Origin of the sequence: Chelativorans sp. YIM 93263 (assembly GCF_028767125.1) — a bacterium.
Taxonomy (GTDB): Bacteria; Pseudomonadota; Alphaproteobacteria; order Rhizobiales; family Rhizobiaceae; genus Chelativorans.
Genome location: NZ_JAKCWP010000002.1, coordinates 287871 through 345271, shown reverse-complemented (window position 1 = coordinate 345271; position 57401 = coordinate 287871). Strand labels below are relative to the sequence as shown.

Genomic DNA, 57401 nt, shown 5'->3' with positions numbered 1-57401 from the left:
CGATATACTGGGCCAGCGCGGGGGAGTAGCAGAAGGCAGTGATGTGGCCGATGCTCTCGCCCAACTCATTCAGGTCGCCTGACTCCACGATGTGGGCACCTCCGCCGAGCGGCCGGCCATCAAGCGAGATTACACCGACCAGGCGAAGCCGAGTTTTTTCGATGAGGCCAGGCCGGTCCATAAGCGCGGAACCGATGAAGGGTTTCTTCTTCGATAGCATCCAATCCAGGTAAAGGTCGCGGGCGGTGGTGCGTCCATCGATTTCGGCACCCGTCACGTGGCCCTTTTCGATACGCAACGCGCCGAGCGCCTCCATTCCGTACGGCGCAATGCCGTGTGGCTCGCCCGCCGTGATCAGCGCTTCCCACACGTGTTTGCCGTGGCCCGCACCGCAGTAAACCTCGTAAGCAAGCTCGCCGGAAAAGGAAAGGCGGCAGACCAGCACCGGGGCACGGTCTATCTCTCCATAAACGAGGCCCATGAAAGGCAAGGCTTCGTTGTCGACCGCGCTACCGGCAACGCACGTTTCCAACACCTTGCGCGCGTTCGGACCGGCGAGCGCTGCGCCGGCCCATTGATCGGTAACGGAGGTGAGATGCACCTTGAGATCCGGCCACACCACATCGAGAACATATTCCAGATGCTGCATCACCCGCCCGGCGTTCGCGGTTGTGGTGGTCATAAGGAAATCATGTTCGCCGAGGCGCCATGTCGTGCCGTCATCGAGGGCGATACCGTCCTTGCGCAGCATCAGCCCATAGCGCGCCTTGTTAATGGGCAATGTTGAGAACTGGTTGGTATAGACCCGGTCGAGAAATACCGCCGCATCCGGCCCCTTCACTGCGATCTTGCCGAGGGTGGAGACGTCCACGATTCCCACGGAACGGCGGACGGTTGCCGCTTCGCGCGTGTAGGCCTGCTCCACCGTTTCGCCCGGTTGGCCGTAGATCATCGGCCGATGCCAAAGACCGACATTCATCATCCGAGCGCCGTGCTCCACGTGCCAGTCGTGCATGGGTGTCAGGCGGTCCGGCTTGAAATGCCCGTACTTTTCCGCCGCTAGAGCGCCGATGGAAACAGGTGAGAAGGGTGGGCGAAAGCGCGTCGTGCCCACGTCCCGGATCGGCAGGCCGCGCGCATCCGCCATGATCGCAAGACCCGGCACGTTCGAGGTTTTACCCTGATCGGTCGCCATACCGAGGGTGGTGTAGCGCTTCAGATGCTCGACGGAGACGAATCCTTCGCGGTGGGCCAGGCGGACATCCTCCACCGTCACGTCGTGCTGAAAGTCGACAAAAGCTTTTCCATTGCCCTTAATTTCAAAGACGGAGGCCGGGTGGATGTCGAGGTTTGGCGCGGTTACCTCGGGAAGCTTTGCCCGAGAGAGCTTTTTTCCCGCCGCCTTCAGCCCGGCGTTGCGTCCGGTTGAGAGCGCTTCCGCCGTGGTCACTGCACCGGTGAAGGCGCCGGCGCCTGCCCAGGCTTGCGTTGGCTCGGGCGGCAGGAAGGCGCACAGTTCTTCATCCCATTTTGGATTGCGGCCTGCTTGGCTTGCCAGGTGAATAGCCGGCGACCAGCCGCCTGAGACGGCCAGGCAGTCGGCTTCGATCGGCCGCGCGTCGCCGGAAAGGCGTTCCGTTTCCGCGTCGAAACGCCGGACAAGCACTTTAGTGAGGCGCCTGCCAACGGTAGCCGTTACGGCAAAGCCGAGGAGCGGCTCCACGCCGGCTTCCTCTGCGAGGGCGCGGGCGGCGGGTGAGATTTTCGCACGAACGTCTATGATGGCCATAATGGTCGCGCCAAATTGCCGTAGGGCGGCGGCGGCGCGATAGGCGCTATCATTGTTCGTGAAGAGGGCAATCTTCTCACCCGGCAGAACACCGAATTCCCGCGCGTACCGCTCCGTTGCCCCTGCGAGCATGACGCCTGGCCGGTCGTTGCCGGGAAATACGATGGGGCGCTCGAATGCTCCTGTTGCAAGCACCACAGTGTCTGCGCGGATCGCCCAATTGCGGTGGCGTGGCGCGCCCTTGGGGGCGTCGGCCAGATGGTCTGTCACGCGCTCCAGTGCTGCGATGTTGTTTCCGTCATAATAGCCCCAAGCCGTAGTGCGCGTGAGAATGCGCACGTTCTCGCTCGCATCGATGCGCCGTGCCAGGTCTTGGCTCCAGTCGGCGGCCGCTTTGCCGCCGATCATCTCGCCCGACCATCTTGCGCTGCCGCCGAGATGCGGCTCCTGCTCCGCGAGGATGACACGCTTCCCGGAACTCATGGCAGCTTCTGCCGCCATTAATCCTGCGGGACCCGCACCGACGATCAGCACATCGCAGAACGCGTTCATGCGCTCATATCTTGCGGGATCGGGTTTGTATCCGGCGCGGCCGAGACCCGCGGCGCGGCGAATGAAATGCTCGCAAATCATCCAGAACCGCGTACCGCGCAGAGGGCCGATCACAGGGCCCATGAAAGTCTTATAGTAGAATCCCGCACTGAAGAGCCGGCCGGCAAGTTGATTCAGGGCTCCAAGATCGAATTCCAATGAGGGGAAGCGGTTCTGACTTTCAGCTTCAAGTCCCTCGAAAAGCTCGATCTGGGTAGCGGGAATGTTGGGTTCGCGAACGCCGTCCTTCAATATCGTGACCAGGGCGTTCGGCTCGTCCACGCTGGCCGTGAAGATTCCACGGGGCCGGTGATACTTGAAAGAGCGGCCGACAAGCGTGACCCCGTTGGCAACCAATGCCGAGGCGAGTGTGTCGCCGGAATGGCCGGTGTAACTCCTGCCGTCGAAGGTAAACCCGATCGTGCGGCTGCGCTCGATCAGCCCGCCAGAGGAGGTGCGCCGGGCGGTCACGCTTGTTCCCCTGCGCGGTTCAGCGCCGCACGTGCAAACGCCACATCATGGATTTCATGGGTGCGTGTGTCGCGCGTGACGATAAGATGCGCCCGGCATCCGCCCGAGTGTTGCCAGTATTCCCGATGCGGGCCGGCGGGATTCGGCCGATTGTAGACGTAGTCATACCAGGCCTTCACGTCGGTCGAGGTCAATTCGGGGCACGTACGTGTCGCGTCACCCTGATAGGAGAACTCTGAAACCTCCCGTGGACCGCAATGAGGGCAAGGGATCAGCATGGAGTGAACCTCAGTGCAGTTTCGGCGTGGGGCCTTGCCCCTTTTCGTCAATGACGTTTCCGCGTTCGAAGCGGGAGAGCGTGAAGGGTGCGTTTGTCTTGTGCGGTTCGCCCTTGGCAATTGTCCATGCAAAGGAAAAGCCGGAAGCGGGCGTGGCCTTGAACCCGCCATAGCACCAGCCGGAGTTGAGATACATGCCCGGAAGCGGCCCTTTTGTAATGATCGGCGATCCGTCCATGGACATGTCCATCACGCCGCCCCATGAGCGCAGGAGCCGCAGCCGGGCAACCGCGGGGAACATCGCCGTCATCTCGCTCATGACTTCCTCGACCAAAGGCAAGTTTCCGCGCTGGGCATAGGAGTTGTAGCCGTCGAGATCGCCGCCGAAGACGAGTCCGCCCTTGTCCGACTGCGACATGTAGAGATGCCCCCCGCCGAACGTGACGACGCAGTTCACCAACGGCTTGATCGACTCGGAGACGAAGGCCTGCAGCACGTGGCTTTCAATGGGGAAACGGTCTATGCCAGCCATCTGCAAGAGGCGACTGGTGTTGCCGGCAACGGCGAGCGCGATCTTCTTGGCGCGGATTTCGCCACGCGTGGTGGTCACGCCTGTGATGATATCGCCCTCGCGCAGAAAGCCCGTGACCTCGCAGTTTTCAACGATATCGACCCCGTGCCGGTCGGCAGCGCGGGCGTAGCCCCATGCCACGGCATCGTGGCGTGCTGTTCCAGCGCGGGGTTGCAGCAGGCCGCCGACAACGGGAAACCGTGCGTTTGGTGAGAGATCGACGCCCGGTACTTTGCGGGCTATCTCATCCCGTGAGAGCCAGACTCCATCGCCCCCTTCGTGGCGCATGGCATTACCGCGGCGGATGTATTCGTCCGCCTGGCCCGGCGAATGGGCGAGATTAAGAACCCCACGCTGGGAAAACATGACGTTATAGTTCAGTTCGTGGGAAAGGTTTTCCCAAAGTCGGACCGAGAAATCATAAAAGCGAATGGAGTCGGGCAGCAAGTAGTTCGATCGAACGATCGTGGTATTGCGCCCGATGTTGCCTGAGCCGAGCCAGCCCTTCTCGATCACCGCGACGTTCGTGATACCGTGTTCTTTGGCAAGATAGTAGGCCGTTGCCAGGCCATGGCCGCCGCCACCGATGACGACGACATCATAGGCCGGCTTAGGCTCTGGTTTGCGCCATGCTTGCTTCCAGTCCCGGTTCCCGGTAAACGCGTTCTTGAGAAGCGCGAGCGCCGAATATTCCACCATGCGATTGCCGATGCTCCTCCCCACGACCCGAACCTATAAGGCAGTCTGTGTGCCCGAGGCAAATAAGACGTCACGGGCTTTCGCTGGAGCGACGTCAGAGCATTACGACACTGTGCGTTAACCCTGTAGACGGAAAACCATCGCGTGCGCTTCCAATGTGTCCGAAATTTAGGGTTTAGAAGCGGTTCGAAACTACACCCCTCCTCTAAGGGAAACCTTGGGGATAAAGGTTTGGGGGCATGACATGGACGTGAGGTCCGAAGGTGTTGCCGTTCCGCTTGCGGTCGATCTCGACGGAACATTAATTGCTACCGATTTGCTGTGGGAAAGCCTGTTCCTGCTTATCCGCCGTAGTCCGCATTGTCTATTTCTCCTGCCGTTCTGGCTCTGGAAGGGCAGGGCGCGCTTGAAATGCGAGATTGCAGCGCGCGTCGACTTCGATCCCTCGGCCTTGCCGTATCGGGAGCGTCTCCTGGCGCGGTTGCGGGAGGAGCGTGCCGCCGGCCGCCGCATCATTCTGGCGACGGCGGCTCCACGCAAACTGGCCGAGCAGATCGCCGCCTACCTCGGTGTGTTCGATGGTGTGATTTGCACGGACCCACATCTCAACATGGCGTCCAACGCAAAGAAGCAGGCATTGACAGAGCAGTTCGGCGATGGCGGTTTCGATTATGCCGGCAACAGCCGTGCCGATGTGCCGGTGTTCGACGCGGCCCGGCGCGCGATCGTGGTTGCGCCGGACCGCAGTGCGGCGCGATGGCATGCCGCTCGCGGCGGCGAGTTGATTTCAGCGCCTGCGGTCACGCCGAAGACCGTGGGCAAAATGTTGCGCATGCACCAGTGGGTAAAGAATGCGCTGGTCTTCGTACCGGTGGTGCTGGCGCATGAGTATCTCAATCCAGCTATACTTTGGCCCGCGGCGCTCGCCTTTGTCGCATTCAGCGCGATGGCTTCGGCGATATACATCCTGAACGATTTCCTGGATTTGCCACTCGACCGGAAGCATCTCACAAAGCGTAATCGACCGTTCGCGAGCGGTGCGCTGTCTATCCCGTTCGGGTTTTCCGCCATGGCCGTGCTTATGGCGATTAGCTTTGGAATTATGCTGTTTCTACCCCCGGTTTTCGCCGGCGCGCTTGCACTTTATTTGGTTTCGACCACGGCATACTCAGTCGTCGTCAAGCGCATGCTCCTGCTCGACGTGCTGATGCTGGCCGGTCTTTATACGGTTCGCATTCTGGCGGGATGCGCAGCGACCGGCATCAGCGTTTCCTTCTGGCTGCTTGCATTCTCCATCTTCTTCTTTCTGTCGCTGGCTCTCGTGAAGCGCTACGTCGAGTTGCGCGGAACCGATCTGCCGGAGGGTGAACAAATTGCCGGTCGAGGCTACCGCGCGGAGGATCAGGACATCATTGCGCAGGCCGGGATGGCTGCCGCCTTTTCTTCCGCGCTGGTTTTGGCGCTCTACCTGCACAACGGAGACACCTACGAGTATTACGAGTACCCATGGCTCATCTGGCCGCTAAGTCCGATCGTACTTTATATCACGATGCGGATCTGGCTTCTGGCACGGCGGGACGAAGTCCATGACGATCCGATTGTTTTTATAATTCGCGATTGGCGCAGCCAGCTTGTCGGCGGCTTCGGCGCCGTGCTGCTTATCGTGGCGGGTTTGTAATGAGTAAGCCCTACCAGAGCTTCGGCCGCGCCACTCAGCCGACCATGCGCGGGCTGACCATTGGCGAGGCCAGAGACATGATATCCGCTTCGGATGTCATCGGCCCAGGGGCCTTTCTCGCTTATGGTAATGGCCGCTCATACGGCGATACCTGCCAGAATGCTGCCCAGGCGGTGGTCGACATGCGTAGCATGAACCGGATTCTGTCCTTCGATCCGGAGACGGGTATCATGAGGGCCGAGGCGGGCGTCATGCTTTCCGACATCATCGAACGGGCCGCGCCGCACGGTTGGTTTCCGGCCGTGGTCCCCGGCACGCGCTTCATCACGTTGGGTGGGGCCATCGCCAACGACGTACATGGCAAAAACCATCATCGCCGCGGCACATTCGGCGGCCATGTCGAATCTTTCACCTTGCTCCGATCGGATGGCTCGCAGCGTGAGTGCCGGCCAGCCGAAAACGACACGCTTTTCCGCTCGACCATAGGCGGCATGGGGCTGACCGGACTTATTCTCGAGGCAACCATTCAGCTGATGAAGGTCGATTCTGCCGACGTCGACGAATGCGTGAGCGCCTTTTCGTCATTGGACGAGTACTTCGATCTTGCCGAAGAGGCCGACGCGGAAAACGAATACGCGGTCGCCTGGATCGATCAACTCGCCAGCGGGAAGCATGCGGGCAGGGGGCTTTTGATGACCGCGAATCATTCCCGTACCGGCAGTTTTAAGCCAGCCGGCCAGGCACGCCTCAGCGTGCCGGCTCAGCCGCCTTTCAACGTTCTGAACGGAGCCTCCATTCGGCTTTTCAACCGGGTTTATCGCTGGTCGAAGGGGCGCAAGCTCGGCGTTCATCGCACGCATTATGCAAGCTACTTCTTCCCGCTCGACGGGGTGCGGCGCTGGAACCGCCTTTACGGGCCGGGGGGGCTATACCAGCATCAGAGTGTCGTACCGCTCGATGCCGCGCGTGAAGTCGTTCCCGCGCTCCTGGCAGCCGCGCGGGACGCAGGGCAAGCCTCGTTCCTGACCGTCCTCAAGCGTTTCGGCGATGTGCCTTCACCCGGCATCATGTCCTTTCCCCGACCGGGTTACACATTGACGCTGGACTTGCCGAACCGCCCTACCAAGACGCGGCAACTTCTTGATCGGCTTGATGAAATAACTATCGGCGCCGGAGGCGCCGTTAACCCCTACAAGGATGCGCGGATGGGTGCGGAGATTTTCGAGGCATCATTCCCGAACTGGTGGGATTTGGAGTGTCAACGCGACCCGGCCTTTATGTCGGATTTTTGGCGGCGAACGGCCATGGTGCTCCAGCCTTCCTGCAATAAAGCGCAGGCCGCGGAGTGAGGCGGTGGCGGGGCAAGGCGACAGCAAAGGGCTTCACGTCAGCGAGAGCTGGCGTTTACACGGAATTTTTCCCTCGCTGCCCTATGGCGCGGCGCGGACATATGGGGGCCGGATCACATGAAATACATTCCTTTCATCCTATTCACGGTGCTGACCAACGCAGCGGCTCAACTCATGCTGAAATATGGGATGATGAGCTTGGGGCCGGTCAGTTTTGCGGGCGTCAATCCGGTGCTCAAGATCATTCAGATCGTCTTCAGCCCGTGGGTGTTCGCGGGGCTGTGCGTGTTTGTCGTTTCGATGGCATCGCACCTTTACGTGCTTTCCAAGGTCGAGCTCTCGTTCGCTTACCCGTTTCTCAGCCTAGCCTACGTTGCCGTCGCGGTTTTGGCCTATCTGCTCTGGCGTGAAGATCTCAACGCTTATCGCATTGCGGGCATAGCGCTCATCTGCGTGGGTACGGTGCTGATTGCCCATAGCGGCCGTGGTGAACCGGATGAGCAGGTCGCAGCCAACAATGATCAACCTTCCGAAAGGTCAGTCGTCCAATGAAACATGTCATATTCGGTGGCGACGGCTTCGTTGGCCGTCATCTCGCACCCAGACTGCTCGCCGATGGCGAGGACGTGGTGGTTGCCGATATTGTCAAAAGCGACCTGTCGCATTACGGCCAAGCCCGGTTTGTCCATTGTGACGTGACCGATCCGGATTCGGTGGCGGCGGTGCCCATTTCGGCGGACGACGTGGTCTACAATTTGTCCGCCAAGATGCTTTCGCCCATTCAAGTGCGGGCCAAACGCCACGACTTCTTTTATCCCGTGAACTACCACGGCACCGTGAACATCATCGACGCGATGGATAAAGCCGGGGCGAGGGACCTCGTCCATTTCACCACGGACATGATCTACGGCCATACGGTGACTTACCCGATGACCGAGGATCATCCCGTCAATCCGTTGGGCGAATATGGCCAGTCGAAGGCCGATACGGAGAAAGTCGCTGCCGAATGGCGCGAGCGTGGCATGAATATTTCGCTTTTCCGCCCGCGTCTCATCATCGGGCCAGGACGGCTTGGCATCCTGGAGAAACTTTTCAAGCTGATCGACCTGAATTTACCGGTGCCAATGATCGGTTCTGGCAAGAACCCTTATCAGTTTATCTCCGTTTTTGATTGCGCGGAGGCTGCAAGGCTTGCTTGGAAGTCGGGCGTGCCGAACGAGGCCTACAATCTCGGCTCGCTCAATCCGCCGCCGGTGCGCGAGTTGCTTGGCAAGCTCGCCAAGCATGCCGGCTCCCGCTCGCTCTTGCTGCCGACGCCGGGCTGGGCGGTCAAACGCACGCTCGATCTGCTCGATCTCGTGAACATGCCGCTGATGGATCCAGAGCAATATCTGATTGCCGACGAAATGTGCGTGCTGGATGTCTCCAAAGGCGAGCGGGAACTTGGCTGGATCCCACAGTATCGCGACGAAGACATGCTGATTGCCGCTTATGACGAATATCGAGCCAAGAAGACTGGCCATGCGGCCAGTGGCCACGAAGTTCCGGCCGAATAGGGAGGGCCAGATGACCGCCATCACAAAGACCAATGCAGATGATAACACCGGGACAGCGATAGACACGCCAGCACCAGCGCCGGAGGGTTTGACTAAACCGGCCTTGATGAGCGTCGATGACGCGAAGGCGCTCAGCGTCGATCGTATGACCGAGCTCTTCAAGGCGCATCTCAACCCTGGCCAGTATCATTTCATGAAGCTGCTCGGCTTCCATAAAATCAAGATCGAGCGCGCCGAGGGGATGTACTACATCGACCAGAATGGCCGGAACATTCTCGACTTTTTCGGCGGTTTCGGGTCGCTGGCCTTCGGCCACAATCACCCGCGCATCCTGGAGGTGCGCGAAAAGTTCCAGCAGGAAAAGCGACAGGAAATCGCTATCGCCTTCATGTCGCAGTATGCGAGCACGCTGGCCTACAATCTCGCGGCCTGCTCGCCGGGCGAACTGGACATGGTCTTTCTCGGCTCCTCCGGCTCCGAAGCCATGGAGGCGGCGGTCAAGCTTGCGGAGCGCGCGGCGGGGCCGAAGCGGCCGAAGATCATCTATGCGGAGAACTCTTTTCACGGAAAGACCAAAGGCGTTCTGGCGATCACAGACGGCAAGCTCTATCGCGGCGAGTTCCGCTTGACCGAGAACACCGTGCGTGTGCCGTTCGGCGATATCGAAGCGGTGGAGAATGCCTTCAAGTCGGATCCCGAGATCGGGGCCATCGTGCTGGAGACGATCCAGGGCGGTGGTGGCATTGTCGAGGCGGAGCCTGATTTCTGGCCAAAGCTGCGCCAACTCTGCGACAAGTACGGTGTGCTCTGGGTGGCCGATGAAGTGCAGTGCGGGTATGGACGCACTGGTCGCTTCTATGCCTTCGAGCACTACGGAGTGGTGCCCGATATCACCGCACTCGCGAAATCGCTCGGCGCCGGAAAGGCCGCCGTCGGCGCGATGATCGCGAAGCGCGACGTCTACATGAAAGCCTATGGCACGCCGAAAACAGCGATGATCCACGCCATGGCCACCTTCGGCGGCATCGGCGAAGCCTGCGTCACGGCGATTGAGGGGCTGAATGTGCTCTATGACGAGGCGCTGATGCAGAACGCGGAGGCGACAGGGGATTACCTCATTCGGCGGCTGAATGAGCTGAAGGAAAAATATCCGCGCATCATCAAGGATGTGCGCGGGCGCGGCTGTATGGTGGGCCTGGAGTTCCAGGACTTTTCACACACCTTGCCCGCTATGCTGCGCCCGATGGTGGGTATGTTGGATGAGAAGCTGAAGGGATCGCTGTCGGGATTTCTGGGAGCTCTGCTCCTGCGCGACTACGATATCCTGGTTGCTTTCACCGAATACAACCGGAACGTCATCAGGCTGGAGCCGCCGCTGATCGTGACACGCGAGAACGTCGACACTCTCATCTCCGCGCTGGATTCACTGCTTGCCCGCGGCGTCGTTTCGATCGTGAAGGATTTTGTCAAGAGCCAGGTTGGCTGACCAGCGTTATGTCCTTCTGTTGGTCTGGGTTGCGCATCAGAAACTGCTGACAGAGGGCAGCCAGGTCGAAATCGCGGGCACGAAGGTCAGGATCAGGAGCACCGCCAGATGAGCGATGAGGAAGCAAGGCATCTCCCGAATGATTTCCGCTGGCCGGATTTTGACCACGGATGAAATCACGAAGAGCAGGGCCCCCACAGGCGGAGTCACGAGGCCCAGCGTCAGATTGAATATGACCACGATTGCGAAGTGAATCGGGTCGATGCCGAGGGCGCTGGCGATTGGGCTGAGGATCGGAACGAGGATGAGAACCCCGGGCAGAGGGTCCATGAACAGTCCGAACACGATCAACAGAAGGTTTACGGCAAGCAGGAAGATCACCGGGTGAAGGTGCATCACGCCGATGGCTTCCGCGAGTGTCTGCGGGATACCTTCGATGATGATCACCCAGGCGAAAGCCCGCGCCGCAGCGAGAATCAGAAGCACCGCGACACTGAAGATGGCCGCGCGCAGGATGATCGCCGGCAGGTCACGGAAGCGCAGCGAACGATAGACGAGCATGCCGCAGAGAAAGGCGTAGAAGACCGCGATCACCGACGCCTCCGTAGGCGTGAAGATGCCGCCGCGGATGCCGCCGACGATGATCACGATCAACATCAGCGCCGGAATCGCCTGCAGTGTTGTGCGAACCATTTCGCTTGCGGGCGGACGCGCAGCGCCGCCCTTGTAGCCACGCTTTCGGCTCACATACCAATTTGCCGCGGCCATCGCGGCGGCGACCAGCAGGCCGGGAATGATTCCCGCCATGAAAAGAGCGCCGACCGAGACGCGTTTATCCTGCATGGCATACAGGATCATGATGATGGATGGCGGAATGATTGGCCCTACGACAGCGGTAGAGGCCGTTAGCGCGCTGGCGTAAGATTTGTCGTAGCCGCCTTTTTCCATCATCCGGATCATCATGGCGCCGGGCCCTGCCGCATCAGCCAGGGCAGAGCCGGATATGCCGGCGAACATGCTGGAGGAAAGGACATTCGCGTAACCCAGCCCTCCGCGCAGATGTCCGACGAACTGAGAGGCAAAACGGAGCAGAACGTGGGTCATCGCTCCGCCGGTCATCAGTTCTGCGGCGAGGATGAAAAACGGCACGGCCATGAGCGGGAAGCTGTCCAGGCCTGAAAACATTTCCTTGACGACGACGATTTGCGGATAGCTGCTACCGAGACTCACCGCCGACCAGGCCGCGATCGCAAGCGCGAAAGCGACCGGGACACCAATAATAAGCAGAGCGAAGAAACTGGCGAACAGGATGATAGCCATCAGGTTATCCTGCCGGCAGCGTCCGTTACAGACGATTCGCCAAGTTTGTCACGAGTGCTGTCATCTTCTGCCTCGAGTGACTCGAAACGGCTGTGGAGCACATAGCTCTTCAGGATCAGCAAAAGATGGATGATCAGCAGAATGAAGCCGATTGGCATCGCCGCGTATACATAGCTGAAGGAGATGCGAGTGGCCGGGGTAAGCTGGGCCTGGGTGCGGCCCATATAATCGTGTCCCATCCACAGCATAACGGCGAAAAAAGCGAAGAGCAGGATGGCGATCGCAGCGCGAAGAATGCGCTGCACCGATGTTGGCATCACATCCTGTCCGTTCGTGATCGCCACATGTCCGCCAAAACGAAGGACCAGTCCCGCGCCGACGAATGTCATCCAGATCATCAGATAGCGCGCAACTTCTTCCGACCATGTAATGGAGAAGTTCGTGAGGTAACGCAGGGAGACATTGGCGAAAACAAGAATAGACATGGCGCTCAATATCAGGATGAGCGCCCATTTGTTCGCTTCGACGAACAAGTGCTCGAAAGTCTTCACCTTTCAACCCCCAAGCAGCGGACCGGCTCACTGGATGGTGAGCCGGCCTGTCTGCGAGCGCTTGCGCGCCGATTAGTCTGCGGCAATGATCCCGTCGATCAGATCCTGGCCATAGGTGTCGTAGTACTGCTCATAGGCAGCAGCCAGGGATTCTTGGAAGACCGCTTTCTGCTCCGGCGACAATTCACCGATTTCCATGCCTTCCTCGGTCAGTTGCTCGATGCCCGAGACTTCGACATCGTCGACGAAAGCTCGCATCGCGGTCACGGCTTCCGCGGCGCCCTTGCTGAAGGCTTCCTGGTCCTCCGGCGTCATTCCGTCCCAGAGTTGCTTGGAAACCAGCAGCATGGCCGGTGAATAGACATGTCCGGAAAGCGTCAGGTGCTCCTGAACTTCCGAGAGATTGGCCGAGGTGATCACCGAAAGCGGATTTTCCTGCCCGTCGATGGTGCCCTGTTCGAGCGCGCTGATCACTTCAGGCCAGGCCATCGGGGTCGGTGCCGCGCCCAAGGCTTCAAAGGCCGTGATGTGCGTGGGGTTTTCCATTGTGCGCAGTTTCAGCCCGGCAACGTCTTCTGGTGTTTCGATGGCGTTGCGATTGTTCGTGATGTGGCGGAAACCCTGCTCGCCCCATGCCAGGGCCACCAGCCCCGCATCGTCAAACTTATCCAGAATTTCCTGTCCGATCGGCCCGTCAAGCACGGTGCGGGCGTGGTCAAGGTCGCGAAACAGGAACGGGATGTCGAAGACACCGGCTTCAGGAACGAAATTGCTCAGTGTGCCGGAGGAAACGATCGTGGCTTCGATAGTGCCGAGTTGGACACCCTCGATCACTTCTCGCTCGCCGCCGAGACCGGAGGAGGGGAAATGGCGAAACTCGTAACGTCCGTCCGTTTCGGCTTCGACCACCTCTTCCCATTTCTCTGCGGCAACGCCGTAGTGGGAATCCGGCGCGGCGGCCAGCGCGTAGCCGATCTTGACTTCTTGCTGGGCAATGGCCGCCCCGGACCCTACCAGCGCCCCGGTCAGAGCGAATATTGCAGTCGCGGCAGTGCGTTTTTGCAAAAACATCTTGTTTGTCTCTCTCCCTGTAATTTTGTTTGCGGAACCTGTGCCGCCGCGACCGGCGGATGTCAAGACAGGTCTAATCGCGCGGAACGGCGGTGTCAGACGGTCCCCTCACGCTCAAGCGCTTCGGCAAGAGCAGTGCTGTGGAGTATCGCCAAGCCCGAAGATATACCGCAACGCGGCTTCAAGTTCTCCGGCGGAATTCAGCTCTCGCGCTATGAACTCGGAATATTGCGCTGGGAAAATTGCGGCGCAAGTCGCTAGGTCAGCTCCCGGATATCCTCTGGCATCGCCCGAAATCCCGTGCGATGCTCAGGAGATATGCGGAGGAGTTTGTTAATGCCTGCTTCTGTCAAGAACGCCTTCAGAAAGCCCGAACCGTGGAGTGCTCTTGCGCCAATGCTCGTCGACGTGGCGATGGGACGGAAGGCAGCCGATCTCGTGGTCCGCAACGGGCGATGGGTGAATGTGCATTCGGGGGAGGTGATACCAGGCACCGATCTTGCGATTTCGGGTGGGCGCTTTGCGTATTGCGGGCCGGATGCCAGCCATGCGATCGGTGAGAAGACGAAAGTGGTCGATGCGCGGGGACGTTATCTCGTGCCCGGACTATGCGATGCTCACATGCATGTGGAAAGCGGGATGGTGACGGTGACAGAGTTCTGCCGCGCCGTCATTCCGCACGGGACCACGTCCATGTTTGTCGACCCGCACGAGATTGCCAATGTGCTGGGGCTTGAAGGCGTCCGCCTCATGCATGACGAAGCGGCCGTTCAGCCGATCAACGTTTATGTGCAAATGCCGTCCTGCGTCCCTTCCGCGCCGGCGCTGGAGCGCGCAGGGGCGGAAATGGGGGCGAAGGATGTCACCGAGGCGATGGATTGGGACAATATCATCGGCCTAGGCGAGGTGATGAACTTCCCCGGCGTCGTACAGAACGATTCCACGATGGTCGGTGAGATTGCCGCGACGATGGAGGCGGGTAAGACGGTTGGCGGCCACTATGCATCGTCGGATCTGGGCAGGCCTTTTCACGGATATGTGGCCGGCGGCCCTGCGGACGATCACGAGGGCACCCGCGTGGAAGATGCCATCGCGCGCGTGCGTCAGGGCATGAAGGCTATGCTGCGGCTGGGCTCTGCTTGGTACGATGTTGCAAGCCAGATTAAGGCAATCACAGAGCAAGGGCTGGATCCGCGTAACTTCATCCTGTGCACCGATGACAGCCATTCAGGCACGCTGGTGGAGGAGGGGCACATGGATCGTGTCGTCCGCCATGCGATCGAGCAGGGACTGCGGCCGGTGACGGCCATTCAAATGGCGACGCTCAACACGGCCCAGCATTTCAACCTTGAGCGTGAGCTCGGATCAATTGCGCCGGGGCGCGTGGCCGATCTGCTGATCGTGTCGGATTTACCAGCCCTGGCAATCGATGAAGTTTATGCGCGCGGGGTGCGGCTCGCTCGCAACGGAAAATTGGAAGCGGACGTTCCCGCATATCCCTATCCCGCACGGGTGAAGAAAACGGTGCGGCTCGGCAAGCGCCTGAATGCTGCGGATTTCGATATACCTGCGCCGCGCGCTGCCGGCCGCGTCAAGGCACGTGTAATCGGAGTGGTGGAAAATCAGGCGCCTACGCGCGCTTTGACGGCGGAACTTCGCATCGAGAAAGGCGTCGTCTCGATGGATCGCCGGAACGATGTCTGCCAGATCGCACTGGTGGAGCGGCATCGTGGCACTGGTGGTGTGACGAACGGCTTCGTTTCCGGTTTTGGATATACGCAGGATTGTGCCCTCGCATCGACGGTGGCGCACGACTCGCATCACATGATTGTCGTCGGTACCAACAAGTCGGACATGGCCATCGCTGCCAATCGCCTGGGGCAGGTCGGTGGCGGCGTGGTGATGGTGTCGCAGGGGAGGGAACTGGCACTCGTCGAGCTGCCGATTGCGGGATTAATGTCCGACGAACGCGCCGAGATCGTGGCCGGCAAGGCCGCAAAGCTGGCCGACGCGATGCGCGAAATGGGGTGCACGCTCAACAATGCCTACATGCAGCACTCGCTACTGGCACTGGTTGTGATTCCCGAGCTGCGAATTTCGGACGTCGGCATTATCGAAGTGACGGCGTTTCGCACAGTGGATCTGCTTCTGCCCTCGTAGGTACCTACCGCCGCCAGAAGACCGGGGAGAAGATCACCAGGACGGTGAGGATTTCGAGGCGACCGAGCAGCATAGCGAATGCCATGACCCATTTCGCGAAATCGGCCAATGGTGAGAAATTTCCCGCAGGACCGACAACGGGGCCGAGACCGGGGCCGACATTTGTGAGCGCCGTCAGCGCCGCGGAAACGGCACTGACCAGATCAAGGCCGGTGGCTGCCAATAACAGAATAATCACCGCCCAGATGACCAGAAAAGCGGAAATGTACAGAACCACCGCACGCTGCAATTCGTCCTGGACCGGCCTGTCGCCGTAGCGAACGGCGATGACCATGTTCGGATAGACAAGCCGCCTCAGACCATTGGCGACGAGCTCAAAAAGGATGAGAAACCTATAGGCCTTGATGCCGCCGGTCGTGGAACCGGAGCAACCGCCGAGAAACATCGCCACAAACGCGGCTGAGATCGCAAATCCGCCCCATTGTCCGTAGTCCTCGGTCGCATAGCCGGTGGTCGTGATAATCGATACAAAATTGAACGCAGCGTGGGTCAATGCGTCGAAGAATGGGCGGTCGGTAACGACGCGCAGATAAATGGCAACGGCTAACACGAATAGCAGGGTGTAAGTCGCGAAGACGCGGATCTGCGGATCACGCAATGCATCAAGATTCCCGCGTAACATGAAGAGAATTAGAATCGAAAACGGCACCGCTCCCATGAACATGAAGACGATGCCGACCCAAAGCACAGCAGAGTTATCCGCATAGAACCCCATCGAACTGTCATGGGTGGAGAAGCCGGCGGTTGCGAGTGTGGTCAGCGCGTGATTGATGGCGTCGAAGGTAGTCATGCCAGCCGCTGCATATGCGATCGCGCAGGCAAGCGTGAGCGCCGCATAAATGCTGAGCAAGGCGATCGCAAAGTTCGAAAAGCGATCGAAGGGTTTATCGCTGATGTCGGAGGACTCGAGCCGGAAATACGAGATGCCGCCGACATTCAGAAAGGGAAGTACGAAGAGTCCCAGTGCGATCACGCCCAAACCGCCAACCCATTGGAGGATGGAGCGCCACAACAGGAGACCGGGTGGCATCGCGTCCAGTCCGACGAGAACCGTCGATCCTGTTGCCGTGACCGCTGAAACGGATTCGAAGGCTGCATCGGCTAGGGTCAGGTCGAGCGAGGAAGCGATAAGTGGTATCGCGCCAACGATACAGGCAGTCAGCCAAAGCAGATTTACGACGAGAAAGCCAAAGCGAGATGATATTGCAGGAGCCCGGCCGTAGGTGGCGAGGGCCACGGCAAGTGCCAGTCCGCCGGAGAAAAAGGCCGAGAAGGCGAATATCCGCCAATCCTTGTTGTCGTAATAAAGATCGATAGCTGCCGGAAGCAGCATAGCCAAAGAAAGATAGATCGCGAAAATGGATGCTATATGTATCGCCGCGCGAAAAGCCACATACTGCACGGAGCGAATCCTTTATCTTCTTAATGCGACGCCGTCGGCGGTGGGAGATTGGCTTTGAACAGGCCGAGATGCAATAGAGCCTCGCAGCCGTTATCTCCATGGCGCTCCCGGGTCAAATGATCCTGCCGAAATGAATACCCGATAAATTCCACTCGTGATTTAAGTCGGTCTGTCCCCAGTCTTTTGCCGTCGTCTAGCGGGAAGTGTGGCGTGGCAGATCGGCGCGATCATGTCTCATGCGGCGTAGGCAGATCAGTTCGCAGGGGCTTGGCCGTGCTTGCGGTGTCACATGGAAAGAAAAGCTCCACACGCGTGCCCCGGCCCCGGCTGCTCGAAAGCATTGCACTTCCCCCGAGTTGCTCCATGAACGAGCGCACCTGCGGCAGTCCAAGACCGGTTCCGTTTTCACCTTTTGTGCTGAAATACGGTTCAAAGACCCTTTGCATCACCTCGGGCGGCATGCCCGGACCGTTATCGGAGACCTGAACTCTTACATACTCTCCCGGCTTGAGGCTTTGCGTTCCTCTCTTCTCGACGCGTTTGGTGGTCTTTATCGTAACGTCTCCCCCGTTGGGCATCGCATCCTTGGCGTTAATGACGAGGTTTAGGATCGCAGCATCGAACTGCGTGCGATCGAGCACGCAAGCCGGAAGACCTTCCTGCAGGTTCAAGTGGAGGTTGATTCCATCTGCCCCCTGGTTCAGCATGGGTTCCAACTGTCTCAACAACTCGTTGATGTCCGCTTGCTGAAATGAAAGCTCCTTCTGCTTCGCGAACTGCAGGAGTTGGCCGGCAAGTCGCGAACCCCGCGCGACGGCCTCGCCAGCCTCGGACGCAAATTGCTGCACTTTATCGGGATCGCTCGCGTGTCTGGTCATCAGTTTGATACCCGCTTCCACGGCCGCAAGCACATTGTTGAAATCGTGAGCCAAGCCACTCGTCATCCGCGCGAGCGCTTCGGATTTCTGCAGGACCAGATCGCGTTTCAGATTCTCTTCACGTTCGCGAATGCGGCGGAATATCAGGATAGGCATGGCAATTGCCAGAGCACTGAGAAGGCCGAACATCGCCAGAATTGCGACCAAGAGCGGTCGTAGATTACCGCTTATCGATTCGAGGCTGAGCCCTGTTGTCACGATCAGCGGCATGTTCGGAAGTTGTTGATATCCGACAGCTTGGGGCGTGCCCCCTGTCGCCGGACCATTCGCCACGAATTTGCCCGTTTTGCGCTCGGGCAGGTGTTCCTGAAAGATCGGCAGGTTCGACATTCGGCGCCCAACCAGGCCCATATCGTCAGGATACCGCGCGATCAGGTGGCCTTCCTCATGCCAAAGCGAGATCGAATCTTTCGGTCCCAAGGGGAGTTGCCGATAGATGCGTTCGTAAAAGGTCGGCTCGACCGCAGCGGCCGCTACGCCTGCGAATTCCCCTCGCGGCCCATCAATCCGACGACTTACCGAAACGAACCATCGATCGACAGTCCGTGAAAGGAGCGGCTGCCCGATGTAGAGTTGGTCGCGATCCGCACGTTCGTGAAATCTGAAATAATTACGGTCGGCGAGGCTTAGGCGCGATGTGTTGGGGGAGTCCGTGTTATGCCGAACGAGTCCATCGGCACCAATCACAAAGAGTGACCGAACATCGGGAAGATCAGCAAGCCGGCGTGTCATCCAGTCCCGCAGTTGTGCGTCATTTTGTGGGTGTTGCATGGGCGAGCTGTCGATGATCGTTTTCAAGGTCAGATCAACCGCCGCCATGTTTCGAAGTGTGTACTCCGCCAGCACCTGCGTCATGCTGGTCGCACGCAGCATGATCTGCGAACGATAATGGTTGTAGGAGATCTGTACCGCCCAAGCTGTCACAACCCCCATCGCGAGCAAAAACAGCACGACCGCGAGTAGGATCGGGTTCCGCAGCTTGCGGGGCGACCACATCCTCGTTGGCCGCTCTTGATTATTCACCAGGATGTTCGCCATTGCCGCACTCAGGTTGAGGCTCGACTATAACATTGCTCGCAGCCATCACCATGCACTGATGTTGGAGACTCGTATCCGGGAGCAGTAGCGGATGGAAGCCCATCGTGCACCCAATAGCTGTGTAGGGGAGCTTGAAAAAGAATCACGCTTGTGACAGAACCGTACCGTACGGTACTATTCGAGGTCAGCCTTGTCCGACGACCAGCGCGCAAAGGAGTTTACACCGCGCCAGCACGACGTGCTGGAGTGCGCGCTCTCGCTGCTCGTGGCGGGTGGAGAGCGTGTGCTGACAACGGCCAGAGTCGCGCGAACCGCGAACTGTTCCAAGGAAAGCCTTTACCGGTGGTTCGGTGATCGCGAAGGACTGCTCGCCGCCATGATCGCCCACCAGGCGAGCAAAGTGCGCACTTTCAGCGATAATGGCGCACCGATGGACCGCGTCCAATTTCGAGCGCAACTTGTTGGCTTTGCGCACGATCTGCTGCAGGTGCTCGGTGGTGACGTATCCTTGGCGCTTAACCGGCTCGCTATTGGGCAGGCGAGCCGCGAGGAAAGCCGCCTCGGCCAACTCCTCGTGGAGCAGGGGCGACGCCGCATCGACGAAGGCGCGGCTGCATTGCTGGAGGCGGGTCGGCGGTGCCAGCATATCGAATTCACCGATGTCGATGAGACATATCGCACGCTCTACGGACTCGTCGTGCGTGATCTGCATGTACGCATGCTGCTGGGCGAAGATGAAATTCGGAAGCCGAAAAACTTCGGCGAAATGGCCGAGCGCGCGGTCGATCAGTTCTTCGCGCTTTATGGCGTGCAGGAGAAGAAGAGGATGGGCCCTCGCGTAAGGGCCGTTTAGTAAAGGAAGGAAACGAAAATGCGGGTCTATTACGATCGCGATGCCGATCTGAACCTGATCAAGTCGAAGAACGTCGCCATCATCGGCTATGGTAGCCAGGGTAGGGCGCATGCGCTGAACCTGAAGGATTCGGGGGCCAAGGACGTGGCCGTAGCGCTGCGTGCCGGTTCGTCCACCGCCAAGAAGGCAGAGGCCGACGGCTTCAAGGTAATGACTGTGGCCGAGGCTGCCGGCTGGGCCGACCTGATGATGATGGCTACGCCAGATGAGCTTCAGGCCGGCATCTACAACAGCGAGATTGCTCCGAACATCCGTGACGGTGCGGCGATCGCCTTCGCTCACGGTTTGAATGTCCATTTCGGCCTGATCGAGCCGAAGGATACGGTGGATGTGCTCATGATCGCGCCCAAGGGGCCCGGCCACACCGTACGTAGCGAATTCGAGCGCGGCGGCGGCGTGCCTTGCCTCGTGGCGGTGCATCACGATGCTTCAGGCAACGCGCTCGACCTGGGCCTCTCCTATGCCTGTGGTGTTGGCGGCGGGCGCTCCGGCATCATTGAGACCACGTTCCGCGAGGAGTGCGAGACCGATCTTTTCGGCGAGCAGGTGGTGCTATGCGGCGGCCTTGTCGAGCTCATCCGCGCCGGTTTCGAGACGCTGGTCGAGGCAGGCTACGCCCCTGAAATGGCTTATTTCGAGTGTCTTCACGAGGTAAAGCTGATCGTCGACCTCATCTACGAGGGCGGTATTGCCAATATGAATTACTCGATCTCAAACACGGCTGAGTGGGGCGAGTATGTCTCCGGGCCGCGGATCATCAACGCCGAGAGCAAGGCTGAGATGAAGCGCGTGCTCAACGACATTCAGACCGGTAAGTTTACATCCGAGTGGATGCAGGAGTGGCATTCAGGCGCGGCTCGTTTCAAAGCCACCCGCCGGCTCAACGATTCCCACCAGATCGAGGAAGTGGGTGAGAAGCTTCGCGGTATGATGCCGTGGATCGCCAAGAACAAGCTGGTTGATAAGGAAAAGAATTGATCCCACTGCTCATGATCAAAGAGCCGTAGAGACAGGAGCCCCGACAATCTCGTCGGGGCTCGTTTTTCATGGCGCATTCACTACGGGTAATAGGGCGAAACACAAGGCTTGCGCGGACCGTGATATGGCTGGAACGTGTTATCCGAAACCCGATAGGAGCGGTATTTCTGCTGGCACCAGTATACGTGCGACGCCGACAATGCAGCTGCCGGCCGTGGCGCATACCGCGGGGCCACCGGTACGCCGAACTGGAGGAAGAAGTTACTCCGTGGCCGCCAATGCTGTCGATGATGGCGATGTCCATGATATCGATGATGCGGCCGCATCCATGGAGGCGCCACAGGTCCTGGTCCCATATGGTGGTGGTGGGGACGCCTGTGACGCCGATGGTGCCTGTGGCGGTGCCCGCGACGATGCTTGACTTCCACCATGCTCTCGGATGATTCACCTACAGTCTTTACGAGATTTGAGGTCGAAGCGCCTACCGAAAGCGCCGACGCGTTGGCGGTAGTTGTCGCTGCAGATACGCCAAGCGCAAGTAGACCGAAGAGAGCAACAGCTGCGAACGTGCGTTTCATGCGAAAATCCTTCTATCCGACAGGCACGCTTGGCGCCTGAGACTTGAAGATGGCGGTATAATTCTTTCCACCACATGAATGTATCATGAACATCTTGAGCAATGATGCTTTCTAATATTGGGGAACGGCGTCGCAGAATTGGGCTAAGTACCACGAACGCAGGTTTTACGGGTGTCAGGGGGTTGCTCTTGGGAACTTGCATCTACACTTAAAAATCGGTTGCGTATCCGGAGGCCGCGCTGGCACTGTCCGGGCCAAGAGACGAGTGTGGAGTTGAGTTATGTTTCTTTCCGTGTTCGATCTGTTCAAGATCGGCATCGGTCCTTCCAGTTCCCATACGATGGGTCCAATGACGGCAGCTGCGCGCTTTCTGGATGAGATCGCCGGAGATGACTGGCCGCGTCCGGCGGGTGCCGAAGTCGCGCATCTTTCTGTCAGCCTGCACGGGTCGCTCGCCTATACCGGAGTTGGCCATGGTACCGATCGTGCGGTCGTACTGGGGCTTCAAGGCTTCACGCCGCTCACTATCGATCCCGATATCTCCGACGAGGTCTTGCGGAAAATCCGTGGCACCCGGCAGGTGAAACCAACCGGCCATCCCGCCTATAGCTTCGATCCGGATGCCGATCTCGTGCTGGACAAGAAGAACCCGCTTCCCGGCCATGCAAACGGGATGACGTTCAGCGCGTTCGATGCGGATGATCGCCTGCTTCTGAAGCGCATATATTATTCGGTCGGCGGCGGCTTTGTCGTCTCGGAGGACGAGTTGCAGGCTCTCAAGGCGCAGGGGAAACCGCCGGTGGACCGGGACGTACCATATCCATTCGCCAATGCGCGCGAGATGCTGGAAATGGCGGCGGCAAGCGGGCGTTCCATAGCCGAGATGAAGCGGGCCAATGAATTGACGCGGATGAGCGCGGATGAACTAGATGCCGGGCTCGATCGTGTCTGGGAAGCGATGCGCAGCTGTATTGAGAGGGGCTTGTCTCAGGAAGGCATTATGCCCGGTGGGCTCAAGGTGCGCCGCCGCGCGCGCCGGCTTTTCGAGCAGCTGGAGCTGGATTGGCAGACGAACCGACCCAACCCGCTGATGGCAAACGACTGGCTTTCTGTCTACGCCATGGCCGTGAACGAGGAGAATGCTGCCGGCGGGCGGGTGGTTACTGCGCCGACAAACGGTGCTGCGGGTGTTGTTCCTGCCGTCCTGAAGTACTGGCAGCGCTTCCACGTCGATGCGAATGCGGACGGGATTCGTGAGTTTCTGCTTACGGCCGCCGCTATCGGCGGAATCGTCAAGCACAACGCCTCTATCTCCGGTGCCGAGGTTGGCTGTCAGGGAGAGGTCGGTTCGGCCTCCGCCATGGCCGCTGCGGGCCTCGCCGCTGTTATGGAGGGCACACCGGAGCAGGTGGAGAATGCCGCGGAAATCGCGCTGGAGCATCATCTGGGAATGACCTGCGATCCCGTGGGCGGGCTGGTCCAGGTCCCCTGTATCGAGCGTAATGCGCTCGGCGCGGTCAAGGCCGTCACAGCGGCGTCACTTGCCGTAAAGGGCGATGGAAAGCACTTCGTTTCGCTTGACGCGGCGATTGAGACAATGCGTCAGACCGGCCTGGATATGAATGAGAATTATAAGGAAACCAGCCTGGGCGGTCTCGCGGTCAATGTGGTCGAGTGCTGATGATTGTGGAAAGCGTTTGTGCGCATTGACCGCTTATGTGATCTCTTTGATTGTAAATTCATGGCACTCAATCTGATAAAGCTATGTGTGGGCTGCGACAGCCCCGAAGAACTGGAGGAGTCCGTCAGCCGCCGGCTGGACGTAAGGCGCCGGCGCGGAGAGCCCGCGGAGCAGTTTCATACGACACGGATGATCCCCCGGCGTATCGAGGAACTGTGTGATGGCGGCTCTCTGTACTGGGTCATGAAAGGAATGGTTCAATGCAGACAGACGCTGTTGGAGGTCCGGCCATTCACCGATGGAGAGGGTGTTTCCCGCTGCCATTTGATTCTGGAACCGAAGATCGTGCTTACGGAATGGCAGCCGCGGCGTCCTTTCCAGGGGTGGCGTTATCTGACGGTAGAGGATGCACCGCCGGACCGTAGCGTCTTTGAAGGCGAGGACGATCTTCCTGATCACATGCGGCGCGAGCTTGCGGAGCTCGGCTTGCTGTAGAACGGCTGCATGGGTGGTGTGGAACCATCCCCGGTCAGCGCGGCTTCCGCACGCACAAGGATCGATGAAGCGTTTGACAACCATTCTGCTACAAGCCGCTATATCGGTCGGATTCAGGTCTTGCCACGCGAGCGCTTGCACCACATCTTGAATACATGAGCGACAAAAAGGCGCCGGTCGAGACCGGGAGGCGTTCACAGGTTTCACAGCCGCGTTCGGAAGCGGCAGAGGTCGACGCTTTCGTGCGTCAGGCTCGTACGCTTGCGGTTTCAGGCAAGCAGAACGGCAGGCTCGTTCTGGCGCTCGATGCGACTATGAGCCGTCAGCCGACTTGGGATATCGCCTGCGAAATACAAGCGAAGATGTTCGATGCTGTAGGAAAGGCGGGATCGCTCAACGTGCAGCTCGTCTATTATCGGGGTTTTGGGGAGTGTCGAGCCTCACGCTTCGTCGCGGATACGGGGCAGCTCAAGAAGCTCATGTCCGGGATCGACTGTCGCGGTGGGCGGACACAGATCGGCAAGGTTCTTTCTCATGCGCTCAAGGAGAACGCGCGGGGCAAGGTGAATGCGCTGGTCTTCATCGGCGATGCCATGGAAGAAGAGGTGGATGAACTGGCGCACAGGGCAGGCGAACTAGGGCTGAAGGGCGTACCCGTCTTCGTATTCCAGGAAGGATCCGACCCCGCTGCTACGAACGCATTTCGTGAAATTGCCCGCTTGTCGAAAGGCGCTTGGTTCCGTTTCGACCGGAGCTCGGCGGAAAAGCTGGCCAAGCTTCTGTCTTCCGTGGCTGTATTCGCCACCGGCGGGCTTTCCGCATTGGAAGCACGGGGGAGTCCCGAGGACAAGCTCATGATCGAACATCTTAGCGGCAGAGGGCAATGACGATACTCTTTACCGTTTTCGCGGTTCTGCTTCTTTTGCTCTTGGCGGCCATGATGTTTTCACGCGCAAGCCCGGCGGGCATCGCAAATGCGCTGCGCTTGGCCGGGCCGATTGCGCTTGCCGTAGCAGGGGGCGTTTTGCTGCTAACGGGTAGGGCGGGTCTTGGAGGAATGCTCCTATCCGGCGCCGTCGCCTGGTACGGCTCCAGGCGCATGCAAGGTTCCCAGACCCGATCTCCCGGACAGCGCTCCAGGGTCCGCTCTGCGGCACTGGAGATGGAACTTGATCATGATACGGGCGGGTTGGACGGCATTGTACTTGCCGGTCGGCATGAAGGGCGCCGTCTGGCAGACATGCAGCAAGGTGAGCTTCTCTCGCTTCGTTCCGAACTAAGCGGCGATGCCGAAAGCCTGCAGCTACTGGAAACGTACCTTGACAGCCGCTTTCCCGCCTGGCGCAAAAACGCGGACTCGAACCAGGACGGGCGGCAGAGAAGCCCGCCAGCTTCGGGCGCCATGTCCAAGGAGGAGGCTTACGAGATCCTTGGTCTTGAGGCGGGAGCGTCCGCGGCTGACATCCGCCAGGCTCATCGCCGCCTGATGCAGCGTCTGCATCCCGACATGGGTGGTTCTGTTTTTCTTGCCACGCGGATCAACGAAGCGCGGGACGTTCTCCTGGCCGATCACGAGTGAAACTCCTGCAACTCGACGCAACTATAGCGCGTACCGGTTAATCACTTCTCAATCGCGTAGCAGGCAACACTCTTCTTCTTCAGGGACGCACATGCAGCCCATGCTTCCGACTTTCCGTTAAATCCGCCGAAACGTGCTCGGTAGAATGTCTGCCCGTCCTTGGTGAAAACCTCGGTGAAAGGGTTCGCTTTGGCCAGAACGGTCGGGGCCTGCTCGGTAGTGTTCTGGAGCATCTTCAATGCACCATCTTCGGTAGGTGTGGAGGCGACCTGAATCACCCAACCCTTTATTTCCGCGGAGGAGGTGGAAATAGGATCGGGTTCTTCCCGCGAACCTTCCGCGATGATTTCGGCAAGCGCCGCTTTTGCCGCGGCTGTCGGCTCCTCGGTGTAAGCTGTCATGGCCACTTCTTCGGGGCGTTCGGCCGGTAGCGGCACTGTCTGGGGGAGGTTTACAGAAGCGATCTTGGTTAGGGTCGGCTGTCCCCTTGCGATCAGGTTGCGCTTCTCGCCGGTCGACGCCTTGGGCAGCGTACGCTGGATCAGATCCTGCATGTGCGCATCCCGGGTTCGTGTCGTTCTTCCACCCATGACAACAGCCACGATGCTCCGGCCATCGGTCGAGACAGAAGAAACCAGATTGAAACCGGAGGCGCGAATGTAGCCGGTCTTGATACCGTCCACGCCCTTCACACGGCCCAGAAGATTGTTGTGGTTACCAAAACGCTGGCCGGCGTAGGTGAAGGAGCGGGTGGAGAAATAGTCGTAGTACTGCGGAAAATGTTCACGCAGCGCGATCCCCAGCCGGGCCATATCACGCGCCGTCGTCTTTTGCGCGCTGTTCGGCAGGCCGTGGGCATTCTTAAATGTTGTCGACGACATTCCCAACTGACGTGCCTTCTCGGTCATCGAACGCGCGAAGTTGGCCTCCGACCCGCCGAGGTTTTCGGCGACAGCCGTGGCGACGTCGTTGGCCGATTTGGTGACCAAGGCATAAATCGCCTGTTCCAGTGTGATGCTCTTGCCGGCCGGCACGCCGATCTTGGTCGGTGGTTCGGCGGATGCATTGCGCGAGAAGGTGATGCGTGTGTTTTTTGACACCCGCCCCTGCTCAAGCGCTTCGAAAATCATGTAGAGCGTCATCATTTTGGTCAGCGACGCTGGATAGCGCGGAGCATCTGCCCGATCCTCGTAGAGGACGTTACCGTTCCTTGCGTCGATTACGAACCCGGCATATTTCTCGTTGGCCGCGGCCGGCGAAGCCGCCAGCGCGAATGCGACGAGAGCGAATGCCGCTATGAAAGACTTGGGAAACTGACGAGCCAGTCTCGTGAATTCCGCCATTGCTTTACGCACAACAAAAACCCCTTACCATCGCATCAAGATGCTGGTTGAAAATCTGCAAACCGCAGTTTTGGTGACGGTATGGGTGGCGTCGTTACCAATTGGTTAGGGAAACCTTTTTCCTGCGCTTTTTTTTCGGATTTGACGCAAATTTTACGCATGTTTGTACGGTCGGTGACCATCACTGCCCTTCTTCCTCTTTTTTGCGGTTGAACCCCAAGCCGTGCAATCACCATCTATAAATGGCAAAAATGCGCCAACGTGCCTGCAATGGTGGCGCAGACGAGAAAAAGACTTCCACGTTAAGCGCAATCCGTATTGTCAGCGCGACAGAAGGCCTTAAAATCGTAAATTGGATACCTACATGTCGCACCTGAAGAGCGGTGCGGCAGGAAGCGTGGAACGGTTGGAAGTCGGCGAGAGGAATATGCCAGGCAACGCTTTGCGGATGAGCGGTGGGAACGAAGGCGGTGAGGGTACCGGCCGAGGTACGGAGGTCATCACGCGCTCCAGGACAAAGACTAAAAAGCCGAGCCTATACCGAGTGCTGCTTTTGAATGACGACTACACGCCCATGGAATTCGTCATTCATGTGCTCGAGCGTTTTTTCCAGAAAGACCGGGAGGCCGCAACCCAAATCATGCTGCACGTTCACAACCACGGCGTCGGAGAATGCGGCGTCTACACGTTCGAAGTGGCCGAAACCAAGGTCGCACAAGTCATGGATTTCGCCCGTCAGCATCAGCATCCGCTGCAATGCGTGATGGAGAAGAAATGAGGTATTGAATGCCCGCTTTCTCGCAAGGTCTGGAACGCGCCCTGCACCAGGCGCTGACCTATGCAAATGAACGCCATCACGAATATGCGACGCTGGAGCATCTTCTGCTGGCTCTCATTGATGATACAGATGCGGCCGCGGTTATGCGGGCGTGTAATGTCGATCTGCAAGAGTTGAGACGTACCGTCCTCAATTACATCGACAGCGAACTGGACAACCTTGTCACCGGCTATGATGAGGATTCCAAGCCGACGGCCGGGTTCCAGCGTGTTATTCAGCGTGCCGTTATCCACGTGCAGTCCTCCGGCCGGGAGGAAGTTTCCGGCGCCAACGTGCTCGTGGCGATTTTCGCCGAGCGCGAAAGCCATGCCGCCTACTTCCTGCAGGAACAGCAGATGACCCGCTATGATGCGGTCAACTATATCAGCCACGGCATCGCCAAACGCCCCGGAGGCTCCGAGACACGCATTCCGCGTGGTGCCGATGAGGATCAGTCCGGCGCCGCCGAGACCGACGAAGGTGCCAAAAAGAAGCAGCAGCAGGATGCTCTTTCCGCCTACTGCGTGGACCTCAACGCGAAGGCTCGCGCGGGGCGGATCGACCCGTTGATTGGCCGCGGAGCCGAGATCGATCGCACGATTCAGGTCCTGTGCCGCCGCTCCAAGAACAATCCTCTCTATGTCGGCGACCCCGGCGTGGGCAAAACCGCTATTGCCGAGGGGCTCGCCAAGCGCATCGTGGAGAACGAGGTGCCTGATGTGCTTTTGGATGCGACGATTTTCGCGCTCGATATGGGAGCGCTGCTCGCTGGCACCCGTTATCGCGGTGACTTCGAGGAGCGGCTGAAGCAGGTGGTCAAGGAACTGGAGGATTTTCCGGGTGCTATCCTGTTTATCGACGAGATCCATACAGTGATCGGGGCGGGGGCGACCTCGGGTGGGGCCATGGATGCCTCGAACCTGCTGAAGCCTGCGCTTGCTTCCGGTGCGATCCGCTGCGTCGGCTCGACGACCTACAAGGAGTTCCGCCAGTTCTTCGAGAAGGATCGGGCGCTTGTCCGTCGTTTCCAGAAGATCGATGTGAAAGAGCCGTCGGTGGAAGATGCTATCGAGATCATGAAGGGCCTGAAGCCCTATTTCGAGGACTTCCACCAGATCAAGTACACCAATGAGGCGGTGAAGGCGGCCGTCGAGCTTTCGGCGCGCTACATCAACGATCGTAAGCTGCCCGACAAGGCAATTGACGTCGTGGACGAAACCGGCGCGTCGCAGAAATTGCTGCCGGAATCCAAGCGGCGCAAGACGATCAGTGTGAAGGAAATCGAGAACACGATCGCCACGATGGCCCGCATCCCGCCGAAGACCGTTTCGGCTGACGATGAGAAGGTGCTTTCCAGCCTGGAGGACGAACTCAAGCGCGTTGTCTATGGCCAAGAGACTGCGATCAGCGCGCTGTCGTCCAGCATCAAGCTTGCCCGTGCCGGCCTGCGCGAGCCGGACAAGCCGATCGGTTCCTATCTCTTCTCGGGCCCGACGGGCGTCGGCAAGACAGAGGTCGCGCGGCAGCTTGCTTCATCTTTGGGTGTGGAACTGTTGCGCTTCGACATGTCGGAGTACATGGAGCGCCACACCGTTTCACGGCTTATCGGCGCGCCTCCCGGGTATGTCGGCTTCGACCAGGGCGGTCTCCTGACCGATGGTGTCGACCAGCATCCGCACTGCGTGCTTCTGCTCGACGAGATCGAGAAGGCGCATCCGGACCTGTTCAATATTCTATTGCAGGTCATGGATCACGGGAAGCTGACGGATCACAACGGCAAGCGCATCGACTTCCGCAATGTCATCCTCATAATGACGACGAATGCGGGCGCCTCGGATATGGCCAAGCCGGCGATCGGCTTCGGCTCGTCCAAGCGTGAAGGCGACGATATGGAGGCGATCAATCGGCTCTTCTCACCGGAGTTCCGCAACCGTCTCGACGCGATCATCCCCTTCGGGGCGCTGCCCGTGCCTGTTGTCCACAAGGTGGTGCAGAAGTTCGTTATGCAGCTTGAGGCACAACTTGCCGAGCGCCGCGTCACGTTCGACCTGTCGGACGATGCAATCGCTTGGCTTGCCGATAAAGGCTATGACGAACGCATGGGCGCACGCCCGCTTGGCCGTGTGATCCAGGAGCACATCAAGAAGCCATTGGCCGAAGAAGTGCTTTTCGGCAAGCTGAAGAAGGGCGGCACTGTGCGTGTCACGCTGGAGAAGAACGAGGTCGGCGAGGATTCGCTGAAGCTTGATACGATCCCGGACGAGGCACCGGTGAAGCCGAAGCGAGAGACCCCGCCAGCGAAAAAGGCGACCAAACGTTCCGCTCCAAAAAAGGTAAAGCCTAAGTCCTCCAAGCGACCGCCCGAGCGGAAGGATCCGCCGAAGCGAAGCCTTGTTCCGCAGATGCCGCGCAAGGTCTGACGTCGGGTCAAATGAATGGAGAAGGCGCGCGGGTGTAAATGACCCGCGCGTTTTTTTGCGGGCTGGTGCAAGCTGAACACGGTTTCTGAACCAAGCATCTTCTGACGCCCCCATCGCATTATGTCCTGACCTGCTTTATTCAACGGACTTATGACCGAGCCTGAAACCGACGCGACAGAGTCAAGCGATGGGCGTGCAGCATGGCTGTGGCGAGGCGCCACCGCGGCATTTTCCATACCCGGCCTGATCCTGGCTAGTGCATTTGTCGGTTTTGCCGGCCTTGCACGTGATGCCGGATTGACGTTGGCTCAAACCGTTTTCATGACCGGAGTCGTTTGGGCCTTGCCGGGCAAGGTGGTGTTGATCAGCGCCATTCTCGCTGGCAGCAGCCTGCCGACAGCGGCGTTCGCCGTCGCCTTGTCGTCAGTACGTCTCGCGCCGATGGTGGTTGCCCTCACGCCGGAACTGCGCGGGCCGAGAACACCGGCCTGGGTGCTCTATGCGCTCTCGCATTTCGTGGCCGTGACCTCGTGGGTTCTGGCGATGGAACGGGTGGGAGACATTCCGCGAGCGATGCGGACGTCGTTTTACGCCGGGCTCGGTCTCACCTTAGTGCTGGGCAACATGGCCGTGGTTGCGTTCGTCTTTGTTGTCGCCGGCCGGCTTCCGCCAGCCGTTTCCGCCGCACTCTTCTTTCTAACCCCTCTCTACTTCCTTACCTCGCTATGGGGATCGGCAAGGGAGAAGGCGGGCCAGACCGCCATGCTCCTCGGTCTCGTATTTGGGCCCGTTTTCCATCTGCTGATTCCTGGCTTCGATCTGCTCGCGACCGGTCTTCTGGCCGGGTTCATGGCCTTTGGCCTTCATCTGATCAGCAAGGGCCGGAAAGCAGTATGAGTTTCACCGCGATCGATACATGGTGGTGGCCGTACGTCTTCATACTGATCGCCGGCTGGCTGGCAACCGACCTCTGGCGCTTTCTCGGGGTCTATTTCGGGGGAAGGCTTTCCGACGAATCGGAACTGCTTGTTCTCGTGCGCTGCATCGCAACGGCTCTTGTTGCAGCAGTGATCGCTAATTTGATCATTTTCCCAAGCGGTGCGCTCGCTGCAACGCCGCTCCTTCTCCGGATCGGCGCTGGCTTGGCCGGATTCGCGGCCTATCTGGCGGTAGGAAAAAGGGTTCTGGTCGGGATCGTCGCAGGCGAGATGGTGCTGGGCGCCGGCATGTTCATAAATCATGCCTTGTGATTTTGCTGGGAACGGACAGTATCCGACGCGCAAAATCGGTTCTCAAGGTTGCGGATCCGTCAAGTTTCGGCCATGACCGGCAATAACCAGAATAGGCAACGGGCGCTATCCTTGCTTCTGATCCCGGAAAACACCACCCGCCCGAAACGACCGGAGAGTGATTCATTGCCTGGCAACCAGTCTGATCGGTCTGCTGCAGCGGGCGTCGCCAGAGAACTGGCTGGTTGTGTTGCTGTTCTCGTCTTTATTTCTGCGATTTGGCACGAGTCCGATGCCTATCGATACATCGCAATCGCCACTCTAATTCCGGTTACTTTATACTATTTTCGCGCAGAATTTTTTTCCTCCGAAAAGGTATTAATCGGGTATATGGGATTTTTATGCATCAGTTGGGGTTTGTATGTAACTGCAAGATTTTTATACGATTACTCGATAAATAAAAACTTTGGCATCGGTTCGTCAGAAGGAATATATACACTTTCTGTTTTCTATTCTATTACCGGATATGCTATTTTTGTATTCGTGCGTCGACCTATATTCGCCGTATTGGCTTTCGTTCTAATCAGTTTCCTCGTTGTCCTGTACTCGTTCGATCTTTCGGCATTGCTCGAAGGTCGCCGTCCCAGCCTTATTTTTCATGACAATCCAATTCATACGTCTGTCGCGCAGGGTATGATTATTCTGTGTGTGTTGCCATTCATGAGCTATCTCTTGTGCACCAGTGATATGCGGGCGGAGCTACGTATCGGATTGGTCATCATCTCAATTGCAACATTGTTTTTTGGGCTCGCTAACATCTATGCCTTGAAATCCAAAGGCGTGTGGCTCGCACTGATTGTCGCGCTCCCGATACAGTTGCTGCTGATTGTAGCGATGCACAGTGCACGGCGAAACCTTGTTGCGGTGATGAGCCTTGTCTTTGTTGCATTGGTCATTACCGTCGTGGTCGCGTGGGATGGTATCCAGGCGGTCGCTGGTGACACCGCTCAGAAAACTGCAGAACTCCTGTCCGATATACTCGGCGGTGCGGGTGTTCTCCAAAGCATGGACCAAGCTATTCAGGACGATACGGTCCCCCGCGGCCTTCGTGAACGTCTGATGCTTTGGGCAAGCGCTATTCTCATTTGGGCCGAAAATCCAATCTGGGGGCAGGGCGTTACATGGCTCGATGAATGGCAGACGCGTGCTTATCCAGATGCCAACCATAATTTGCTTCACAACGGCTATCTCGAGATCGCGATCCGCTACGGAATTATGGGATTGATCTTTTATGGAGTGCTCTACTCCTGGACCATCAGGCAAGTTTGGCGAGCGAAGCGTGAAGGTATAATCGATCCAGCTGCCTTCAATGCATACATTGGCGTATTTTTATTCTTCTGTCTGACTATCCTCAGCAATTCAAACGTGCGCCTTGCTATTGGCGAGTCATATATGTGGTTTTCCGCTGCGTTTGGCTTTTACTGCTTCTATCATTTGCAACGAAGGGGCTGCGTCCAAGTGCGCACATGGATGTAGTGCACGCCATACTGCTCAGCCGAGGGCCGCATAGGTCGCCCTTCGCAGATAGTCCTGACCCCGAAAGAAGGCGGCCGGGATGCGCATAAAGAAAGGGAATTTCGTCTGGCGATAGCCGGCGGGCGAGATTGTCGAGGCAGATTTAGAAGGCTGAACTAGGGGCTCCCGCGTTGTCGCTACAGATGCATGGTGAGACCATCCCCGCTCAAGGGCGATATCAAAGGGCAGGAATATCGGTAAAAGGGCTTTTCGCAGCGTCTTGGCCCCATGCTGTGAAACGAGGTAGCCCATGGCAGAGCCAAGTGGGCCGTGGATGCAGCGGCCAATCGTATCTCCCGCTCCGGTCTTCGCCTTCGGCACGAAGCCCGTCATACGGTGATTGTAAAGCTTGATAACGTCTGGAGGAGGGTCGATCTGGACCAGCGATCCAATCCGCGAGGCGAAGTCCGCCACGAAATCTGCGTCGTCTTCAAGGATAACAGCGTGTGGCCAACCCTTCGCGATCACCCGGTCCAAGGCGCGCAGGTGACTCATATAGCAGCCATACTCCGCCGGAAGCGGGCGGCGGCCGTGACATAGGTGGAATTTCCATGTTTGGAAATCGTGCCACTCCGCATGATCTACGGCATTGCCGTCCACCGCCGGGATACGCTCAGGCTCAATCCCGATGCTGGCTGCTCGCGCTTGAAGAGTTTCCCACCGGTCCTTTGAGCGGTCGAGATTAATGACGAGAACAGGAACCTTCACGACGCGTTTTCTGCCTCGAGCGCCGCGCGGATTTTGCGTGCATTCTCCGCCAGAACCTCCTGATCCGCCATTTCGCCCGTGTGCGGGCGCAGGTCCACGCCCTCAAAGCGGGGAATGATGTGGACATGCAGGTGGAAGACGATCTGCCCGCCGGCAGGCTCGTTGAATTGCTGGATCGTGGCGCCATCGGCATCCAACGCCTTCACGGCGGCGCGCGCCACCTTCCGCACCGAGCGCATGACGGCAGCAAGGCTGCCCTCATCGATGTCAAAGATATTCCGTGAAGGTCTTTTTGGAATGACGAGGCAGTGTCCGTCTCCGCGCGGCATGATATCCAGGAAGGCGAACGTTTCGTCATCTTCGTAAATCTTGTGGGCGGGCAGTTCGCCCCGCAAGATCTTGGCGAAAGGATTGTCGGTATCGTAGGTATTTGTGCCCATGTCACGCCTCGTCTTTTCGATCGTGCCGGCGATCCTTGTGGGGTGGCGGCACGGTGGTCAAGTCCTGCCGTCGTCGTTCAGCTCTTTTTGTAAGGCGAATGCTCTGAAAGGATCGTGCTCATCATATCCACTTCTTCGCGCTCGCGGGAGAGATAGTCGGCGATAGCGCGGCGCAGGCCCGGGTGGGTAATGTAGTGAGCGGAATTGGTGGTCACGGGAAGATAGCCGCGCGCCAGCTTGTGCTCACCCTGCGCACCGGCCTCGACCCGGTCCAAACCCTTTTCGATCGCGAAGGCGATTGCCTGATGATAGCAGACTTCAAAATGCAGAAAGCGGTGATCCTCGATACAACCCCAATTCCGGCCATAGAGTGCGTCGCCGCCGATGAAGTTGATTGCGCCCGCGATATAGCGCCCGTTTCGCCGCGCCATAACCAGGAGGATATCGTCGGGCATGGTTTCGCCGATGAGCGAAAAGAAACCGCGGTTGAGATAGGGGTGTCCCCACTTCCGGCTGCCCGTATCCATATAAAAGGCGTAGAAATCGTCCCAGACTGCTTCTGTGAGATCGTGCCCAGTCAGCCAGTCGATCTCTAGCCCGTTCTCCAGGGCCGCCCGCCGCTCCTTCTTGAGCGCCTTTCGCTTGCGCGAGGCGAGGCCTGCCAGAAAGTCGTCGTACGAGGCGAAACCTTCATTGAAAAAATGGAACTGCTGATCCGTTCGTGTGAGAAAATCCGCGCTCTGCAGCGCATTCATGTCGTCGGGCGGCGCAAAGGTTACGTGTAGGGAAGAAACTCCCAACCGGTCGGTCAGCGTCTTCAGGCCGTTCGCCAGCGCCCGTCGGACGGCGGCCGGATGGTTGTTTCGGTTGACCAGAAGACGCGGCCCCGTTGCGGGGGTGAAGGGTACTGATACCTGCAGCTTTGGATAATAGCGCCCGCCGGCACGTTCGAAGGCGTCAGCCCAGCCAAAATCGAAGACGTATTCGCCTTGGCTGTGGGATTTCAGATAGCACGGGACTGCGCCCAAAAGTCGACACTGAGCATCCTCGAGACGCAGATGCTGCGGCATCCAGCCGGTCTTCCGAGTTGCGCAGCCGCTTTCCTCAAGTGCTTTGAGAAAAGCATAGGAGATGAACGGATTGTAGGGTGTCGGGCCATCCCGGGTGGTGCCGTCGAGGCTAGCCCACTCCTCGGGTGTGAACGCGTCCATGCCGGTCACTGGCGTCAGGGTTAAGGCCTGCTCGTCGTTTTGCATCTCGCCTCCTGTGCCGATTGCTCATAAGATAGGAGCCGGGGCCTGGTATTTCAGCGGCAGGCAATCTGTCAGGGCGTGAAACCTTCAAAAGTCATCTGGTCTCCATGCTGATAGGTCTTTTCCACATCCGACTGCTCCCGGACCGTCCAGGTAATGATCGGCATGCGAAGGCGCTCTCTCAAAAATGAGACGAATGGGTTCGGCAGATCAGCGATGGCATAGGAAACGAAGGAAAGTCCGTGGGCGAGCATTGAAAAGTGGGCCTCTATCTCCGGATCTGATTGGCCACAGGCGGTAAGTCCAATCGGGAGATCTTCCGCAGTCCGCCCAAGTTCCCTGATGATACGATGGTCGAACGACATTAGTGCAGCTTCACCGCGATAGGTGGAAAGGCATTCAAGCACGCCGGGCACCAGCCTCTCGTCGTGTTCCGCCACGCCCTTGAGTTCGATGATCATTGGTACCCGCCCGGCGACTGTCTCCAGAACCTGGGGCAGGGTGGGGATGCGCTCTGTCGTGCCGCCTATATGCAATCCCGCCAGATCGGCGGCTGTTCGCTGCCTGAGTTTGCCTTCCCGGTCTGTCACCCGTTTCAGGTCTTCGTCGTGAAAAACGACAGGCACGCCGTCGCTGCTTGGATGCACATCACATTCGATCGTATAGCCGTGCTCCGCTGCGCTGACGAAGGCGGCCAGCGTGTTCTCCCATCGCTCGCCGTTCATGTCGTGAAAGCCGCGATGGGCAATCGGCCGGGCCGTTAACCAGGAGGGATCATTCACCGCCATTACTTCGACACCTCTATTGTGGCATCAATTTCGACCGGGGCGTTCATCGGCAAGGCTGCCATGCCGACGGCGGCGCGTGCATGGTGGCCCTTTTCGCCGAGGGCTGAAACGAGGAAGTCCGAGGCGCCGTTGGCGACGAGATGCTGCTCGGTGAAATCCGGCGTGGAGGCAACGAAAACGGTGATTTTCACCACGCGCGTGATCCGTTCCAGATCGTCGATGGCCGCGCGCGCTTGCGCAAGAATATTGACTGCACACCACTTGGCGGCAAGCTTCCCGGCCTCGATCCCGAGTTCGCGCCCCAGAAGGCCCATCGCCATCAGCTTGCCATCCTTCATTGGTAGTTGTCCTGACATGAAGAGAAGGTTCCCCGATTGCACGAACGGCACATAGTTGGCTGCGGGTTTCGACGGTGTCGGCAGTTCGACGCCCAGCGCGAGTAGTCGCTTCTCAATTGTATCGCCCATGATTTCCTCTTGATGTCGTTGTTTGCGGTGGTGGAATTTTAACCGTGACGCCGCCAGCGCGGTATCGTAGACCAGTTCTTCACGGAGAATTGTGAATGCCCATACGCCGCCTTGCCCTATTGTCTTTCGCGTCTCTCGTGGGGACATTGACGGTGACCGACGCTCACGTCCAGACCCTTCAGCCTCACAGGGCGGTTTATGACCTCGCTCTGGCTGAGACCAGCAACACTTCCGATGTAGATGGCCTTTCGGGGCGTTGGGTCTATGAATTTTCCGGTTCGGCTTGCCAAGGCTATACCCTTAGCTCACGCATTGTCATGCGCTTCGATATGGTTGATGGTCCGCGTGTCGTCGACCAGCGAGTCACCAGTACCGAGGCGCCTGATGGCAGCAGCCTTCGCTTCCGAACCAGTGCGTTTATCGATGAAGTCGAAGAGAGCGAGGTGAGGGGGGTGGCGCGCAAGGAACCATCCCGCACGGTCGTCGAATACGAGGAACCTGAGGATGTCGAACGCTCCTTCGGGCCAACCTTGTTCCCCACGGAGCAATTGCGCGAGCTTCTGAGGAAAGCGGATGAGGGCGAGCGCTTTTACCAAACCGCGATTTTCGATGGCACCGAATTCACCGACAAAGCGGTAGCCATGTCGGTGGTGATCGGGAGGCCTAAGCCGGTTGGCCAGGATGATCCGGAGCGGAACGCACTTGATAGTCTTGCTGCCGATCCTTTCCGGCCTATCACGGCCGCTTATTTTAACGGCGAGGGCAGTAGCGATGGTGAGGAAACCAGCGACTACATTGTCAGTTTCAAGCTTCATGAAAGCGGAATCCAGCGCGATATGCATATCCGCTACCGCGATTATGCGATGACGGGAACGCTGGCCGAGCTGTCGCTCCTGGAAATGGAAGAGGGTTGCGAGGCGGAATAAGCGCCGTTCCGCTTGCATTGCCGGCAATATGCCTCTATATGCGCGCGCATTCCACACGTGGATCAATGGGCTTCAGTCGGGAGAAATCCGGCTGACACCTCCGGTGGCGGCGCAAGCCGCCTGACGATCCACGGAGGCAGAACCGGAAAGGATAAAAGAGATGGCATTGCCTGATTTCAGCATGCGCCAGCTTCTCGAAGCTGGTGTGCACTTCGGACACCAGACACACCGCTGGAACCCGAAAATGGGCCCGTATATCTTCGGCGCTCGCAACAACATTCACATCATCGACCTGAGCCAGACGGTGCCGCTGCTGCACCAATCCCTCAAGGCAATTTCCGATACGGTCGCCAAGGGCGGTCGCGTGCTCTTCGTCGGCACCAAGCGTCAGGCCTCTGACATTGTGTCCGACTCGGCCAAGCGCTGCGCGCAGTACTACGTGAATTCGCGTTGGCTCGGCGGCATGATGACTAACTGGAAGACGATCTCACATTCGATCCAGCGCCTGCGCCGGCTGGATGAACTCCTTTCAAGCGAGGAATCGCAGCGTTTTACGAAGAAAGAACGGCTGAACCTGGAGCGCGAGCGCGACAAGCTGGAGCTCGCATTGGGCGGTATCCGCGACATGGGTTCGACGCCGGACATGATGTTCGTGATCGATACCAACAAGGAAGCGATCGCCGTTCAGGAAGCCCGTCGTCTCGGTATCCCTGTGATCGCCATTGTCGACTCGAACAGTGATCCCGACATGATCGATTATCCGATTCCGGGCAATGACGACGCTGCGCGTGCGATCTCGCTTTATTGTGATCTGGTTGCCAAGGCGGCGATCGACGGCATTGAACGCCAGCAGGGCTCTATGGGAGTTGATATCGGTGCAGCCGAAGAGACCCCGAGCGAGCGCGTGCTCGAAGACGCGCCGGCTGAACCTGCAGCCGAGCCGGAGGCGGGCGCCGGCGAGCAGGTTGCGAGCGATGCTGATAAGCCTGCCGAGGCCGAGAAGCCTGCCGAGGCCGACACAGCGGCAAAGAGCTGAGATAGAGGAACCGCGCCTTACTGGGGCGGTTCCGAGGGCCAGCGGGCCGATAGCAAATTTTAGATCGAGAGGCGACGATGAGCATATCAGCAGCACAGGTCAAGCAACTGCGCGAAATGACCGGCGCAGGCATGATGGACTGCAAAACCGCGCTGTCGGAAACCGGCGGTGATATGGAGGCTGCGGTCGACTGGTTGCGCAAGAAGGGTATCTCGAAGGCAGCCAAGAAGTCGGGCCGGACAGCCGCCGAGGGATTGATCGGCGTCGCTGCTGAAGGCGCGGACGCGGTTGTGGTCGAAATCAACTCCGAGACGGATTTCGTGGCGCGCAATGACGCGTTCCAGGAACTGGTGCGCAATGTAGCGGGCGTCGCGCTGTCCACGGACGGGAAGGTCGAGAGCGTGGCTGCCGCTGCGTATCCGGGGGGCGGCAAGTCGGTCGAGGATACGATCAAGGATGCGATCGCCACAATCGGTGAGAACATGACGCTGCGGCGCAGCCAAAAGCTTTCTGTCGAGAAAGGCGCGGTCGCCAGCTACATCCACAATGCCGTTGCCGACCAACTTGGCAAGATTGGCGTGCTGGTATCTATCGAAACCGAGGGCGATGCCGAAGCGGCGAGAAATTTCGGGCGGCAGGTCGCCATGCATGTTGCTGCGACAGGTCCGATGGCACTGACCGAAGCCGAAATCGACCCGGCTGCGGTGGCCCGTGAGAAGGAAATTTTTTCCGATCAGGCGCGCCAGTCGGGCAAGCCGGAGAACATCATCGAGAAGATGGTGGAAGGTCGGCTCCGCAAGTTCTACGAGGAGGTCGTCCTTCTCAAGCAGGCGTTCGTCGTCAATCCCGATCTCACGGTCGAGCAGGCGCTCAAGGAAGCAGAGAAGGAGATCGGAGCACCTGCCACGGTCACCGGCTTCGTGCGCTTCGCGCTAGGCGAAGGTATCGAGCGCGAGGAGAACGATTTCGCGGCTGAGGTTGCGGCGGCAGCCAAATCTTAGGATTTCATTGAAGCGGGCTGAATATAAGGGCACCGTGTGACAACGCGGTGCCCTTCGTGTAGGGGCACGTGAAGGGTTCGTTCCGTCGTGCGATAAGATTGAGGGATATGCGTGTGACTCCGCGATACCGCCGCGTTGTGTTGAAGGCTTCCGGCGAAGCCCTGATGGGAGATCAAGGCTTCGGTATAGATGTTTCGGTCGTCGACCGGATCGCGGCTGATATCGCCGAGGCCCGGGCGCTTGGCGTAGAGGTCGGGGTCGTTATCGGCGGTGGCAATATCTTCCGCGGCGTGGCGGTTGCCTCCAAGGGGGGTGACCGGGTGACCGGCGATCATATGGGCATGCTGGCTACCGTCATCAATTCGCTCGCACTGCGGACATCCCTGGTCAAAATTGGTGTCGATGCGGTGGTGCTGTCTGCGGTTGCGATGCCTGAGCTGTGCGAGAGCTTCTCGCAACGGCAGGCGATGAGCTATATGAACCAGGGCAAGGTCGTGCTCTTTGCCGGTGGTACAGGAAATCCGTTTTTCACGACGGATTCGGCCGCGGCTCTTCGTGCAGCGGAGATCGGAGCCGATGGATTGTTCAAGGGCACACAGGTGGATGGCGTTTACTCGGCCGATCCTCGGAAAGACTCCAATGCCGTGCGCTACGAGCACATCACGCATGATCAGGTCATGCGTGAGGGACTCGGCATCATGGACACGGCGGCGATTGCCCTTGCACGGGAGAACCACATTCCGATAATCGTCTTTTCGATTCACGAAGAGGGTGGATTCGGAGCCATATTAAAGGGTTCGGGGCGCTGTACCATGGTGGATGACGGTGCAGCCACCGAACCGGCGAAGCCGTGAGGAGATAGGAACATGCCGGACGGTGTTGATTTCAAGGACTTAAACCGGCGCATGGACGGTGCTATCAGCGCGTTCAAGCATGATATCGCGTCGCTGCGCACCGGCCGCGCGTCTGCCAACCTGCTCGACCCGGTGGAGGTGGAGGCCTACGGTACCACTATGCCGCTGAACCAAGTGGCGACGGTTTCCGTGCCGGAGCCGCGGATGCTTTCGGTCTCAGTCTGGGATCAGAGCATGGTCCAGGCAGTCGACAAGGCAATCCGCGAGTCCAATCTCGGGTTCAATCCCATTGTCGATGGTGCCAATTTGCGTATCCCTCTGCCGGAACTCAACGAGGAACGTCGCAAGGAACTGGCCAAGATTGCGCATCAGTATGCCGAGAACGCTCGTGTGGCTGCCCGCCATGTGCGCCGTGACGGCATGGAGCATCTTAAAAAAGCCGAGAAAGACGGCGAGATCAGCCAGGACGATATGCACGCGCAGTCGGACCGTGTGCAAAAAATCACCAACGACACGATTGCCACGATCGACAAGCTTCTGAATGAAAAGGAAGCCGAAATCATGCAGGTCTGATTGTCGCCGCGAAGGTGGCCATGGGGCCGGAAGGGAAAACAGCGTGAAGCCGGCGCACATCGCGATCATCATGGACGGGAACGGCCGCTGGGCGCGGGCGCGCGGGCTGCCGCGCACAGCAGGCCACAGGTCCGGTGTCGAGGCGCTCCGCCGGACGGTACGTGCTGCCGGTGAGCAGGGGATTCATTGGCTCACAGTCTATGCGTTCTCTTCCGAAAACTGGTCGCGTCCCAAGTCCGAGATCAGCGATCTCATGGGGCTTCTGCGGCTGTTTCTGCGTCGTGATCTCGCCGAGTTGCACCAGAACGGCGTGCGTGTGCGCGTCATTGGCGGTCGCGAGGGGCTGGAGCCGGATATCGCCGCTTTGCTGAGCGAGGCCGAGAGCTTGACGGCCAATAACACCAATATGAATCTCGTCGTGGCCTTCAACTACGGCGCACGTGATGAGATCCTTCGCGCCGCCCGTGCTATAGCTGCGGAGGCGAAGGTGGGGAACTTGGATCCGGCAGCGCTTGGGGCGGTGGATTTCGAGGCTTACCTCGATACAGCCGGGATTCCAGACCCTGATCTCATAATTCGGACAAGTGGCGAACAGCGCCTTTCCAACTTCCTGCTTTGGCAGTCGGCCTATGCGGAATTCGTCTTTCTGCCCTGCCACTGGCCCGATTTCGGTGCAGACGATCTTGCGGCGGCCATTGGGCAGTTTCAGGAGCGTGACCGACGCTTTGGCGGTGTGGCGGCTAAAGAAGCGGTTTCATGAGCCAGAATTCGCCGGAAGGGGCGAAAGATGCCCGGCGCAATATGAGGCTGCGTATCGTTTCCGGGATTGTGCTCGCGGTGGTCGTGCTTGCAGTCACCTGGATCGGCGGCCTTATTTTCTATCTCTTCACGCTGCTTTTGGGGCTTGCGATCCTGAATGAATGGATGGCTATGCGTTCGTCGGACGATGGCCGCCGCAAGCTTCTCTTTTTGATCGCCCTTATTGGTGTCATGGTGGCGCTCTCTATAGGTGTGGCGGCGCCTGTCATCCTGGCTGTTTTGGCCGTACTGGCCGTCGTCGCACTCATTTCCGGCCCCGCCTGCGGCGACAACGGGTGGGCCGGTGCCGGCCTGGCCTATGCCGGTATGCCGATCGTTGCGCTGGCGGCGACACGGGGCGACGATGCTGCCGGCCTTTGGGCGATTCTATTTCTCTTCGCCGTCGTTTGGGCAACGGACATTCTGGCGTATTTCGTCGGCCGGGCGATCGGAGGTCCCAAGCTCGCCCCATCGATTTCGCCCGGCAAAACATGGAGTGGGGCCGCCGGGGGGGCGCTCGGCGCGGTTGTCGCGGGCGGCGTGGTCGCGTGGTTCGGGAACACCGCGCTTTCTCTTTTAGCGATCTGCTTTTTGGCGTTTTTTCTATCAGTCGTCTCGCAGTTGGGGGATCTCTTCGAATCGGGTCTCAAGAGGCGCCACGGCGTGAAGGATTCCAGCACGCTCATTCCCGGGCATGGCGGGGTGATGGACCGGGTCGACGGCCTGATTGTCGCCGCCGTCTTATTCTATTTGGTCGGTGGAATTCTTTCTGGGTTCGACGCGCCGGCTACCGGTTTCTTCTCCCGGTGAACGGTGCTACACATGCCACGGATTTGCCGGCATTCGCCTGAAACTTGGCGAGGCAGCTTTCTTATCATCTATCGCGGGAAATGATTTTGGGCGACGTAGCAGCCTCCCTCCTTGGCATAGGCAATTTTCTTTTGGGGACCATCGTCCCCTTTCTTTTCGTGCTGACCATCGTGGTTTTCGTGCACGAAATGGGACACTATCTCGTCGGCCGCTGGTGTGGCATCGGCGTGAAGGCTTTCTCTATCGGGTTTGGCCCGGAACTGTTCGGGTGGAACGATCGCCGCGGCACGCGATGGCGTGTTTCGGCAATTCCTCTTGGCGGATACGTTAAGTTCGTCGGGGACGTGGGCGCCACCAGTCAGCCGGATTCGGAGGAGGCCGAGAGCCTATCGGATGAGGAGCGGCGCATAGCCTTCCATTTGCAGCCCGTGTGGAAACGCGCTGCGACCGTTTTCGCCGGCCCCTTGTTCAATTTCATTCTGACGATCGTCGTTTTTTCCGTCATGTTCGCCATGTTCGGCCGCTATGTGGCCGAACCGATGGTGGCCGAAGTGCGCCCCGACAGCCCCGCCGCCGAGGCCGGGTTCGAGCCTGGGGATCGCTTCGTTTCCGTCGATGGTGCTGCGGTAGAAAGCTTCGGTGACGTGCAGCGAATCGTTTCCGGGCGGGCCGGCGATCCGCTTGTTTTCGTACTTGAGCGTGATGGCCAACTGGTGAAGACGGTCGCCACGCCAGAGGCCCAGGAGCAAACGGACGCACTCGGCAATACCGTCAGGATCGGAATAATCGGGGTCGTCAACAACGAAGTCTTGGGCCAGCCGCGCCACGTCGAATATGGGCCGCTGGAGGCCGTCGGGGCGGGATTCGAGGAAACAGGGAGTATCATTGCCCGCACCGGGCATTTTCTGACCCGATTGGTCTCGGGACGCGAGGATCGTTGTCAACTCGGCGGGCCGGTAAAGATCGCTGATATGGCTGGTCGGGCGGCTAGCCTCGGCTTCGAATGGCTGGTGCAGCTGGTGGCCTTGCTGTCGGTTGGCATTGGAATACTCAACCTTTTGCCCATTCCACCGCTTGATGGCGGGCACCTCGTGTTTTACGCAATGGAGGCGGTTCTGCGCCGCCCGGTTTCCGAGCGGATCATGGATGTGGTATATCGGGCGGGAATGATAATGGTTCTCATGTTCATGGGCTTTGTTTTCTGGAACGATCTGGTTGCGTGCTGACAGGAGAGTGGGAGAGACGATGATGTGCCGGGCAAATCCAGCGGTTGTTGAGACCGTGTTTACCACGACGCATGATCACCGTGCTCTTCTTGCCACGAATCCGCTCATCGTAAACAGAAATTAACCAGAAACCTTGCGTGTGAGGAAAATCCAGTTATGACGGGTGAGCGATTGCCCGCCTCTGGGATATTCGCGGTGGGGATAAAGAAATAAAGGTTCATAGCGCAATGAAGGCAGCTTCCAGACTAACCTGCGCCGTTTCTATGGCCGCGCTGTCGGCCGGTTTGGTGGTGAGCGGCGCGATGGTCGTCAACACCCTTTCGGTTGTTGCGGCTGAAGCAGCCACCGTGAGCCGGATCGAGGTCCGTGGGAACCAGCGGGTCGATGCCGATGTTGTGCGCAACCAGGTCGGCATCAGTCCCGGCGAATCGTTCACGAATACGGATGTGAACGACGCTGTGAAACGGCTGTTTGCCACGGGCATGTTCTCCGACGTTTCCGTTCAGCAGTCTGGAAACACTCTTGTCGTGACGGTGGAAGAGAACGCCATCGTCAATCAAGTGCTGTTCCAGGGAAATCGGAAGATCAAGGATCAAGAGTTGGCCCAGGCGGTTCGGCTAGAGCCGCGCAGCGCGTTTTCGGGGCAGAGCGTACAGGCCGCGGAAGCGGCTATACAGGAAGCTTATCGCCGGATCGGCCGTGACGAAACTTCGGTATCGGGGCGTGTCCAGAATCTCGGTGAGGGGCGTGTCAACGTCATTTTCGATATTGATGAGGGTGACCGCACGAAGATCGCGTCGGTCAATTTCGTCGGTAACGAGGCTTTCGGCGCCCGGCGCCTGCGGGATGTGATCTCGACCAAGCCCTCGAACATCCTGTCCTTCATGCTGCGCAACGATATCTACAGTGAGGATCGTTTGCGCGCCGATGAACAGGCATTGCGCCGCTTCTATTACAACCACGGTTACGCGGATTTTCGCATTATTTCATCGCAGGCGGAACTCGTCGGCAACGAGTACACGATCACCTTTACAGTGGATGAAGGCGAGCGGTACCGATTCGGAGATATCAGCGTCGAGTCGACCGTGCCCGGCATTGATGTCGATCAACTCCAGTCGGCGCTGCAAACGCGCAGCGGCTCCATCTACAGCGCGGAAGATGTCGAAGATTCCATTGTCAGTCTGACGGAGAGGATCGCTGGCTTCGGCTATGCCTTTGCGGAGGTAACACCACGCGGAAACCGCAATTTTCAAAACCAGACCATTTCTGTCGTCTATTCAATCGATCAGGGGCCGCGTGCCTACATTGAGCGAATCGAGATTCGCGGCAATAACCGTACGCGTGACTATGTCATTCGGCGCGAGTTCGATGTCAGCGAAGGCGACGCATTCAATCAGGTGCTGATTCAACAGGCGCAGCGCCGGCTTGACAGGCTGAACTTCTTCGAGACCGTCAATATTCGCACGGTACCGGGATCGGAAGCGGATCAGGTCGTTCTGGTCGTTGATGTGGTCGAAAAGTCGACAGGTGAATTCTCCATCGGTGCGGGTTACACGACCGGCGGCTCAATAAGCAGCGGTGGCGGTTTTTCGGTTGAAGGCTCCATCAGCGAGCGCAACTTCCTGGGACGCGGGCAGTTCGTCCGCCTCTCGGCGGCTGGCGGGCAGGATTCACGTGATTACAATTTCTCCTTCACCGAGCCCTATTTTCTCGGGCGGCGTGTTGCGGCCGGTTTCGACATTTTCCGGAACTCGCGCGAGTTCCAGAATTCGGACGATAATGAAATTTTCGAGCGGGAGAGAACGGGTGGTACAGTCCGGTTCGGTCTTCCCATCACCGAGGCTTTGAACGCGCAATTAGCGTACAACTATACCCGGGAAGAATACGACGGAACTGATGAGCCGGTCTCTGCGGCTATTAGAGAGGCCATCGAGCAGGGGACATGGGTGAAGTCTTCCGTCAGTGGAACTCTGACGTACAACACTCTTGATAATACACAAATGCCGCGCGAAGGCATTTATGCCTCGCTGACGACCGAGGTCGCTGGGCTCGGAGGTGATGCCGAGTTCGTCAAGGTGACCGGGCGTGCCAACTATTATCACATATTGTCCGACCGATTTGATCTCGTCGGGTTAGCAGCTGTCGGTGGCGGACATGTCGTAAGCATCGGGGATGATGATCTGCGCGTTTTCGATCATTTCAACAGCAGCGATCGAATGATCCGGGGCTTCAAGTATAACGGCATCGGTCCTTATCAAGAGGTCGGTGACGGCAGTCGCGACTATTTGGGCGGTACGACCTACTTCAATGCCACCGCCGAGGCGCAATTTCCGATGCCGCTTCTTCCTGAAAGTCTCGGGATTCGTGGTGCGGTCTTCGCCGATGCTGCAACCCTTTACGGCAATGAGTACTCTGGCGATCCTGGCGATCCCGCGGTTCAAGGAACCGATTTGGAATGGCGCGCTTCGGTTGGTGCCAGCCTGATCTGGGCATCGCCCTTCGGTCCGCTGCGGGTCGACTATGCCGAGCCCGTGGTGAAGGAAGATACCGACCGCATCCAGCACTGGAATTTCGGTATTTCTACCCGCTTCTAGGGCATTCAAGCATGGTGTCCGGGTGGCCGCAGGCTGCTCGGGCAAGAAGGCTTTCATGAAGGAACCGGAATTCTTCATCCCCGCACGCCGTTTTCAGGTGGGCGAAATCGCTGCCCTGACTGGCGCGCGGCTGGTGGATTCCGCGCATGCCGAAGTTACCATTGGACAGCTCGCGCCGGCATCTGAGGGTGGCGACGATGCGCTGGTTTTCATTGACGGACGGCGGACATCAGGGCGGGTTGCCTCCCTGCGGGCGGCCGCTGTTTTGTGCGCGGAAGAACTGGTGGACGAAGCGCCCGAGGGGATGGCGGTGCTTGCGACTTCGGCACCGCAACAGGCGTTCGCCACTATTGCAAGGCTCTTGTTTCCTGCGGCTATGCGCCCGCAGCCTGTTACCGGCGAAACAGGAATATCATCGCTAGCGATCATTGCAGGCGATGCAACATTGGAAGAAGGTTCTATCGTCGAACCCGGCGCCGTCATTGGTGCCGGCGTAACGGTCGGGCGCGGTACCATCATTGCGCCTCACGCCGTGATTGGTGCCGGGTGCAGCGTCGGACGCGATTGCTATGTCGGTCCCGGAACCACATTGCAATATGCCATTGTCGGAGACCGGGTGATCATTCACCCGGGCGTTCGTATCGGCCAGGACGGGTTTGGTTTCTTTCCCGGACCGAAGGGGCTTGAGAAGAACCCGCAGATTGGACGCGCTGTCATTCAGGACGATGTGGAAATCGGCGCTAACACGACCATTGATCGCGGAGCCTTGTCCGATACCGTCATAGGCGAGGGGACGAAGATCGATAATCTCGTCCAGGTGGGACATAATGTGCGAATTGGCCGCTCATGCATTGTCGCCGGTCATAGCGGCCTATCGGGATCCGTCACTTTGGGAGATGGTGTCATGCTCGGCGGGCGGGTCGGCATCGCGGATCATATCACGATAGGCGAGCGCGCTCAGTTGGCAGCCTCAAGTGGGGTGATGGACAATGTGCCGGCAGGGGAGCGCTGGGCCGGCTCTCCGGCTCAGCCGATGCGTCAGGCGTTCAGGGAGATTGCCGCACTGCGCAGCCTCGTGGACGGGAAGCGGAGAAGGAAATAAGGCAAATGGCTGAAAACATCTCGACGGCACTGGAAAGCCTCGACATCCAGAGGATCTTGCAGCTATTGCCGCACCGCTATCCTTTTCTCATGGTGGACCGGATCATTGGGATCGACGGCGACAACTCGGCAACCGGAATCAAGAACGTCACGGTAAACGAACCGCATTTCATGGGGCATTTTCCCGGCCAGCCGGTGATGCCCGGCGTTTTGATCGTCGAGGCGATGGCACAAACTGCCGGTGCGATTTGCATTCACAATGCGGGCGACGGTCAGCCTTCCGTCGTTTACTTCATGACGATCGACAGCGCGAAATTCCGCAAACCGGTCGTCCCCGGCGACCGCCTGGAGATCCACGTGCAGAAGTTGAAGCAGCGCGGGAAGATCTGGAAGTTTTCCTGCGAGGCCATCGTCGATGGCAGCAAGGTTGCCGAGGGGGTGATCTCCGCCCTAATGTCCTCCGACGGAGCGGAATGAACAACTCTATGACTGACGAGACTTATGTCCATCCGAGCGCCATTGTGGAAGAGGGGGCGGAACTTGGCCGCGGTGTGCGCGTCGGGCCGTTCTGCCACATTTCGTCGGAGGCGGTGATTGGGGACGGTGTCGAGTTGATCGGACACGTCACGATCATGGGGCAGACGACGCTTGGCGCCGGTTCTCAGGTCTATCCAAACGCCGTTCTTGGTGGGGCGCCACAGAATTTCAAGCACAAGGGCGGGCCGTCGAAGCTGATGATCGGCGAGCGCTGTGTTGTCCGCGAGAGCGCCACGCTTCACCGCGGCACCGACACGAGCCGTGGCGAAACGACCGTAGGCGACGACTGCTATTTCATGGCGTATACGCATGTGGGGCATGATTGCGTGGTCGGAAATCATGTGACCATGTCGAACTATGCGGCGCTGAGCGGACATAGCGAAATCGGCGATTACGTGATCCTGTCCGGCTTCGCCGCCGTCCATCAATTTGTTCGGGTGGGGCATCATGCTTTTCTTGGCGGTTTTGCCGCTGTCGTAGGCGATGTCATCCCGTATGGTATGGCGGTGGGTGATCGCGCCAAGCTGCGCGGGCTCAATGTGGTCGGGTTGAAGCGCTCGGGCATGACGCGCAGTGAACTGATGCAGCTTCGCCAGGCCTATCGCCTCCTGTTCGCGCCTGAGCGGCCGGTCTCTGAGAATATAGAAATCGTACGGAGCGAGTTTCCTGAATCTCCACAGGTCAGCGACATTCTGGATTTTCTGGCCGGGCGGGAGAAGCGCCACCTGACTGTTCCGCCGCGCAGGGGTGGCGTGGATGACGATGATGATGGCGCGGAATGATCCGCAAAGTCTGAAGCTCGGTCCGGGCGAGCGCATCGCCCTTGTCGCGGGCAGCGGCATGCTGCCGAAAAGCGTTCTTCAAAGCCTGATTGCCGCAGGTTATCGCCCGCTCGTTGTCGCAATCGAGGGCGAGGCGGCGATTGCCGAGGCTCCGGCAAGCTATGATCTTTTGCATTTGCCGCCGGAAAGGCTGGGGCAGATCGTGCCGCGTCTCAAGGGGCACGGCGTTACGCATCTGGTGCTCGCCGGCGGGGTTGCGACGCGGCCACCGGTACGGGCGCTGCGGTTCACGCCCGGCATTCTCCTGCATCTGCCTCGTCTTTTAACGGCTTATGCAAGGGGGGACGACGGGCTGCTGCGGGCTATCATCGGCTATCTTGAAGCGAACGGGATCCGCGTTGTCGGCGCGCATGAAGTCGTCCCGGAGTTGCTCATGCCGGAAGGCTGTTTGGGCAAAGTCAGACCTACGGCTGCCGACGAGAAGGATATCACCGCCGGGATCACGGCTGCCCGGGCCATCGGCCGCCTCGATATCGGCCAGGCGGCTGTCGCGTTCGGCGGGCGGGTGATAGCGCTGGAAGGGATCGAGGGCACGGACGGATTGCTGGAGCGGACAAAGGTGCTGCGCAACCACGGCAGGCTCGCCGGAAAAAACCGCGGCGTGCTCGTCAAATGCGCTAAGCCGGGGCAGGAGGCGCGTGCCGACCTGCCGGCGATCGGGCCACAGACGGTGCGTGACGCCCATGATGCCGGGCTATCGGGAATTGCAACCGAAGCGGAGCGGAGTTTCATTCTCGACGGTGCCGAGGCCGTCGCGCTTGCGGACCATCATGGCCTTTTTCTGCTGGGTTTTAACGGAGGGCGGCAATGAACGGGCGGACACCGCTGCGCATAGCCGTAATCGCTGGCGAGGAGTCCGGCGATCTTCTGGGCGTCGATCTCGTCCAGGCAGTGGCGAAGCGAGCCGGGCGTCCGGTGGAGTTATGCGGCATCGGCGGGCGCGGTTTGCAGGCCCAGGGCCTCCAATCGATTTTCCCCGCCGACGACATAGCGCTCATGGGTATTTCCGCCGTGCTGCGCGATTTGCCGCGCCTGATGCGCCGCATCGGCCAGGCGGCCCGCGCAATTGTCGCGGCGAAGCCCGATTGCCTCATCACCATTGACAGCCCGGATTTCGGCTTGCGTGTGGCGCGGAAGGTGAGGGCAGCCCAACCTTCCATTCCGATCGTCCACTATGTCTGCCCTAGCGTCTGGGCGTGGCGGCCGGGCCGGGCCGCAGCGATGAAGCCGCATGTGGACCATGTGTTGTGTCTGCTTCCTTTCGAGCCTGAAGAACTGCAACGCCTTGGAGGACCGCCCGGCACGTTCGTAGGGCACAGGCTTACCGGCGATTCGGATATTCGTGCCGCGGCCGAGGCGCAGCTTTCGCGAAAGGCGAGCGGGCAGCGCGCGCGCAAAAAGCTCCTTCTTCTGCCCGGTTCGCGCAAGGGTGAAGTGCGGCGACTACTCGGCCCGTTCGGGGAAACGTTGAGAGAATTGAATGCCTTCGGGCATGAATTTGATGCGATGATTCCGACGGTGCCTCACGTCGCTCCCCTCGTCGAGGCCGCAGTGAGGGGCTGGGCGGTGCGTCCAGAAATTATCCGAGAACCGCAAGAAAAATGGCGCGCTTTCTCCCAGGCTGATGCGGCACTCGCCTGCTCGGGAACTGTAGCGCTGGAACTCGCGCTGGCACGCGTGCCCTTTGTCTCCTGCTATAAGACGGATCCGGCCGCGCGCTTCGCTATGTCGCTGGTGACCGTCTGGTCGGCTTCGCTGCCCAATCTGATCGCGGACTGGCCAGTCGTGCCGGAATATTTCAATGAGTTTGTCCGTCCCGGCTATCTTGCCCGGCAGTTGCGGCAGCTCTGGTCCGACACGCCCACACGGGAGGCGCAACGCGCCGGCTTTGCCGACGTAGCCGAGCGCTTGGCGACACCGAGGGCCGCGGGCGAGATGGCTGCGGATGTCATACTCGGGCAGATCGCAAATCGCGGATAGCCGGTGGCTTTCCGGAATCGCCAGAGGGGTGGCGAAACACGACAGCACGTTCGGAAACGCACCTCACGCTCGTCAGCCTGTACGGAGTGAAGTGGGGACCGCACTTTGCGCCTTCGTGCCGGATATCACCGCCGTCTTCACTTCGGATCGGCCGCGGAATCAAATTGCTACTGCAATTCTGGGGGCGTAGTAGCATAGAGCATCGACATTGATTCCTTTTTGGGGTCCCGGGCGCTTTCATTGGACACTCTTCACCTTCGATCCGTTACCTTTATCGCTGCAGTATTCGTAGGATATGTCGCGGCGTTCATGATACTGCCCGCGGTGGTCGATCTTTATGTCGGCAACGCAGACTGGCTCGTATTTGCGATTTCCGCTTCTCTCATCGGCGGGTTGGCAATCGGTGTTGCAACGGCGACGCAGGGTGTTCGACCGCCCGTGTCGGCACGATTCGGTTTTCTGCTCGTCAACATCCTCTGGATCACGACCGCCGCGGCTGGCGCCGTGCCCCTCTATTTGGCGTCGTTCGAACTGAGCCTGACGGATGCGGTTTTCGAATCCGTATCCGCCCTGACGACCACCGGATCGACCGTGATCTCGGGGCTCGATAGTCTGCCGCCGGGACTTCTCCTGTGGCGTTCCGTTTTGCAATGGATCGGCGGTGTCGGAGTGATTGCCCTTGGGCTGTTCGTCCTTCCCTTTCTCAGGGTCGGTGGCGTTTCTTATTTGAGGATCGAATCATCGGACATCGGTGACCGGCCTATTGCACGCCTTTCCTCCTTCATGGCGACGCTCGTAGCCGCGTACACGCTTCTCACCTTTGCCTGCGCGGTGGCCTACAAGATCGCCGGAATGACTGGATTCGATGCGATGAATCACGCCATGACGACGCTGGCGACCGGCGGATTCTCGACCCATGATGCTTCACTCGGGCATTATAGTGAAACACCCGCCGTGCTGTGGGTTGGGACATTTTTCATGTTCGTTGCCGCATTGCCTTTCTCGATCCTCATCCTCCTGGCACTCCGTGGCAGGGTCGATCCCCTCGGCGACCCGCAAATCAAGGTATTCGCCGGCTACTGTGCCGCTTTTGTCCTGATGGTAGCAGTCTACTGGCGATTGACGGCGGACGTGCCCCTGGGCACTGCTCTTACGCATTCAGCTTTCAACTTCGTGTCGATCATAACGACCACAGGATACGCGAGCGGCGACTACTCCGCTTGGGGACCGTTCGTCGTTGCCTGCGCATTCGTCGCTACTTTCCTCGGAGGTTGCTCCGGTTCGACGTCGGGCGGAGTCAAGGCCTATCGCTTTAACATCATGTTCGAATTGCTGGCTAGCGGGCTTTGCAGGCTCATCTATCCAAGCTCCGTGGAAACGGTTCGTTATGCCCACCGAACAGTCGATCGGGAAATGCAACGCGCCGTCGTTCTGTTCATCGCAGTGTTCCTTCTGCTTCTGTGTACGTTCACCCTTCTCCTCTCGCTTGCGCAGGTCGATTTCGTCACGGCACTGACGGGTGCATTGACCGCGCTGACGAATGTTGGCCCCGGCTTGGGAGAGGTGATTGGACCGGCCGGTAATTTCGCGCCTCTTTCCGATGCAGCGAAGTGGATTCTCGTGGCTGCGATGCTGCTTGGCCGGCTGGAGATATTGGCTGTGCTCGTATTACTTTCGCCAGTCTTCTGGCGGGAATAGTAATATTCAGGGCGCGCGCCGCGCACCTTTCTAGCGCCGATGACAGCGCCTGGAGGGTCTTCTGCTGGAAGCAAAGTTTGTTCGCGTCAGTCGCGGTACCACCGGCGGGGCGGGCGTCCGCGCCAGCGCCGATCGTCGTCCCAGCGCCGATGATGACGCCAGCGGCGGTCCCAATCCCATCTGCCGCGCCAATGGTGACCGCGCCAACCCAGCCTCCGCCGGTCAACGCCGAACTCTATCCCCACGACACCGATGGAAACACCGACTTGTGGAAAGGGGGCACGGCGGCTTCGTTCCAGGTAGGCCAGATAGTTGCCCGATACCCAGCCGGTTCGCCCGCGCCAGTAGACATGACACCAATTGTAGCCGCTGGCACAGGATTCGACTTCGAGGGAGTATCCGTCGGGGATCGTACCCATGCGCTGATATTGCGTACCCGGTCCGGTGCGGATGTTCAGGTCCGTCGTCACGACAGCCGGTACTGCGGCGGCAAAGGTAGGAGTGAGAAGCACGCCGGCGAGAGCGGCAATCCGGAGCGTTGGCTTAAGCATCGCTCTGTCTCCCTTGGAGCTACAGATTGCCGTATTAACTACTGGACATAACGCCCGGTTCCGCCAGAAGGGCGAAACCGGAAAGTGCCACGCGGGAGTGAAAACCGTTTTAAATTGAAAAGCTGGTGCCGCAGCCGCAGGAGGCAACGGCGTTGGGATTGTTGATCTGGAATGACTGGCCGATCAGGTCGTCGACGAAGTCGATCTCTGAACCTCCCATATAGACCAGCGACAGCTCGTCTATGAATACAGTCGCACCGTTCTTCTCGATGACGTGGTCATCCTCCTCGCGTTCGCTGACAAGGTCGAACTCATAGGAAAAACCGGAACAGCCGCCGCCCTGGACCGAAACGCGTAAGGCAATCTTGTCCGGTTCGGACTCAAGAACCTTAACGATACGCTTTGCCGCGGCATCGGTCAGTTCGACGCCCTTCATGTCCGACTTGGCATCAATACCCATGGGGGTCACCTTGCTTTTATCCAGACTAGATAGGTATGAACGGGAAGGCAGCGAGTCAACAAGCGGCAATCATGACGGGCTCCACTGATATAGGCTTCGGATATCGGCCGCGCGCGGTCTATGCCTGCGATCCTGCGCGAACGCGCGGGCGGTTCCATCCGGAGCCGGAAAGTCCAACGCGCACACCGTTTCAGCGGGACCGCGACCGGATTATCCATTCAACAGCATTTCGCAGGCTGAAGCACAAGACACAGGTCTTCATCGCTCATGAAGGCGACCATTATCGCACGCGGTTGACCCACTCTATCGAGGTGGCTCAGATCGCCCGCGCGCTCGCAAGGGCGTTATGCTGTGACGAGGATCTGGCCGAGGCGGTTGCGCTGGTGCACGATTTCGGCCACACGCCCTTCGGGCATACGGGTGAGGAGGCGCTGAACGAGAAGATGGCGCCCTGGGGCGGTTTCGACCACAATGCGCAGGCGCTGCGCGTGGTCACGCGGCTGGAGCGCCGTTATGCGGAGTTCGACGGGCTGAACCTTTCATGGGAGACGCTCGAAGGGCTGGTGAAGCACAACGGCCCGTTGGAGGACGGGGACGGTCGCGGGGTCGACGGCCCGGTGCCGCGGGCGATCCGCATCTACAATGAATTGCACGATCTTGAATTGAGCCGCTTCGCCAGCCTGGAAGCGCAGTGTGCGGCCATCGCAGACGATATCGCCTATAACGCCCACGACATCGACGACGGCTTGCGCGCCGACCTGCTTACTCTCGACATGCTGCGGGAGGTGGAACTGCCCGGCCGCATATTAAAGGTGGTGGGCGAGCGCTATCCGACACTCGATGCCGTTCGCACCGGGCACGAACTGATGCGCCGCCAAATTACGGCGATGGTGGAGGATGTGATCGCGACGGCGCGCTCGAACATCGACGCGCTGAAACCGGCGTCAATCGACGATATCCGGGATGCGGGGCTTACGATGGTGTCGTTTTCGGGGCAGATGAGAACGGAAGAGAAGGCGCTGAAGGCGTTTCTCTACGGCAATCTCTACCGTCACCCCTCCGTGCTGGAAGTGCGCCGGGCGGCCGATCAGGTGGTGCGCGACCTTTTCGATGCCTATTTTGCCGAGCCGCGCGAGATGCCGGAGGGCTGGCGCGAGGGGCTGGACCGGGCGGAGGACCGGGTCAAGGCGCGCGACGTGGCGGACTTTCTTGCCGGTATGACTGACACATATGCATTGAAGGAGCATCTGCGCCTGTTTGACCGGACTCCCGATTTGAGCTAGGCGCAGGCCACGTCCGGCGCTATGTACCGCCGCCAATGAAGGTTACGCATTCCGGGACACTGTCCATGAATATCTTTGCCGATTTCTCCGATCGGGTCGTCAATGCCGTCAAATCCCTCGAGCTGGAGCCGAAGGACGGGGGTGAGCTGAATCTCTCCCGCGTGAATGTGGAGCCACCGCGCGATCCGAGCCACGGCGACTTGGCCACCAACGCAGCGATGGTGCTGTCCAAGGCGGTCGGCGAAAACCCGCGCGGGCTCGGCGAGCGGCTGGCGGAAAAGCTTGCCGACGACCCCGACGTGGCCGAGGCGAGCATCGCCGGGCCGGGATTCGTCAATCTGCGCCTGTCGGACGCGTTCTGGCAGGCACGGCTGGCCGAAATGCTGGATCTGGGCGAGGATTACGGCCGCTCGCCGGTGGGCAAGGGCCGTAAGGTCAATGTCGAGTATGTTTCGGCCAATCCAACAGGGCCAATGCATGTCGGCCATTGCCGCGGCGCGGTCGTGGGGGACGCGCTGGCGAACCTGCTCGCCTTCGCCGGCTATGATGTGACCAAGGAGTACTACATCAACGATGCGGGAGCGCAGATAGATGTGCTCGGCCGCTCCGTACTGCTGCGCTACCGTGAAGCGCTGGGCGAGAGCATCAGCGCGATCCCCGAGGGGCTTTATCCAGGCGATTATCTCAAGCCGCTCGGCAAGGCGCTGGCCGAGGAGTACGGCACAAAGCTTCTGGAGATGCCGGAGGCGGACGCGTTGGAGATCACTAAGAACAGGGCGATCGACGCCATGATGGCGATGATCCGCGAGGATCTCGCCGCGCTCAACGTGCATCACGACGTGTTCTTCTCCGAGCGCTCGCTGCATGCCGGAAACGGAGGGGCGATCCGCTCCGCGGTCAACGACCTGACAATGAAGGGGCATGTCTATAAGGGCAAGCTGCCGCCGCCCAAGGGGCAGAAGCCGGAGGACTGGGAAGACCGGGAGCAGACGCTCTTCCGATCGACGGAGGTGGGCGACGACATCGACCGGCCGCTCATCAAGTCGGACGGCAGTTACACCTATTTCGCCGCCGATGTCGCCTACATGAAGGACAAGTACTCCCGCGGCTTCGAGCACCTGATCTATTTACTGGGTGCTGATCATGGCGGGTACGTGAAGCGGCTGGAGGCGCTGGCGCGGGCGATCTCAGACAATACGCTGGAGCTTTCGGTGCTCTTGTGTCAGCTCGTCAAGCTCTACCGCGATGGGGAGCCGGTGCGGATGTCAAAGCGGGCAGGGGAGTTCGTCACGCTTCGCGAAGTGATCGAAGAGGTGGGGCGCGACCCGGTGCGCTTCATGATGCTTTACCGCAAGTCCGATGCGCCGCTCGACTTCGACTTCGCCAAGGTGACGGAGCAGTCCAAGGACAACCCGGTCTTTTACGTGCAGTATGCTTCGGCGCGCTGCCACTCGGTGTTCCGGCAGGCACGCGAGCAGTTAGGCGTGGAGCGCTTCGATCGTGCGGACATGAAGAAGGCGCTGCACCTGCTGAAGGACGAGGGCGAGATTGCGCTGATCCGCAAGCTGGCCGAGTATCCGCGGCTGATCGAAAGCGCTGCCCAGACGCTGGAGCCGCACCGGCTCGCCTTCTACCTCTACGACCTCTCCAGCCAGTTCCATGCACAGTGGAATCGCGGAACGGAGACAGATCGCTTACGATTTGTTAAAGTTAACGACCCAGAGTTGTCTCGTGCCAGGCTGGGTCTGGTGCAGGCTGTTTGCGATGTCGTTACATCCGCACTGGCGCTTGTCGGTGCGGAAGCTCCGGCGGAAATGCGCTGAAGCGCAGCCTGTCACCTTTTGCCCATATTGCGCTGGTAGTGCCACGAACAGTGACGCCACAGGTGTCCGATCGGGTTTGGGAATATGGCTGACAGCAACAACGGAAAAAGCACGGAGCAGGGTAAACTCCTCGAGGACGACCCTTTTGCCGAGCTGACGCGGATCATGGGCTATGGATCGGGTGAGGCTCAGCCTCCGGCACAGGACGATGCGCAAGAGCCGCACGATGACCTGGCGCTTGATCTCGAGCAGGAACTCATGGGCGGGCTTTCGCTCGGTCAGGAGGAACAGCAGGTGCCGGAGGAGATGCCGGCGCCCGTCGCGGCCTCACAGGACGAGGAGCCGGTCCCCGCGCAACACTATCCCGAAATATCCGCTCACGATTCGGTGCCGGAGGATACGCTGGCTGCCGAACTCGATCAGGCCTTGAGCCTGGGTGACGGGCTCGACGCGCCTGCTGCAAGCGTGGACGCGGAGCTCGATCAGGTTTTCGAAAAACTCGATGAAGAGACCCCGGCAAGTTCTGACCCGGCGGAGCCGCTGCACTTGGATGCTGAACTGACGGCAGAGCCGGACCAGAGCGCTCCGATGTTCACGGATTTCCGGCCGCTTCCTCCCGAACTGGCTTTCAGAACCGGCGACGAGCCGTATCAAGAGCCTGGCGATCTGGATGCTTCCGAGCCCGCCCCCGAGTACCTGGCAGAGCCGGTAGAACCCGAAGAACAGGAGTCGGTAGCGGCGGATGCGCGGGATCCGGATGTTCCCGTTTTCATCGATTTCAAACCGCTTCCTCCTGAACAGTCCTTCGGAACCCATGAAGAGCGTCAGTCCGACGATCCCGGCGCGGCTGAGGCCTCGTCGGAGTTTGATGGGCAGGAGCCTGTGTCTTCGGACCCGCAGGCCCAGGATATACCGGTCTTTACGGATTTCCGGCCCCTTCCACCCGAACTGGCTTTCGGAACTTACGGCGAACCTGAGCCGCAGGTCCAGGAGGTCGTTGCATCACAGGCGGTGGACCCGGTGCAGCCAGAGTTCG

The 57401-nt window shown here is 59.2% G+C and carries 53 protein-coding genes (2 of these 53 cut by a window edge); 36 read left to right on the top strand and 17 right to left on the bottom strand.

Annotated features, from left to right (window positions below; translation table 11 throughout):
- The 3 genes in view from LY631_RS05825 to LY631_RS05815 are tightly spaced (at most 10 nt apart) and all read right to left on the bottom strand, a layout consistent with a single transcriptional unit that may run on beyond the window.
- Window positions 1-2851, bottom strand: partial view of a sarcosine oxidase subunit alpha family protein gene (locus tag LY631_RS05825; protein WP_274424181.1) — the 5' portion only. Its footprint begins 140 nt before the window's first position; only the first 2851 of its 2991 coding nucleotides appear in the window; it begins with the start codon at window positions 2849-2851; the stop codon falls past the left edge of the window.
- A complete protein-coding gene (locus LY631_RS05820) occupies window positions 2848-3129 on the bottom strand; it encodes a sarcosine oxidase subunit delta (RefSeq protein ID WP_274424180.1) in 282 nt (93 codons plus the stop codon). The genes LY631_RS05825 and LY631_RS05820 overlap by 4 nt, the downstream gene beginning before the upstream one ends.
- A gap of 10 nt (window positions 3130-3139) precedes the next feature.
- Window positions 3140-4399 carry a sarcosine oxidase subunit beta family protein gene (locus LY631_RS05815; protein ID WP_274424179.1) on the bottom strand — a complete coding sequence of 420 codons (1260 nt, stop codon included), beginning with the start codon at window positions 4397-4399 and terminating at the stop codon, window positions 3140-3142.
- A 244-nt stretch (window positions 4400-4643) separates the two neighbouring features.
- Between LY631_RS05815 and LY631_RS05810 the strand changes: the two genes are divergently transcribed.
- The 5 genes from LY631_RS05810 (at window position 4644) to LY631_RS05790 (ending at window position 10468) form a co-directional block, all read left to right on the top strand.
- Window positions 4644-6077, top strand: a complete 1434-nt coding sequence (locus LY631_RS05810) for a UbiA family prenyltransferase (protein WP_274424178.1) — start codon at window positions 4644-4646, stop codon at window positions 6075-6077.
- Window positions 6077-7426, top strand: coding sequence for an FAD-binding oxidoreductase (locus tag LY631_RS05805; RefSeq protein WP_274424177.1), 1350 nt, complete (start codon window positions 6077-6079; stop codon window positions 7424-7426). The genes LY631_RS05810 and LY631_RS05805 overlap by 1 nt, the downstream gene beginning before the upstream one ends.
- 117 nt (window positions 7427-7543) lie before the next feature.
- Complete coding sequence (locus LY631_RS05800) at window positions 7544-7978, top strand: EamA family transporter (protein WP_274424176.1); 435 nt, start codon at window positions 7544-7546, stop codon at window positions 7976-7978.
- Window positions 7975-8982 carry an NAD-dependent epimerase/dehydratase family protein gene (locus tag LY631_RS05795; RefSeq protein WP_274424175.1) on the top strand — a complete coding sequence of 336 codons (1008 nt, stop codon included), beginning with the start codon at window positions 7975-7977 and terminating at the stop codon, window positions 8980-8982. Before LY631_RS05800 ends, LY631_RS05795 begins: the two co-directional genes overlap by 4 nt.
- Window positions 8983-9088: 106 nt before the next feature.
- A complete protein-coding gene (locus tag LY631_RS05790) occupies window positions 9089-10468 on the top strand; it encodes an aspartate aminotransferase family protein (RefSeq protein WP_274424463.1) in 1380 nt (459 codons plus the stop codon).
- A 36-nt stretch (window positions 10469-10504) separates the two neighbouring features.
- Here LY631_RS05790 and LY631_RS05785 read toward each other — a convergent pair whose 3' ends face one another.
- The 3 genes from LY631_RS05785 to LY631_RS05775 all read right to left on the bottom strand — a co-directional run bounded on the left by LY631_RS05785 (window position 10505) and on the right by LY631_RS05775 (window position 13410).
- Window positions 10505-11788: a TRAP transporter large permease gene (locus LY631_RS05785; protein ID WP_274424174.1), complete on the bottom strand. Its 1284-nt coding sequence runs from the start codon at window positions 11786-11788 to the stop codon at window positions 10505-10507.
- Window positions 11788-12321 (bottom strand): TRAP transporter small permease, encoded by a 534-nt coding sequence (locus LY631_RS05780; RefSeq protein ID WP_274424173.1) that lies wholly within the window; start codon window positions 12319-12321, stop codon window positions 11788-11790. Before LY631_RS05780 ends, LY631_RS05785 begins: the two co-directional genes overlap by 1 nt.
- A gap of 90 nt (window positions 12322-12411) precedes the next feature.
- Window positions 12412-13410 carry a TRAP transporter substrate-binding protein gene (locus LY631_RS05775; protein ID WP_274424172.1) on the bottom strand — a complete coding sequence of 333 codons (999 nt, stop codon included), beginning with the start codon at window positions 13408-13410 and terminating at the stop codon, window positions 12412-12414.
- 336 nt (window positions 13411-13746) lie between these two features.
- Between LY631_RS05775 and ade the strand changes: the two genes are divergently transcribed.
- Entirely contained in the window at window positions 13747-15570 is a 1824-nt protein-coding gene (gene ade, locus LY631_RS05770; RefSeq protein ID WP_274424171.1) for an adenine deaminase, read from the top strand.
- A gap of 4 nt (window positions 15571-15574) precedes the next feature.
- On the opposite strand, the gene LY631_RS05765 is transcribed toward ade, so the two are convergent.
- A complete protein-coding gene (locus LY631_RS05765) occupies window positions 15575-17032 on the bottom strand; it encodes a TrkH family potassium uptake protein (protein WP_274424170.1) in 1458 nt (485 codons plus the stop codon).
- Window positions 17033-17259: 227 nt separating this feature from the next.
- Entirely contained in the window at window positions 17260-18966 is a 1707-nt protein-coding gene (locus tag LY631_RS05760; RefSeq protein WP_274424169.1) for a hybrid sensor histidine kinase/response regulator, read from the bottom strand.
- A 232-nt stretch (window positions 18967-19198) separates the two neighbouring features.
- Between LY631_RS05760 and LY631_RS05755 the strand changes: the two genes are divergently transcribed.
- Both LY631_RS05755 and ilvC read left to right on the top strand, forming a co-directional pair.
- Window positions 19199-19861, top strand: a complete 663-nt coding sequence (locus LY631_RS05755; RefSeq protein ID WP_274424168.1) for a TetR/AcrR family transcriptional regulator — start codon at window positions 19199-19201, stop codon at window positions 19859-19861.
- Window positions 19862-19879: 18 nt separating this feature from the next.
- Window positions 19880-20899, top strand: coding sequence for a ketol-acid reductoisomerase (gene ilvC, locus LY631_RS05750; protein ID WP_274424167.1), 1020 nt, complete (start codon window positions 19880-19882; stop codon window positions 20897-20899).
- Between the two features lie 80 nt (window positions 20900-20979).
- Here the strand turns inward: ilvC and LY631_RS05745 are convergent, their stop codons facing one another.
- Window positions 20980-21225: a BA14K family protein gene (locus LY631_RS05745; RefSeq protein WP_274424166.1), complete on the bottom strand. Its 246-nt coding sequence runs from the start codon at window positions 21223-21225 to the stop codon at window positions 20980-20982.
- Here LY631_RS05745 and LY631_RS05740 point away from each other — a divergent pair.
- The 5 genes from LY631_RS05740 to LY631_RS05720 all read left to right on the top strand — a co-directional run bounded on the left by LY631_RS05740 (window position 21168) and on the right by LY631_RS05720 (window position 25232).
- Window positions 21168-21320, top strand: coding sequence for a hypothetical protein (locus LY631_RS05740; RefSeq protein ID WP_274424475.1), 153 nt, complete (start codon window positions 21168-21170; stop codon window positions 21318-21320). The two genes, LY631_RS05745 and LY631_RS05740, sit on opposite strands and share 58 nt — an antisense overlap.
- A gap of 437 nt (window positions 21321-21757) precedes the next feature.
- Complete coding sequence (locus tag LY631_RS05735; protein ID WP_274424165.1) at window positions 21758-23158, top strand: L-serine ammonia-lyase; 1401 nt, start codon at window positions 21758-21760, stop codon at window positions 23156-23158.
- Window positions 23159-23218: 60 nt separating this feature from the next.
- Entirely contained in the window at window positions 23219-23653 is a 435-nt protein-coding gene (locus LY631_RS05730) for a DUF1489 family protein (RefSeq protein WP_274424164.1), read from the top strand.
- 155 nt (window positions 23654-23808) lie between these two features.
- Window positions 23809-24540, top strand: coding sequence for a VWA domain-containing protein (locus LY631_RS05725; RefSeq protein ID WP_274424163.1), 732 nt, complete (start codon window positions 23809-23811; stop codon window positions 24538-24540).
- A complete protein-coding gene (locus LY631_RS05720; RefSeq protein WP_274424162.1) occupies window positions 24537-25232 on the top strand; it encodes a DnaJ domain-containing protein in 696 nt (231 codons plus the stop codon). Before LY631_RS05725 ends, LY631_RS05720 begins: the two co-directional genes overlap by 4 nt.
- 41 nt (window positions 25233-25273) lie before the next feature.
- On the opposite strand, the gene LY631_RS05715 is transcribed toward LY631_RS05720, so the two are convergent.
- A complete protein-coding gene (locus LY631_RS05715) occupies window positions 25274-26575 on the bottom strand; it encodes a D-alanyl-D-alanine carboxypeptidase (protein WP_274424161.1) in 1302 nt (433 codons plus the stop codon).
- Between the two features lie 448 nt (window positions 26576-27023).
- Between LY631_RS05715 and clpS the strand changes: the two genes are divergently transcribed.
- The 5 genes from clpS (at window position 27024) to LY631_RS05690 (ending at window position 32577) form a co-directional block, all read left to right on the top strand.
- A complete protein-coding gene (clpS, locus tag LY631_RS05710) occupies window positions 27024-27353 on the top strand; it encodes an ATP-dependent Clp protease adapter ClpS (protein WP_274424462.1) in 330 nt (109 codons plus the stop codon).
- 8 nt (window positions 27354-27361) lie between these two features.
- Entirely contained in the window at window positions 27362-29812 is a 2451-nt protein-coding gene (gene clpA / locus LY631_RS05705) for an ATP-dependent Clp protease ATP-binding subunit ClpA (RefSeq protein WP_274424160.1), read from the top strand.
- 150 nt (window positions 29813-29962) lie between these two features.
- Window positions 29963-30709 carry an AzlC family ABC transporter permease gene (locus LY631_RS05700; RefSeq protein WP_274424159.1) on the top strand — a complete coding sequence of 249 codons (747 nt, stop codon included), beginning with the start codon at window positions 29963-29965 and terminating at the stop codon, window positions 30707-30709.
- Window positions 30706-31062, top strand: coding sequence for an AzlD domain-containing protein (locus LY631_RS05695; protein ID WP_274424158.1), 357 nt, complete (start codon window positions 30706-30708; stop codon window positions 31060-31062). The genes LY631_RS05700 and LY631_RS05695 overlap by 4 nt, the downstream gene beginning before the upstream one ends.
- Window positions 31063-31134: 72 nt before the next feature.
- Window positions 31135-32577 (top strand): O-antigen ligase family protein, encoded by a 1443-nt coding sequence (locus LY631_RS05690; protein ID WP_274424157.1) that lies wholly within the window; start codon window positions 31135-31137, stop codon window positions 32575-32577.
- Between the two features lie 15 nt (window positions 32578-32592).
- Here the strand turns inward: LY631_RS05690 and LY631_RS05685 are convergent, their stop codons facing one another.
- The 5 genes from LY631_RS05685 to LY631_RS05665 form a co-directional block, all read right to left on the bottom strand.
- Entirely contained in the window at window positions 32593-33324 is a 732-nt protein-coding gene (locus tag LY631_RS05685; RefSeq protein ID WP_274424156.1) for a glycosyltransferase family 25 protein, read from the bottom strand.
- Window positions 33321-33764 carry an HIT family protein gene (locus LY631_RS05680; protein ID WP_274424155.1) on the bottom strand — a complete coding sequence of 148 codons (444 nt, stop codon included), beginning with the start codon at window positions 33762-33764 and terminating at the stop codon, window positions 33321-33323. The genes LY631_RS05685 and LY631_RS05680 overlap by 4 nt, the downstream gene beginning before the upstream one ends.
- A gap of 77 nt (window positions 33765-33841) precedes the next feature.
- Window positions 33842-35020 (bottom strand): GNAT family N-acetyltransferase, encoded by a 1179-nt coding sequence (locus LY631_RS05675; RefSeq protein ID WP_274424154.1) that lies wholly within the window; start codon window positions 35018-35020, stop codon window positions 33842-33844.
- Between the two features lie 68 nt (window positions 35021-35088).
- Entirely contained in the window at window positions 35089-35799 is a 711-nt protein-coding gene (locus LY631_RS05670) for a glycerophosphodiester phosphodiesterase (RefSeq protein ID WP_274424461.1), read from the bottom strand.
- A 5-nt stretch (window positions 35800-35804) separates the two neighbouring features.
- On the bottom strand, window positions 35805-36272 hold the full coding sequence (locus LY631_RS05665) for a RidA family protein (RefSeq protein ID WP_274424153.1): 468 nt from the start codon (window positions 36270-36272) through the stop codon (window positions 35805-35807).
- Between the two features lie 95 nt (window positions 36273-36367).
- Here LY631_RS05665 and LY631_RS05660 point away from each other — a divergent pair, with 95 nt between their 5' ends.
- The 15 genes from LY631_RS05660 (at window position 36368) to LY631_RS05590 (ending at window position 52248) form a co-directional block, all read left to right on the top strand.
- Window positions 36368-37198 carry an EipB family protein gene (locus LY631_RS05660; protein WP_274424152.1) on the top strand — a complete coding sequence of 277 codons (831 nt, stop codon included), beginning with the start codon at window positions 36368-36370 and terminating at the stop codon, window positions 37196-37198.
- 160 nt (window positions 37199-37358) lie between these two features.
- On the top strand, window positions 37359-38234 hold the full coding sequence (gene rpsB, locus LY631_RS05655) for a 30S ribosomal protein S2 (RefSeq protein WP_274424151.1): 876 nt from the start codon (window positions 37359-37361) through the stop codon (window positions 38232-38234).
- A gap of 77 nt (window positions 38235-38311) precedes the next feature.
- Window positions 38312-39235 (top strand): translation elongation factor Ts, encoded by a 924-nt coding sequence (gene tsf / locus LY631_RS05650; protein WP_274424150.1) that lies wholly within the window; start codon window positions 38312-38314, stop codon window positions 39233-39235.
- Between the two features lie 107 nt (window positions 39236-39342).
- Window positions 39343-40089 carry a UMP kinase gene (pyrH, locus tag LY631_RS05645; RefSeq protein WP_274424149.1) on the top strand — a complete coding sequence of 249 codons (747 nt, stop codon included), beginning with the start codon at window positions 39343-39345 and terminating at the stop codon, window positions 40087-40089.
- 12 nt (window positions 40090-40101) lie between these two features.
- Window positions 40102-40662, top strand: coding sequence for a ribosome recycling factor (gene frr / locus LY631_RS05640; RefSeq protein WP_274424148.1), 561 nt, complete (start codon window positions 40102-40104; stop codon window positions 40660-40662).
- A 43-nt stretch (window positions 40663-40705) separates the two neighbouring features.
- On the top strand, window positions 40706-41422 hold the full coding sequence (locus LY631_RS05635) for an isoprenyl transferase (protein WP_274424147.1): 717 nt from the start codon (window positions 40706-40708) through the stop codon (window positions 41420-41422).
- Complete coding sequence (locus tag LY631_RS05630; protein WP_274424146.1) at window positions 41419-42270, top strand: phosphatidate cytidylyltransferase; 852 nt, start codon at window positions 41419-41421, stop codon at window positions 42268-42270. The genes LY631_RS05635 and LY631_RS05630 overlap by 4 nt, the downstream gene beginning before the upstream one ends.
- Window positions 42271-42356: 86 nt before the next feature.
- Complete coding sequence (gene rseP / locus LY631_RS05625; protein ID WP_274424145.1) at window positions 42357-43496, top strand: RIP metalloprotease RseP; 1140 nt, start codon at window positions 42357-42359, stop codon at window positions 43494-43496.
- Between the two features lie 227 nt (window positions 43497-43723).
- A complete protein-coding gene (gene bamA / locus LY631_RS05620; protein WP_274424144.1) occupies window positions 43724-46090 on the top strand; it encodes an outer membrane protein assembly factor BamA in 2367 nt (788 codons plus the stop codon).
- Window positions 46091-46145: 55 nt separating this feature from the next.
- Window positions 46146-47192, top strand: coding sequence for a UDP-3-O-(3-hydroxymyristoyl)glucosamine N-acyltransferase (lpxD, locus tag LY631_RS05615; RefSeq protein WP_274424143.1), 1047 nt, complete (start codon window positions 46146-46148; stop codon window positions 47190-47192).
- Window positions 47193-47197: 5 nt separating this feature from the next.
- Window positions 47198-47668, top strand: coding sequence for a 3-hydroxyacyl-ACP dehydratase FabZ (fabZ, locus tag LY631_RS05610; protein WP_274424142.1), 471 nt, complete (start codon window positions 47198-47200; stop codon window positions 47666-47668).
- A gap of 8 nt (window positions 47669-47676) precedes the next feature.
- Window positions 47677-48510 (top strand): acyl-ACP--UDP-N-acetylglucosamine O-acyltransferase, encoded by an 834-nt coding sequence (lpxA, locus tag LY631_RS05605; RefSeq protein ID WP_274424141.1) that lies wholly within the window; start codon window positions 47677-47679, stop codon window positions 48508-48510.
- On the top strand, window positions 48485-49381 hold the full coding sequence (locus LY631_RS05600) for an LpxI family protein (RefSeq protein ID WP_274424140.1): 897 nt from the start codon (window positions 48485-48487) through the stop codon (window positions 49379-49381). Before lpxA ends, LY631_RS05600 begins: the two co-directional genes overlap by 26 nt.
- Entirely contained in the window at window positions 49378-50550 is a 1173-nt protein-coding gene (lpxB, locus tag LY631_RS05595; RefSeq protein WP_274424139.1) for a lipid-A-disaccharide synthase, read from the top strand. Before LY631_RS05600 ends, lpxB begins: the two co-directional genes overlap by 4 nt.
- A 309-nt stretch (window positions 50551-50859) precedes the next feature.
- Window positions 50860-52248: a TrkH family potassium uptake protein gene (locus LY631_RS05590; protein ID WP_274424138.1), complete on the top strand. Its 1389-nt coding sequence runs from the start codon at window positions 50860-50862 to the stop codon at window positions 52246-52248.
- A gap of 86 nt (window positions 52249-52334) precedes the next feature.
- Here LY631_RS05590 and LY631_RS05585 read toward each other — a convergent pair whose 3' ends face one another.
- Together LY631_RS05585 and erpA are read right to left on the bottom strand one after the other, a co-directional pair.
- Entirely contained in the window at window positions 52335-52799 is a 465-nt protein-coding gene (locus LY631_RS05585; protein ID WP_274424137.1) for an SH3 domain-containing protein, read from the bottom strand.
- A 109-nt stretch (window positions 52800-52908) separates the two neighbouring features.
- Window positions 52909-53259, bottom strand: a complete 351-nt coding sequence (erpA, locus tag LY631_RS05580) for an iron-sulfur cluster insertion protein ErpA (RefSeq protein ID WP_274424136.1) — start codon at window positions 53257-53259, stop codon at window positions 52909-52911.
- Window positions 53260-53330: 71 nt separating this feature from the next.
- Between erpA and LY631_RS05575 the strand changes: the two genes are divergently transcribed.
- From LY631_RS05575 to LY631_RS05565, 3 genes are all read left to right on the top strand, one after another.
- The gene (locus LY631_RS05575; protein ID WP_274424135.1) at window positions 53331-54542 is read left to right on the top strand and encodes a deoxyguanosinetriphosphate triphosphohydrolase; all 1212 of its coding nucleotides are present in this window, start codon (window positions 53331-53333) and stop codon (window positions 54540-54542) included.
- 65 nt (window positions 54543-54607) lie between these two features.
- Window positions 54608-56365 carry an arginine--tRNA ligase gene (gene argS, locus LY631_RS05570; protein WP_274424134.1) on the top strand — a complete coding sequence of 586 codons (1758 nt, stop codon included), beginning with the start codon at window positions 54608-54610 and terminating at the stop codon, window positions 56363-56365.
- Window positions 56366-56449: 84 nt separating this feature from the next.
- On the top strand, window positions 56450-57401 hold the 5' end (the start) of the coding sequence (locus LY631_RS05565) for an SPOR domain-containing protein (RefSeq protein ID WP_274424133.1). 1973 nt of this gene lie beyond the right edge of the window; the window shows 952 of its 2925 coding nt (coding positions 1-952); its start codon is at window positions 56450-56452; its stop codon lies off the right edge, out of view.

Excerpts from the sequence above, each read along its gene's own strand:
- LY631_RS05690 (WP_274424157.1), top strand. The coding sequence starts at position 31,135 with ATGACCGGCAATAACCAGAATAGGCAACGGGCGCTATCCTTGCTTCTG.
- LY631_RS05795 (WP_274424175.1), top strand. The coding sequence starts at position 7,975 with ATGAAACATGTCATATTCGGTGGCGACGGCTTCGTTGGCCGTCATCTC.
- LY631_RS05680 (WP_274424155.1), bottom strand. The coding sequence starts at position 33,764 with ATGGGCACAAATACCTACGATACCGACAATCCTTTCGCCAAGATCTTG.
- LY631_RS05730 (WP_274424164.1), top strand. The coding sequence starts at position 23,219 with ATGGCACTCAATCTGATAAAGCTATGTGTGGGCTGCGACAGCCCCGAA.
- clpS (WP_274424462.1), top strand. The coding sequence starts at position 27,024 with ATGAGCGGTGGGAACGAAGGCGGTGAGGGTACCGGCCGAGGTACGGAG.
- ilvC (WP_274424167.1), top strand. The coding sequence starts at position 19,880 with ATGCGGGTCTATTACGATCGCGATGCCGATCTGAACCTGATCAAGTCG.
- LY631_RS05660 (WP_274424152.1), top strand. The coding sequence starts at position 36,368 with ATGCCCATACGCCGCCTTGCCCTATTGTCTTTCGCGTCTCTCGTGGGG.
- lpxD (WP_274424143.1), top strand. The coding sequence starts at position 46,146 with ATGAAGGAACCGGAATTCTTCATCCCCGCACGCCGTTTTCAGGTGGGC.
- LY631_RS05630 (WP_274424146.1), top strand. The coding sequence starts at position 41,419 with ATGAGCCAGAATTCGCCGGAAGGGGCGAAAGATGCCCGGCGCAATATG.
- rpsB (WP_274424151.1), top strand. The coding sequence starts at position 37,359 with ATGGCATTGCCTGATTTCAGCATGCGCCAGCTTCTCGAAGCTGGTGTG.
- LY631_RS05810 (WP_274424178.1), top strand. The coding sequence starts at position 4,644 with ATGGACGTGAGGTCCGAAGGTGTTGCCGTTCCGCTTGCGGTCGATCTC.
- LY631_RS05700 (WP_274424159.1), top strand. The coding sequence starts at position 29,963 with ATGACCGAGCCTGAAACCGACGCGACAGAGTCAAGCGATGGGCGTGCA.
- frr (WP_274424148.1), top strand. The coding sequence starts at position 40,102 with ATGCCGGACGGTGTTGATTTCAAGGACTTAAACCGGCGCATGGACGGT.
- LY631_RS05800 (WP_274424176.1), top strand. The coding sequence starts at position 7,544 with ATGAAATACATTCCTTTCATCCTATTCACGGTGCTGACCAACGCAGCG.
- LY631_RS05815 (WP_274424179.1), bottom strand. The coding sequence starts at position 4,399 with ATGGTGGAATATTCGGCGCTCGCGCTTCTCAAGAACGCGTTTACCGGG.
- LY631_RS05585 (WP_274424137.1), bottom strand. The coding sequence starts at position 52,799 with ATGCTTAAGCCAACGCTCCGGATTGCCGCTCTCGCCGGCGTGCTTCTC.
- LY631_RS05720 (WP_274424162.1), top strand. The coding sequence starts at position 24,537 with ATGACGATACTCTTTACCGTTTTCGCGGTTCTGCTTCTTTTGCTCTTG.
- LY631_RS05725 (WP_274424163.1), top strand. The coding sequence starts at position 23,809 with ATGAGCGACAAAAAGGCGCCGGTCGAGACCGGGAGGCGTTCACAGGTT.
- fabZ (WP_274424142.1), top strand. The coding sequence starts at position 47,198 with ATGGCTGAAAACATCTCGACGGCACTGGAAAGCCTCGACATCCAGAGG.
- lpxA (WP_274424141.1), top strand. The coding sequence starts at position 47,677 with ATGACTGACGAGACTTATGTCCATCCGAGCGCCATTGTGGAAGAGGGG.
- ade (WP_274424171.1), top strand. The coding sequence starts at position 13,747 with ATGCCTGCTTCTGTCAAGAACGCCTTCAGAAAGCCCGAACCGTGGAGT.
- LY631_RS05675 (WP_274424154.1), bottom strand. The coding sequence starts at position 35,020 with ATGCAAAACGACGAGCAGGCCTTAACCCTGACGCCAGTGACCGGCATG.
- LY631_RS05775 (WP_274424172.1), bottom strand. The coding sequence starts at position 13,410 with ATGTTTTTGCAAAAACGCACTGCCGCGACTGCAATATTCGCTCTGACC.
- pyrH (WP_274424149.1), top strand. The coding sequence starts at position 39,343 with ATGCGTGTGACTCCGCGATACCGCCGCGTTGTGTTGAAGGCTTCCGGC.
- erpA (WP_274424136.1), bottom strand. The coding sequence starts at position 53,259 with ATGGGTATTGATGCCAAGTCGGACATGAAGGGCGTCGAACTGACCGAT.
- LY631_RS05735 (WP_274424165.1), top strand. The coding sequence starts at position 21,758 with ATGTTTCTTTCCGTGTTCGATCTGTTCAAGATCGGCATCGGTCCTTCC.
- LY631_RS05665 (WP_274424153.1), bottom strand. The coding sequence starts at position 36,272 with ATGGGCGATACAATTGAGAAGCGACTACTCGCGCTGGGCGTCGAACTG.
- LY631_RS05590 (WP_274424138.1), top strand. The coding sequence starts at position 50,860 with ATGATACTGCCCGCGGTGGTCGATCTTTATGTCGGCAACGCAGACTGG.
- LY631_RS05715 (WP_274424161.1), bottom strand. The coding sequence starts at position 26,575 with ATGGCGGAATTCACGAGACTGGCTCGTCAGTTTCCCAAGTCTTTCATA.
- LY631_RS05805 (WP_274424177.1), top strand. The coding sequence starts at position 6,077 with ATGAGTAAGCCCTACCAGAGCTTCGGCCGCGCCACTCAGCCGACCATG.
- LY631_RS05575 (WP_274424135.1), top strand. The coding sequence starts at position 53,331 with ATGACGGGCTCCACTGATATAGGCTTCGGATATCGGCCGCGCGCGGTC.
- clpA (WP_274424160.1), top strand. The coding sequence starts at position 27,362 with ATGCCCGCTTTCTCGCAAGGTCTGGAACGCGCCCTGCACCAGGCGCTG.
- LY631_RS05745 (WP_274424166.1), bottom strand. The coding sequence starts at position 21,225 with ATGCGGCCGCATCATCGATATCATGGACATCGCCATCATCGACAGCAT.
- bamA (WP_274424144.1), top strand. The coding sequence starts at position 43,724 with ATGAAGGCAGCTTCCAGACTAACCTGCGCCGTTTCTATGGCCGCGCTG.
- argS (WP_274424134.1), top strand. The coding sequence starts at position 54,608 with ATGAATATCTTTGCCGATTTCTCCGATCGGGTCGTCAATGCCGTCAAA.
- LY631_RS05785 (WP_274424174.1), bottom strand. The coding sequence starts at position 11,788 with ATGGCTATCATCCTGTTCGCCAGTTTCTTCGCTCTGCTTATTATTGGT.
- LY631_RS05820 (WP_274424180.1), bottom strand. The coding sequence starts at position 3,129 with ATGCTGATCCCTTGCCCTCATTGCGGTCCACGGGAGGTTTCAGAGTTC.
- LY631_RS05760 (WP_274424169.1), bottom strand. The coding sequence starts at position 18,966 with ATGTGGTCGCCCCGCAAGCTGCGGAACCCGATCCTACTCGCGGTCGTG.
- lpxB (WP_274424139.1), top strand. The coding sequence starts at position 49,378 with ATGAACGGGCGGACACCGCTGCGCATAGCCGTAATCGCTGGCGAGGAG.
- LY631_RS05600 (WP_274424140.1), top strand. The coding sequence starts at position 48,485 with ATGACGATGATGATGGCGCGGAATGATCCGCAAAGTCTGAAGCTCGGT.
- LY631_RS05695 (WP_274424158.1), top strand. The coding sequence starts at position 30,706 with ATGAGTTTCACCGCGATCGATACATGGTGGTGGCCGTACGTCTTCATA.
- LY631_RS05790 (WP_274424463.1), top strand. The coding sequence starts at position 9,089 with ATGAGCGTCGATGACGCGAAGGCGCTCAGCGTCGATCGTATGACCGAG.
- tsf (WP_274424150.1), top strand. The coding sequence starts at position 38,312 with ATGAGCATATCAGCAGCACAGGTCAAGCAACTGCGCGAAATGACCGGC.